The 53,596-nt window shown below is 53.3% G+C and carries 63 protein-coding genes, 4 tRNA genes and 3 rRNA genes (1 of these 70 cut by a window edge); 25 read left to right on the forward strand and 45 right to left on the reverse strand.

Features of this window, described 5'->3' with window-relative positions:
* Positions 1-102: 102 nt before the first annotated feature.
* From cpeB to SynA1560_RS02535, 5 genes are all read left to right on the forward strand, one after another.
* Positions 103-657: a class 1 C-phycoerythrin subunit beta gene (gene cpeB, locus SynA1560_RS02515; protein WP_186470127.1), complete on the forward strand. Its 555-nt coding sequence runs from the start codon at positions 103-105 to the stop codon at positions 655-657.
* A gap of 57 nt (positions 658-714) precedes the next feature.
* Entirely contained in the window at positions 715-1,209 is a 495-nt protein-coding gene (cpeA, locus tag SynA1560_RS02520) for a class 1 C-phycoerythrin subunit alpha (RefSeq protein WP_186470128.1), read from the forward strand.
* 85 nt (positions 1,210-1,294) lie between these two features.
* Positions 1,295-1,768, forward strand: coding sequence for a DUF2656 family protein (locus tag SynA1560_RS02525; RefSeq protein WP_255477030.1), 474 nt, complete (start codon positions 1,295-1,297; stop codon positions 1,766-1,768).
* 461 nt (positions 1,769-2,229) lie between these two features.
* On the forward strand, positions 2,230-3,555 hold the full coding sequence (locus tag SynA1560_RS02530; RefSeq protein WP_186501088.1) for a HEAT repeat domain-containing protein: 1,326 nt from the start codon (positions 2,230-2,232) through the stop codon (positions 3,553-3,555).
* Positions 3,556-3,630: 75 nt separating this feature from the next.
* Positions 3,631-4,275, forward strand: coding sequence for a HEAT repeat domain-containing protein (locus tag SynA1560_RS02535; protein ID WP_186470130.1), 645 nt, complete (start codon positions 3,631-3,633; stop codon positions 4,273-4,275).
* Between the two features lie 4 nt (positions 4,276-4,279).
* On the opposite strand, the gene SynA1560_RS02540 is transcribed toward SynA1560_RS02535, so the two are convergent.
* From SynA1560_RS02540 to SynA1560_RS02565, 6 genes are all read right to left on the reverse strand, one after another.
* The gene (locus tag SynA1560_RS02540; RefSeq protein WP_186470131.1) at positions 4,280-4,621 is read right to left on the reverse strand and encodes a Nif11-like leader peptide family natural product precursor; all 342 of its coding nucleotides are present in this window, start codon (positions 4,619-4,621) and stop codon (positions 4,280-4,282) included.
* A 169-nt stretch (positions 4,622-4,790) separates the two neighbouring features.
* Entirely contained in the window at positions 4,791-5,717 is a 927-nt protein-coding gene (locus tag SynA1560_RS02545; protein WP_255477031.1) for a HEAT repeat domain-containing protein, read from the reverse strand.
* 146 nt (positions 5,718-5,863) lie between these two features.
* Positions 5,864-6,745 (reverse strand): phycobilisome rod-core linker polypeptide, encoded by an 882-nt coding sequence (locus tag SynA1560_RS02550; RefSeq protein WP_186470132.1) that lies wholly within the window; start codon positions 6,743-6,745, stop codon positions 5,864-5,866.
* A gap of 316 nt (positions 6,746-7,061) precedes the next feature.
* A complete protein-coding gene (mpeA, locus tag SynA1560_RS02555; protein ID WP_186470133.1) occupies positions 7,062-7,559 on the reverse strand; it encodes a class 2 C-phycoerythrin subunit alpha in 498 nt (165 codons plus the stop codon).
* A gap of 47 nt (positions 7,560-7,606) precedes the next feature.
* A complete protein-coding gene (locus SynA1560_RS02560) occupies positions 7,607-8,143 on the reverse strand; it encodes a bleomycin hydrolase (RefSeq protein WP_186470134.1) in 537 nt (178 codons plus the stop codon).
* Positions 8,144-8,318: 175 nt separating this feature from the next.
* Positions 8,319-9,515 (reverse strand): HEAT repeat domain-containing protein, encoded by a 1,197-nt coding sequence (locus tag SynA1560_RS02565; RefSeq protein WP_186501089.1) that lies wholly within the window; start codon positions 9,513-9,515, stop codon positions 8,319-8,321.
* Positions 9,516-9,737: 222 nt separating this feature from the next.
* On the opposite strand from SynA1560_RS02565, the gene SynA1560_RS02570 reads away from it, so the two are divergent.
* From SynA1560_RS02570 to SynA1560_RS02580, 3 genes are read left to right on the forward strand one after another with little or no spacing between them, the layout of a single operon-like run.
* The gene (locus SynA1560_RS02570; RefSeq protein ID WP_186470967.1) at positions 9,738-10,058 is read left to right on the forward strand and encodes a hypothetical protein; all 321 of its coding nucleotides are present in this window, start codon (positions 9,738-9,740) and stop codon (positions 10,056-10,058) included.
* Positions 10,045-10,341 carry a Nif11-like leader peptide family natural product precursor gene (locus SynA1560_RS02575; protein ID WP_255477032.1) on the forward strand — a complete coding sequence of 99 codons (297 nt, stop codon included), beginning with the start codon at positions 10,045-10,047 and terminating at the stop codon, positions 10,339-10,341. The genes SynA1560_RS02570 and SynA1560_RS02575 overlap by 14 nt, the downstream gene beginning before the upstream one ends.
* Before the next feature lie 56 nt (positions 10,342-10,397).
* Positions 10,398-10,631 (forward strand): Nif11-like leader peptide family natural product precursor, encoded by a 234-nt coding sequence (locus SynA1560_RS02580; protein WP_186470137.1) that lies wholly within the window; start codon positions 10,398-10,400, stop codon positions 10,629-10,631.
* Between the two features lie 8 nt (positions 10,632-10,639).
* Here the strand turns inward: SynA1560_RS02580 and SynA1560_RS13655 are convergent, their stop codons facing one another.
* From SynA1560_RS13655 to SynA1560_RS02635, 12 genes are all read right to left on the reverse strand, one after another.
* Entirely contained in the window at positions 10,640-10,945 is a 306-nt protein-coding gene (locus SynA1560_RS13655) for a CpeR family transcriptional regulator (protein WP_222930222.1), read from the reverse strand.
* On the reverse strand, positions 10,938-11,558 hold the full coding sequence (locus SynA1560_RS02585) for a chromophore lyase CpcT/CpeT (RefSeq protein WP_186470138.1): 621 nt from the start codon (positions 11,556-11,558) through the stop codon (positions 10,938-10,940). Before SynA1560_RS02585 ends, SynA1560_RS13655 begins: the two co-directional genes overlap by 8 nt.
* Positions 11,559-11,567: 9 nt before the next feature.
* Positions 11,568-12,110: a phycobiliprotein lyase gene (locus SynA1560_RS02590; RefSeq protein WP_186470968.1), complete on the reverse strand. Its 543-nt coding sequence runs from the start codon at positions 12,108-12,110 to the stop codon at positions 11,568-11,570.
* Entirely contained in the window at positions 12,100-12,351 is a 252-nt protein-coding gene (locus tag SynA1560_RS02595) for a hypothetical protein (RefSeq protein ID WP_255477033.1), read from the reverse strand. The genes SynA1560_RS02590 and SynA1560_RS02595 overlap by 11 nt, the downstream gene beginning before the upstream one ends.
* Positions 12,352-12,395: 44 nt before the next feature.
* On the reverse strand, positions 12,396-13,130 hold the full coding sequence (locus SynA1560_RS02600) for a phycobilisome rod-core linker polypeptide (RefSeq protein WP_186501090.1): 735 nt from the start codon (positions 13,128-13,130) through the stop codon (positions 12,396-12,398).
* Between the two features lie 67 nt (positions 13,131-13,197).
* Positions 13,198-14,844 carry a phycobilisome rod-core linker polypeptide gene (locus tag SynA1560_RS02605; protein ID WP_186501091.1) on the reverse strand — a complete coding sequence of 549 codons (1,647 nt, stop codon included), beginning with the start codon at positions 14,842-14,844 and terminating at the stop codon, positions 13,198-13,200.
* Positions 14,845-14,901: 57 nt separating this feature from the next.
* Positions 14,902-15,786 carry a phycobilisome linker polypeptide gene (locus tag SynA1560_RS02610; RefSeq protein WP_186470141.1) on the reverse strand — a complete coding sequence of 295 codons (885 nt, stop codon included), beginning with the start codon at positions 15,784-15,786 and terminating at the stop codon, positions 14,902-14,904.
* A 149-nt stretch (positions 15,787-15,935) separates the two neighbouring features.
* Positions 15,936-16,631, reverse strand: a complete 696-nt coding sequence (locus tag SynA1560_RS02615; RefSeq protein ID WP_186501557.1) for a pentapeptide repeat-containing protein — start codon at positions 16,629-16,631, stop codon at positions 15,936-15,938.
* Positions 16,632-16,900: 269 nt separating this feature from the next.
* Entirely contained in the window at positions 16,901-17,800 is a 900-nt protein-coding gene (locus SynA1560_RS02620) for a phycobilisome rod-core linker polypeptide (RefSeq protein ID WP_186470142.1), read from the reverse strand.
* A gap of 356 nt (positions 17,801-18,156) precedes the next feature.
* Positions 18,157-18,873, reverse strand: coding sequence for a phycobilisome rod-core linker polypeptide (locus SynA1560_RS02625; protein ID WP_186501092.1), 717 nt, complete (start codon positions 18,871-18,873; stop codon positions 18,157-18,159).
* A gap of 48 nt (positions 18,874-18,921) precedes the next feature.
* Positions 18,922-19,524 carry a phycobilisome polypeptide gene (locus SynA1560_RS02630; protein WP_186501093.1) on the reverse strand — a complete coding sequence of 201 codons (603 nt, stop codon included), beginning with the start codon at positions 19,522-19,524 and terminating at the stop codon, positions 18,922-18,924.
* A complete protein-coding gene (locus SynA1560_RS02635) occupies positions 19,521-19,964 on the reverse strand; it encodes a hypothetical protein (RefSeq protein WP_186501094.1) in 444 nt (147 codons plus the stop codon). Before SynA1560_RS02635 ends, SynA1560_RS02630 begins: the two co-directional genes overlap by 4 nt.
* A 145-nt stretch (positions 19,965-20,109) precedes the next feature.
* Here SynA1560_RS02635 and SynA1560_RS02640 point away from each other — a divergent pair, with 145 nt between their 5' ends.
* Positions 20,110-20,580, forward strand: coding sequence for a hypothetical protein (locus SynA1560_RS02640; protein ID WP_186501095.1), 471 nt, complete (start codon positions 20,110-20,112; stop codon positions 20,578-20,580).
* Positions 20,581-20,604: 24 nt separating this feature from the next.
* Here SynA1560_RS02640 and SynA1560_RS02645 read toward each other — a convergent pair whose 3' ends face one another.
* The 12 genes from SynA1560_RS02645 to psbB all read right to left on the reverse strand — a co-directional run bounded on the left by SynA1560_RS02645 (position 20,605) and on the right by psbB (position 28,935).
* Positions 20,605-20,844, reverse strand: a complete 240-nt coding sequence (locus SynA1560_RS02645) for a hypothetical protein (protein WP_186501096.1) — start codon at positions 20,842-20,844, stop codon at positions 20,605-20,607.
* A gap of 17 nt (positions 20,845-20,861) precedes the next feature.
* Positions 20,862-20,934 (reverse strand) — tRNA-Phe (locus SynA1560_RS02650).
* A 30-nt stretch (positions 20,935-20,964) separates the two neighbouring features.
* The gene (locus SynA1560_RS02655; RefSeq protein ID WP_255477034.1) at positions 20,965-21,411 is read right to left on the reverse strand and encodes a ComF family protein; all 447 of its coding nucleotides are present in this window, start codon (positions 21,409-21,411) and stop codon (positions 20,965-20,967) included.
* A gap of 241 nt (positions 21,412-21,652) precedes the next feature.
* Positions 21,653-21,940 carry a DUF2470 domain-containing protein gene (locus tag SynA1560_RS02660; RefSeq protein WP_186470148.1) on the reverse strand — a complete coding sequence of 96 codons (288 nt, stop codon included), beginning with the start codon at positions 21,938-21,940 and terminating at the stop codon, positions 21,653-21,655.
* A gap of 29 nt (positions 21,941-21,969) precedes the next feature.
* The gene (locus SynA1560_RS13730; protein ID WP_255477157.1) at positions 21,970-22,101 is read right to left on the reverse strand and encodes a hypothetical protein; all 132 of its coding nucleotides are present in this window, start codon (positions 22,099-22,101) and stop codon (positions 21,970-21,972) included.
* Entirely contained in the window at positions 22,088-23,374 is a 1,287-nt protein-coding gene (locus SynA1560_RS02665; protein WP_186501097.1) for an FGGY-family carbohydrate kinase, read from the reverse strand. Before SynA1560_RS02665 ends, SynA1560_RS13730 begins: the two co-directional genes overlap by 14 nt.
* Positions 23,375-23,381: 7 nt before the next feature.
* Complete coding sequence (gene metK, locus SynA1560_RS02670) at positions 23,382-24,608, reverse strand: methionine adenosyltransferase (protein ID WP_186501098.1); 1,227 nt, start codon at positions 24,606-24,608, stop codon at positions 23,382-23,384.
* Positions 24,609-24,648: 40 nt separating this feature from the next.
* Entirely contained in the window at positions 24,649-25,443 is a 795-nt protein-coding gene (locus SynA1560_RS02675) for an HAD family hydrolase (RefSeq protein ID WP_186501099.1), read from the reverse strand.
* Between the two features lie 13 nt (positions 25,444-25,456).
* Positions 25,457-26,560, reverse strand: coding sequence for a 30S ribosomal protein S1 (locus SynA1560_RS02680; RefSeq protein WP_186470151.1), 1,104 nt, complete (start codon positions 26,558-26,560; stop codon positions 25,457-25,459).
* A gap of 101 nt (positions 26,561-26,661) precedes the next feature.
* Positions 26,662-27,138, reverse strand: a complete 477-nt coding sequence (gene nrdR, locus SynA1560_RS02685; RefSeq protein WP_186470152.1) for a transcriptional regulator NrdR — start codon at positions 27,136-27,138, stop codon at positions 26,662-26,664.
* A 120-nt stretch (positions 27,139-27,258) separates the two neighbouring features.
* The gene (locus tag SynA1560_RS02690; protein ID WP_006042122.1) at positions 27,259-27,354 is read right to left on the reverse strand and encodes a photosystem II reaction center protein T; all 96 of its coding nucleotides are present in this window, start codon (positions 27,352-27,354) and stop codon (positions 27,259-27,261) included.
* A 21-nt stretch (positions 27,355-27,375) separates the two neighbouring features.
* Positions 27,376-28,935, reverse strand: coding sequence for a photosystem II chlorophyll-binding protein CP47 (gene psbB / locus SynA1560_RS02695; RefSeq protein ID WP_186470153.1), 1,560 nt, complete (start codon positions 28,933-28,935; stop codon positions 27,376-27,378).
* Positions 28,936-29,197: 262 nt separating this feature from the next.
* On the opposite strand from psbB, the gene SynA1560_RS02700 reads away from it, so the two are divergent.
* Both SynA1560_RS02700 and psbM read left to right on the forward strand, forming a co-directional pair.
* Complete coding sequence (locus tag SynA1560_RS02700; RefSeq protein ID WP_186470154.1) at positions 29,198-29,689, forward strand: 2Fe-2S iron-sulfur cluster-binding protein; 492 nt, start codon at positions 29,198-29,200, stop codon at positions 29,687-29,689.
* A 58-nt stretch (positions 29,690-29,747) separates the two neighbouring features.
* A complete protein-coding gene (psbM, locus tag SynA1560_RS02705; RefSeq protein ID WP_006042119.1) occupies positions 29,748-29,852 on the forward strand; it encodes a photosystem II reaction center protein PsbM in 105 nt (34 codons plus the stop codon).
* A 63-nt stretch (positions 29,853-29,915) separates the two neighbouring features.
* Here the strand turns inward: psbM and SynA1560_RS02710 are convergent, their stop codons facing one another.
* Positions 29,916-30,764, reverse strand: coding sequence for a universal stress protein (locus tag SynA1560_RS02710; protein ID WP_186501100.1), 849 nt, complete (start codon positions 30,762-30,764; stop codon positions 29,916-29,918).
* Positions 30,765-30,818: 54 nt separating this feature from the next.
* On the opposite strand from SynA1560_RS02710, the gene SynA1560_RS02715 reads away from it, so the two are divergent.
* From SynA1560_RS02715 to SynA1560_RS02735, 5 genes are all read left to right on the forward strand, one after another.
* Complete coding sequence (locus tag SynA1560_RS02715) at positions 30,819-31,265, forward strand: thioesterase family protein (protein ID WP_186501101.1); 447 nt, start codon at positions 30,819-30,821, stop codon at positions 31,263-31,265.
* 81 nt (positions 31,266-31,346) lie between these two features.
* Positions 31,347-32,402, forward strand: coding sequence for a DNA-processing protein DprA (locus SynA1560_RS02720; protein ID WP_186501102.1), 1,056 nt, complete (start codon positions 31,347-31,349; stop codon positions 32,400-32,402).
* A gap of 9 nt (positions 32,403-32,411) precedes the next feature.
* Entirely contained in the window at positions 32,412-33,341 is a 930-nt protein-coding gene (gene prmC, locus SynA1560_RS02725) for a peptide chain release factor N(5)-glutamine methyltransferase (RefSeq protein WP_186501103.1), read from the forward strand.
* Entirely contained in the window at positions 33,331-33,948 is a 618-nt protein-coding gene (locus SynA1560_RS02730) for an L-threonylcarbamoyladenylate synthase (RefSeq protein ID WP_186501104.1), read from the forward strand. The genes prmC and SynA1560_RS02730 overlap by 11 nt, the downstream gene beginning before the upstream one ends.
* Positions 33,936-34,109, forward strand: a complete 174-nt coding sequence (locus SynA1560_RS02735; protein ID WP_186470160.1) for a hypothetical protein — start codon at positions 33,936-33,938, stop codon at positions 34,107-34,109. Before SynA1560_RS02730 ends, SynA1560_RS02735 begins: the two co-directional genes overlap by 13 nt.
* A gap of 24 nt (positions 34,110-34,133) precedes the next feature.
* Here SynA1560_RS02735 and SynA1560_RS02740 read toward each other — a convergent pair.
* From SynA1560_RS02740 to ctpZ, 7 genes are all read right to left on the reverse strand, one after another.
* Positions 34,134-34,205, reverse strand: a tRNA-Thr gene (locus SynA1560_RS02740).
* On the reverse strand, positions 34,196-34,438 hold the full coding sequence (locus tag SynA1560_RS02745) for a response regulator transcription factor (RefSeq protein WP_186501105.1): 243 nt from the start codon (positions 34,436-34,438) through the stop codon (positions 34,196-34,198). The genes SynA1560_RS02740 and SynA1560_RS02745 overlap by 10 nt, the downstream gene beginning before the upstream one ends.
* Before the next feature lie 78 nt (positions 34,439-34,516).
* Positions 34,517-34,795: a cell division topological specificity factor MinE gene (gene minE, locus SynA1560_RS02750; protein ID WP_186470162.1), complete on the reverse strand. Its 279-nt coding sequence runs from the start codon at positions 34,793-34,795 to the stop codon at positions 34,517-34,519.
* Between the two features lie 5 nt (positions 34,796-34,800).
* Positions 34,801-35,616 (reverse strand): septum site-determining protein MinD, encoded by an 816-nt coding sequence (minD, locus tag SynA1560_RS02755; RefSeq protein WP_186470163.1) that lies wholly within the window; start codon positions 35,614-35,616, stop codon positions 34,801-34,803.
* Positions 35,617-35,649: 33 nt separating this feature from the next.
* A complete protein-coding gene (gene minC / locus SynA1560_RS02760) occupies positions 35,650-36,351 on the reverse strand; it encodes a septum site-determining protein MinC (RefSeq protein ID WP_186501106.1) in 702 nt (233 codons plus the stop codon).
* Positions 36,352-36,379: 28 nt separating this feature from the next.
* Positions 36,380-37,627 carry an HD domain-containing protein gene (locus SynA1560_RS02765; RefSeq protein WP_186501107.1) on the reverse strand — a complete coding sequence of 416 codons (1,248 nt, stop codon included), beginning with the start codon at positions 37,625-37,627 and terminating at the stop codon, positions 36,380-36,382.
* Entirely contained in the window at positions 37,628-38,929 is a 1,302-nt protein-coding gene (gene ctpZ, locus SynA1560_RS02770; protein ID WP_186501559.1) for a carboxyl-terminal processing protease CtpZ, read from the reverse strand.
* Between the two features lie 66 nt (positions 38,930-38,995).
* Between ctpZ and petB the strand changes: the two genes are divergently transcribed.
* Together petB and petD are read left to right on the forward strand one after the other, a co-directional pair.
* Positions 38,996-39,652, forward strand: a complete 657-nt coding sequence (gene petB, locus SynA1560_RS02775) for a cytochrome b6 (RefSeq protein ID WP_186470166.1) — start codon at positions 38,996-38,998, stop codon at positions 39,650-39,652.
* 75 nt (positions 39,653-39,727) lie between these two features.
* On the forward strand, positions 39,728-40,210 hold the full coding sequence (gene petD / locus SynA1560_RS02780) for a cytochrome b6-f complex subunit IV (protein WP_186470167.1): 483 nt from the start codon (positions 39,728-39,730) through the stop codon (positions 40,208-40,210).
* 131 nt (positions 40,211-40,341) lie between these two features.
* Here the strand turns inward: petD and SynA1560_RS02785 are convergent, their stop codons facing one another.
* Positions 40,342-41,814 carry a glycoside hydrolase 100 family protein gene (locus SynA1560_RS02785; protein ID WP_186501108.1) on the reverse strand — a complete coding sequence of 491 codons (1,473 nt, stop codon included), beginning with the start codon at positions 41,812-41,814 and terminating at the stop codon, positions 40,342-40,344.
* A 668-nt stretch (positions 41,815-42,482) separates the two neighbouring features.
* On the opposite strand from SynA1560_RS02785, the gene SynA1560_RS02790 reads away from it, so the two are divergent.
* The 7 genes from SynA1560_RS02790 (at position 42,483) to SynA1560_RS02820 (ending at position 49,246) form a co-directional block, all read left to right on the forward strand.
* Positions 42,483-43,967: ribosomal RNA gene (locus SynA1560_RS02790) — 16S ribosomal RNA — on the forward strand.
* Between the two features lie 187 nt (positions 43,968-44,154).
* A tRNA-Ile gene (locus SynA1560_RS02795) sits at positions 44,155-44,228 on the forward strand.
* 9 nt (positions 44,229-44,237) lie between these two features.
* Positions 44,238-44,310 (forward strand) — tRNA-Ala (locus SynA1560_RS02800).
* A 389-nt stretch (positions 44,311-44,699) separates the two neighbouring features.
* Positions 44,700-47,565: ribosomal RNA gene (locus SynA1560_RS02805) — 23S ribosomal RNA — on the forward strand.
* 115 nt (positions 47,566-47,680) lie between these two features.
* A 5S ribosomal RNA gene (gene rrf / locus SynA1560_RS02810) occupies positions 47,681-47,797 on the forward strand.
* Together the 16S, 23S and 5S rRNA genes with 2 tRNA genes alongside form the textbook arrangement of a ribosomal RNA operon.
* Before the next feature lie 112 nt (positions 47,798-47,909).
* On the forward strand, positions 47,910-48,848 hold the full coding sequence (locus SynA1560_RS02815; protein ID WP_186501109.1) for a YihY/virulence factor BrkB family protein: 939 nt from the start codon (positions 47,910-47,912) through the stop codon (positions 48,846-48,848).
* A gap of 47 nt (positions 48,849-48,895) precedes the next feature.
* Positions 48,896-49,246: a hypothetical protein gene (locus SynA1560_RS02820; RefSeq protein WP_186501110.1), complete on the forward strand. Its 351-nt coding sequence runs from the start codon at positions 48,896-48,898 to the stop codon at positions 49,244-49,246.
* A gap of 11 nt (positions 49,247-49,257) precedes the next feature.
* On the opposite strand, the gene SynA1560_RS02825 is transcribed toward SynA1560_RS02820, so the two are convergent.
* From SynA1560_RS02825 to hrpB, 6 genes are all read right to left on the reverse strand, one after another.
* Entirely contained in the window at positions 49,258-49,614 is a 357-nt protein-coding gene (locus SynA1560_RS02825) for a DUF2834 domain-containing protein (RefSeq protein WP_186470170.1), read from the reverse strand.
* Entirely contained in the window at positions 49,607-49,888 is a 282-nt protein-coding gene (gene xseB / locus SynA1560_RS02830) for an exodeoxyribonuclease VII small subunit (RefSeq protein ID WP_186470171.1), read from the reverse strand. Before xseB ends, SynA1560_RS02825 begins: the two co-directional genes overlap by 8 nt.
* Before the next feature lie 43 nt (positions 49,889-49,931).
* Positions 49,932-51,104 (reverse strand): exodeoxyribonuclease VII large subunit, encoded by a 1,173-nt coding sequence (gene xseA / locus SynA1560_RS02835; RefSeq protein ID WP_186501560.1) that lies wholly within the window; start codon positions 51,102-51,104, stop codon positions 49,932-49,934.
* The gene (locus SynA1560_RS02840; protein ID WP_255477035.1) at positions 51,094-51,270 is read right to left on the reverse strand and encodes a hypothetical protein; all 177 of its coding nucleotides are present in this window, start codon (positions 51,268-51,270) and stop codon (positions 51,094-51,096) included. The genes xseA and SynA1560_RS02840 overlap by 11 nt, the downstream gene beginning before the upstream one ends.
* Positions 51,271-51,387: 117 nt before the next feature.
* Positions 51,388-51,531, reverse strand: a complete 144-nt coding sequence (locus SynA1560_RS02845) for a chlorophyll a/b-binding protein (protein WP_186470173.1) — start codon at positions 51,529-51,531, stop codon at positions 51,388-51,390.
* A gap of 69 nt (positions 51,532-51,600) precedes the next feature.
* Positions 51,601-53,596: the 3' portion of an ATP-dependent helicase HrpB gene (hrpB, locus tag SynA1560_RS02850; protein ID WP_186501111.1), read on the reverse strand. Its footprint extends 533 nt past the window's final position; only the last 1,996 of its 2,529 coding nucleotides appear in the window; the start codon falls outside the window, past its right edge — the gene reads right to left on this strand; its stop codon occupies positions 51,601-51,603.

Consider the following 53,596-nt stretch of genomic DNA (forward strand, 5'->3'; position numbering starts at 1 on the left):
TGACATAGCGCTTCCACCCCTACCTGGTGGTGTCAGGCCTAAGCGGCTTGTTCCCCGGGCGGTTTCAGAAGCACTGCATCTCCAAAACTGTCTGGCCCCCCAATGCTCGACGCATTTTCTCGCACAGTCGTCAGCGCTGACGCCAAAACTGCACCTGTTGGTGGTAGCGAGCTCGCTGACCTCCGTTCCTATGTGCGTGACGGCAACAAGCGTCTTGACGCTGTTAACGCCATCACCTCCAATGCCTACTGCATCGTTTCCGATGCAGTTACCGGCATGATTTGTGAGAACACCGGTCTGATCCAAGCCGGTGGCAACTGCTATCCCACCCGTCGCATGGCTGCATGCCTTCGTGATGGTGAGATCGTTCTCCGTTACATCAGCTACGCCCTTCTGGCTGGCGATGCTTCGGTTCTCGACGATCGTTGCCTGAATGGTCTGAAGGAGACCTACATCGCTCTGGGTGTTCCCACTCAGTCAGCAGCTCGCGCTGTGGCCATCATGAAGTCCGCAGCTACAGCACTGATTGATCAGACCAACACCCCTGCAAGTGGTGGTTCTAAGTACCGCAAGATGGAAACCACCCAGGGTGATTGCTCCGCGTTGGTGTCTGAAGCTGGTTCTTACTTCGATCGCGTGATCGGCGCCATCAGCTGATTGGCATCTGATTCCGACTCTTTTTTCCTTTTCAGCATCACTAATTAGGGATCACAAATGAAATCCGTTGTCACCACTGTTGTGACTGCAGCCGATGCTGCAGGTCGCTTCCCTTCACAAAACGATCTCGAAGCCGTCCAAGGCAACATTCAGCGAGCTGCTGCTCGTCTTGAGGCTGCTGAAAAGCTGGCTTCTGGTTTGGACAACGTCACCCGTGAAGCGGGCGACGCATGCTTCAACAAGTACGCTTATTTGAAGCAGCCTGGTGAAGCTGGCGATAGCCAAGTCAAAATTGACAAGTGCTACCGCGATCTTGGTCACTACCTCCGTCTGATCAACTACTGCCTGATTGTTGGCGGTACTGGTCCTCTGGATGAGTGGGGCATTGCAGGTGCTCGTGAGGTGTATCGCACCTTGGGTCTTCCTACAAATGCTTATATCGAAGCACTCACCTACACGCGTGACCGTGCATGTGCTCCTCGCGACATGAGCGCACAGGCTCTGAACGAGTTCAAGAGCTATCTTGACTATGCAATCAATGCTCTCTCCTGATCTCTTGGATCATTAGAGAATTCTGAGGGGCGTAAGCCCCTCTTTTTTATTGGTCGTGATAACCGTATCAAAGAATCATCACGCAATGCGGATGTTTCGTTTATGGTTTGATTTTAAAAAGAAGATGACAACCTTTTTGATTTCTCATAATCTTCAAGTTGACTCTGAGAATGTTCCTTCTTTTGATTTGACACAGTTATCAGAAGGATTGCAGCGCAAGGCTAATTCGGTTCAAAACATCGAATTGCTTGGCCATCCGCATTGGTTGATGTCAATAACCTCTTCTCGTTCTCCCCAAGAGCTTGCAGAGGAACTCGTTGAGGCTTGGATCCAACTCAGAGTTGAATTGGGTCATCAAGCCAATCATGTTGTTTTGGCTCTTGGAGGCAGGAAAGACTCAGACGCGGCTCCTGGATCACCTTTGCAAAGGGGTTTTTGGGGAGTTGATGTTGTTGAGACTATTGACCAGGCGGCTTTTTTAAATGCCATCAACTGGGAGAGTCTCAAAGGGAATCGCCCAGTTGAAAGTGTGTTTGAAGTGTCTACTTCAAAGAGTTAGACGAACGCGTTCATGAGGCTTTTCGCCGATTGCGACGTCGACCGCTTCGTTTGTTGTCTTTGCGCTCCTCGACCTTTTCTGTTGTCAAGGCTTTTTTGGGCGCAGAAGAGGTTTCTTTTTTTAATGGAATCAAAGGCTTGATATTACTATCTGTCGAAACTGTCAATTTTGAGACATGGAGGATTGACACACCACAACGATGTGTTGCTTGCATCCATTGATTCATGAATCTGGTGTCGATGCATATTGTTCGACTTGTTGAAGGCCTTGACCCATCCATCACGCCGGTCGAGATACGTAGGCGCTGTCCTGAAAAGGGTCCCATCCTTAAGAGTTCATCTATTAGACATCTTGCAGGTTTACTCCTGCATTGGAAAGACCGTTAAAACGTTTCTTATCCTCTGGACGAGTCGAGCTTACGTGTGGTTGTGTAGAATTTTTGCTGAAGAGAGGGGTCAGTCATGGCAGGGCTTTTTGACAATATTCATTTGGGGCTTAAGCGCGATGACGCAATCGCAATCCTTACCAAACAAGTTGTTGATTTAGAAAGTGCAAGTGATTTTTATATGGCATGTTCTCATCTGATTAATTTTCCTTGTGATGAAACAGAAGAGGCTCTTATCCTATTCCTGAGTCGATCTTCAGCAGATAATGCTGTGCGCTTGGCGCAACGCAAAGCGATAGAAGTTCTCGCACGATTAAAGTCTAATCGTGCACAATTGATCATTGCAGGTTTTCTTGAAAGTTCTGATTCTTATACAGTTGAGAATGCTGCTTGGGCGTTGGGTGAGTTGAATTGTTCAGATCGCTTAATTCATGAATCCATGATTTCTTTGCTAAGTGACTCTTCACAAAATCAGAGGGTGTTAATTCAATCGTTGGCAAAGCTTTCAGTTTCTTCTGCTATTCCATCCATCGAGTGTTTGTTGGCAAGTGAAAAAACACCGATTCGAGGTGCTGCATTGGCGGCGCTCTCCCGCTTATCAGGGGAGCAACCAAACCTTGACGATTTATCTGATTACCTTTATGAAGCCAATCAGATGGATCGACAATCGGCTGTTCAGGACATTATTGACGCTGATGCATTTCAGATACTGCCAGATCTACTGACAGCCCCAATCTCCCCTGCATTTCGCATGAGAGCGCTCCGCTCTTTAGTCAAACAATCCGATAATCTTGAACGAAAGCAGTTTGGCCTTGAAGCCATTCAAAAGGTTCTTCTAGACGATCCAAGGGATATTGTTGTTGTCCATCGTTATGACATGTCTCCTTCAACCTCATTGCTAGTTGAGAGCTTGTTCCATCCCGATTTCAGTCGTTGTTATCTTGCAATGCAATCTCTATTGTCTAGAGATGTAGAAGAGCTCTATCCTTTAATTGAAGATTGCTGGAATTCTCGAGCATATAATGATTACGGTGCTCATTACTTCTTAATGCGTTTGTTTGGGTTGATGGAGGGTTGGAGTGTGGAAGCGTTAAATCTGATCAAGCCAATTCTCCGCCAAGCGATTGCAGACAAGCGTCCACAATTTAAGAAGTCTGCTCCTGCTGCTTTCCTTTCATATGCAAGGTTGTTCCCTAATGATTGTCATGATCTCATAGAGCAATGGCTTGGTGTAGAGGGTGAACAGTCTTGGGATTACCGTTATGTGGCTCTGATGGTTATTCAATCTGATCCTAAACGGTTCGAGATCCAACAGTTTTATGAGCCAATCAAGCAACTTTCGTGCACAGATCCTGATTGGGCTGTGCGATATAAAACTGAATCAATTCTGGGTACTGTGTGAATCTATATACAGGCCTTGGAGCAACTGAAGTCACTCCGAATGCTAAGATATTCCCTGATCTGTATGTACGGGTAAATGGAAAGCAATTCTTCTTTCCCTTCGATTGATGAATTGTTTTCTGATTTTCAACATCCTAATCCGAGGATTCAGGAAGATGCCTGTGCATTGATGGTTGAACATTACCCTCAAGAAGCACTTCCCAAATTAATTGATCTACTTACCGATAAAGATCCTAAGGTTTACCGTGCAGCGGTAAAAGGTATTGGTTTGTTTGGTAGCTCTGCATTCCTTCCTTTGTTAGATGTTTATTCATCAACTGATAACCAAACTGCAAGACGTTGTGTTCCAAAGGCTTTCGTCCAGTTGTTTAAGAATTTTCCAGATCAAGCTTTCCCTGAAGAAGTGATGACCCTTCTGGAAAAAGGAGTTGATGATGATGATATGGTCGTTGTTCAAGGTGTATTGATGTGTCTTGGGCAAATCGGAAAGCAAGAAATAAGATCTAAGGAAGCAATTAAAATCCTTTCAAACTCACTCAATAGTGAAAATATTGCTTTGGTTTTTAGTGCTTCTCAAGCACTTGCCGATATTCCTGACCCTGACTCTGAAGTTGCATTGAAGGCTCTTCTTAGCGGTGCCAGTGATCCGATGATTCGCGGAGCTGCTGAATCTTCACTGGCAAGACTTGAGAATCTTATGTCGAGGCAACAGGATCAGTAGTTGCTCATGAAACAGTTTCTATTCCTGAATAATATCCTCCAGCTCTGAAGTCGAAGCGTTCAACTTTGTCATCTTTGCTGCATGTTGTTTGAGAGTAATGCAAGAGCGTCTCATACCCCTCTGGTATCATTTTGGGGCATAGTCTTCCAACATCATTGGCAAAAGGACAGAAATAAACACCTGCCCAGCGATTTAAGAAACGTCCTTTAATTTCGTCAGAAAAATCAAAACCATTTTGATCGGCCAACCTAAGAATCTCTTCAGGCTCGGCTTCTGCAAAGAGCTGTCTGAATGAGGCGTTTTCCTCTAAGACTCCAAGGAAACGGATAAATTCTGCGCGTGACATGAGACATCTGCTTAGAAACACACTTTATCATTCAATGATCAAATCTGTGCGCAAGTTGCATTGTTTATTGACTCTTTATTTGGCTGGTAAATTTATTCTGATGTTTTAAAAGCACTCTCCCCTTTTGCTGACATCTATTTGGTTCGAGGACTTTTACGAGCGTAGCTTTCTATTCGCTTTCTTCTTGTGCATCTCTGCTCAAGATGTTGATGGCTACACTAAAGACTGCGGCAACTGATTCGTTGCTTTCGATTGATTTCGCCTCTCTTATCGCTTCAATTTTATTGATGGCTCCAAGTTTCATTAATGCCATGGCAGTGTTCTTTCTGACTTGAAGGTCTTCGTCAATCAACATTTTGGTTAATAGCTCTTCGACATCCTCGGCGTCACACGATTTTCCTATTAGTGTTACAGCTTCTGCTCTTACATCCGGAGAAACATCTTCTAAGGCTTCAAATACTTTTCTCTGGGCTTTTGTGTCACCCAGCGATTGTATTTGGTCTCCTAATGCTGAAATTGCTGCGACTCTTACTTCCGCTGAGTCAGAATCAGCGGCACTTAACAAGGTTTCCGGTGCCTTCGCACCAATGAAGCTCAGTGCGAGGTTAATCAGTCCTACCTGGAAAGGAGTGCAGTCTGGATTTTTGAGGATTCCCAGTAATGTTTCCATCGCATCTGGTCCAATTGTTGCCATGGCACCTGCTGAGGATCCAAGCACAACTGGGTCGTCATCTTCTAAAAATGCCTCTAATAAAAATGGCAAAGCCGCTTTATCACCAATTAAATTAATTGTTTTTGCTGATGCTCTTCTTACTACAACATTCTTGTGATGACGTAGGGCATCGCATAAAACTGGTAATGCTGTATCTCCCACGGCACCAAGGCTTTTTGCAAATGTAAGTCGTAGTGCACCTCTTTTATCTCCCAAGCCTGCAACCATCTTTTGAATTGATTCAGCGTCCGAATTTGGTATTTTGCCGTCACTTAATAGACTTCCAAGCTCTTCTGCTAAATGTAGAGCCTCTTCTTCGGTGAGCTGACTATCGCTGGTTGGCGACTCTGCATTTGAATGTTCAGACACCGAACGCTTTTTCAATCTTTTTCTAATCTACATGACGATCTTCTCGGTTGTGTCATTTGACTTCTGGACTGACCTTGCTATTAAAAAAAGCACCCTGTAGAGATAGGGTGCTTGCCGGTCAACTTTTAATGAGCCAGCTGCTTTCCGTCTTTGAATTCACTTTAAAAGTGAACTCCAAAAGGCCGGAACGGAACATTACCAGTCTGCTTGGGAGGTTGGTGTCCCGAGTATTGCTGTTGGGGCAAACGTGGTGCAGGTTTGGCCACTGCCTTATAAGTGAAGCGCACTGGCTGCACTGCATTTGCTGCAGCAGTTGCAAGGGGGTTAACAGTTCTGCTTCTGCTGCCTTGAGCATTGTCGCTCACGGCTACTTTTGTGCTAGCAAGCTCTCTCATCATATTGAATGATGATGTCATCATGCCTGCATAAGAGTCGCCTGTACGCCAATAAGGAACGATATCGGAACCGAAAACTTCAGCGTATTCTGCACTGTCAGTAAGGCTGTCAATTAAAGCATCAAAGCCTGATTCGGCCTGGAGTTTGATACTTTTTTGAATTTCTCCTTGATTCAGTGGAGGACGGCCAAGCAGGTGCTTGTAGTTCAGCTCAATTCCGCGCTGTGGAGCAACAGAGTGAAAATAGTTCTTCTTGTAAAAGGGTGATTTCGCAAGACCATTGACGAAATCACGAACTGTGATTTCACCATTCATCAAACGGGCTTCTAAGGAGCTGAGACGCTCATTTTCTGTCGGCGGTAAATTCCCCAAGACTTGTCGGTAGGCTGCAATGATTGTTCTTTCGAGAGCTGCCGAGTCCCCAGGGTGGTACTGGTCGAATACAGACCCAAAGGGACATTCGCTATGAAGTCTCGGCCCTATGCCCAAGCTCATTGTTGAGCAGGTGTTGCGTTTGAATTCTGCAATCGAACCAGCGACAGTGCGATGCGTCGTGTTCTTTCCAGCTTTACTGGTTGTGGAATAGGATGCAGGTTGTGTACGGCTTGCTGCAGCCATACCATCACGACTTGTCTGGGTACTCAGCATGATGCTAAAGGAGGGATGATTTGGGGTGAGTTTTCTCTTGAGTCGGCTTTTTTCTGAGCGAAAAATCGCTTGATCAGATGTGCTTTGCAGGAGAAAATTTGATGGCTATACGTAATTAAATGTGTTGATGATTGAATTTTGTTCTTTCTTCCCTTGTCGGGTGGGGTGTGGGGGATTTGATGTCTGCCGATTCCAATCCCTGAAAATTGGAGATATTATCTAAAAATTGGAATTGAAATCGACAAGGTAAAAAAAAGGTGGGCTTTCGCCCACCCCCTCCATCAAATCGAGAACATCAATCAGCTAAAGCTGAATATCAGCCCAGGGAGTTGATGACGTAGTCGAGAAGCTGGTTGTAAGCGGTCAGAGCCTGAGCGCTCATGTCGCGAGGTGCACAACCGCGGGAGCGGATGTGAGCGAAACCGGCAACATAGGTACCAGCATCGATGCTGAGTGCCTTGTACACTTCCTTCTGTCCGTTGATTGCCAGCTCATCCAGGGGGCCAGTGCCGCCGGTGACCAGGCAGTAGTTGATCAGACGCAGGTAGTGAACGAAGTCACGCTTGCACTTCTCTTTGCCTTCGGTGGCGCACTTACGGGGCTGACGGCCGGTGGCACCGTTGGGGTACTGGGCGTACACGGCGTCGACAGCTTCTTGAGCCACGGCGTCATAGTTGCCGGCCAGCTTTTCAGCAGCCTCAAGACGTGCGGCAGCACGTTGGATGGAACCCTGAACCGACTCCATATCGGAGGAGGAAGGGAAGCGGGATGCGCTATCGGCTGCGCCGACGACGGTGGTGATGACGGACTTCATGATTGAAAATGGTTTTTTGAAGATTTATCGAAAAATCAACCTGTTGTTCAGCTGATTGCGCTGATCACCATGTCGAAGTAGCTAGCGGACTCAGCAGACAGGCTGGAGCAATCGCCAGAGGTCAGAGCCATTTTCTTGGAACCGCTGTTGGTGTTAGTGATCAGAGCACTAGCAGCAGCTTTCATGATGGCGACGGCACGTGAAGCAGAACCGGTAGGAACGCCCAGTGCGGCATAGGTCTCGCGTAGGCCGTTGAGGCAACGGTCTTGCAGCACAGATGCGTCACCGGCGAGCAGTGCGTAGCTCACGTAGCGGAGAACGATCTCACCATCGCGCAGGCAAGCAGCCATTTTGCGGTTGGTGTACACACCACCGTTAGGAGCGGTCAGTCCGGTGTTCTCGCAGCAGATGCCAGCGACAGCGTCAGAAACGATGCAAGCAGCGTTGGAGGTGATGGCGTTCACTGCGTCGAGACGCTTGTTGCCATCAGCAATGAAGCTTTTCAGAGAAGCGAGCTCGCCACCGCCAATAAAAGCGCCGCTGGAATCGGCGGATACGGCAGCCCGGGAAAATGCGTCGAGCATGGGGGTTGAGGAATACGTTGTTGAGGGAGATGCATTCCGCATCACGTGTGACTTTAATCATGCTTTTTTCCTCTTCTCTTCCGGCAAGCCTGTCAGGAAACACAAGTTGACAAAAACTGCTTGAGTGTTGATTCAATACGCTTCAGCTCATGCCGCCCTGATCTTGCTAGCAGTTTTATGACATCTTTTTAAGCACTTGTAGGCAGGTCCATCTGAGAGGTATCCAGACTGCTGTGTTAGCAAGGTCTTTAAGAAGATGCTTTTGGTCATCGAGGCCCATGGCCAGGCACCCCCAGGCTGCAGCAATCCTGGACTTGGTGTACTGAGGGATGGTTTCTGCCAGTGCTAATCGGACGAGATGGCTACGTTCGTTGATTGCTTGTAAGCTCACGACGGCTGTTAAGTAATAATGAGTTACGTAGTCACTCCATAGTTTGTCCTTGATAGCATCTATTATTAATAACTTCTCTGTTGTAGGCAAAGCCATAAGGCTCGCTGCTCCACCGTATTGGCGGGCTTCATCGCGATGCTGCAAATTGTTTTCGATTTCGATCGGTGCGGCTGGGCAGATCCATTCGGTTCTTAATCTTAATGTCTGCGGATTGTCTTGAAGTAAGCGTGTTAATGGATCAATGAATTGATCTGGAACGATGCATTTTTTCTCCGGATCAACGAGTTGAAATGCACTTTTCGCACGAAGCGACATCGAAACTGGAGCATTTACAAGGGATTCCAAGCGATTGATATCTCCAGCATCACCCAGATCAATTACGGCCGACCGTCGTCTTCCCGCAATCGGATCAGTCAGTTGCGGAATTAGATCATCTAACCCTTTTGTTTCCCCATGAACTCTTGCTAGGTATGCTTTGGCAGCGCCGGCTACTAATGGGTTGCCGTCTTTTGCTTTTGTCCTGATGGTTTGCTCACCCTTGGTGACGCCCATTCTGCAAAGGGCTTGAATGACAGCTCTTTGCTGGATGGCTTCACCGGTCAGAGTCGCCAATAATTTGTCATGATCTTCTTCTGAAAGTGGTGCATCAATTTTTGTGATGGAATCGATTGCATTGATGATCGCTGCTTCGTCATCGCCTTTGAGCGCTTTGAATAAGTATGGCAATGCTTTGGCATTTTTTCTTCTTCCCAAGGCATCAATTGCCTTTCTCCGAGTAATTCGGTCGTATAGATTTTCAGGATCTAATTCTGATGCTTTGAGTAGGTATTCAAGTGAAATATCTGTATCACTCGCTCCTAGCCTTGTTGCAGCCATGTATTTATCGACCGGTCTTTCCAGTGTTTCTGGCTTGGCAAGGATGACCGATAGGGCGCGTTCCTCAGATAGACCCTCTACTAAGTTGTCAAACCTTTCAGGCATGTCATTGGATGATTGTTAACGGCAATCTTTTCGCAGAATGGGACTCCTGCTCCAAGATTGCTGTTTCTATTCAGTGACTCTACCATCGAGTTGGTTTTAGAGCCTTCTTTAAGGCTTTTGATGGTTGGAGCATTAATTGATAGTAGGGTTTTTCCCTGCTCTCTTGTTGCAAATATTCAATGGTCTGGTCTGTTAGCATTTAATCGTCTTTGTCTTTCTGTGATGCCAGTCTCTCCAGAAATTGAGCAATCTCTTCATCGCTTTGTGGATGCTGTCAAAGAAACAGTTACCGTTCAATCACAGCTGAACGAGATCACAGATCTTGAGCAGCTTAAAACTGTTGTTCGATCTATTGATCCGATCATTACTGGTTCTGCACTGATCCCGTATGAGCAAGCTACAAGTCCTCCGAAGATCACCATAGATTCGGGTATTCTTCAAGAACAAATTCCCTGGAGACTTTTGCGTTGCCCAGGGGGACCATTGGTTTTGCAGATGATCTGTAAAAATGTGAACTTTGCATTGTGGATTGAAAGCTGTTGATATGTCCTCTTCTCAAATTCAGGAATTTGTCGCCAAGGTTGTTTACGACCATTCAGTTGCTACGGGATTGAAAGCCTGTCAATCTGATCAGCAAATTGTTGATTATGCTTCGCAAGTTGGTTTTAATATTTCAATTCAGGAGTGGTTAGTTTTCGTTGAGTCTGATTTCTCCAGTTTGTCTTCAACAGAAAAAGAACGTATCGCAATCGTTGAGCCTCAGCATTGGTCTTGGGCATTCCGTCGGGTTCAGCCCTGGAGATCAATGCTTATGGATGGCACATGAGCTTGCCATTGACGCAAGCCTAGAATAGAATAATTGAAATGATTCTTAGTGCAGTCATGGATGCTTCTGTCACCAACGACCAAAAAGATGCAGTTTTAGAGTCGTTTATAACTCTTGTGCGCAATGACTCTGATCTCCAAGCGCAGGTAAAATCTGCCTTGAATCAAGATCAAGTCATTGATATTGCAGCTTCACTTGGATATTCTTTTGATTCGACTACAATTTTAAGAAAATGGAGTAAGCATACTGATTTTTCTCAAGACACATGGATGGGCTGGTTTGGAGATTAACTCAGTATTTAACTATTTATATCTGAATACCTTGTTTGCTTGCTTCCTTTTTTAGCCCAATACGTTACTAGTTTCTCTCCCCCCGGCCTTGGTACTGATGCTATCGCGCGTAATATTTTGAAGGTTCTGTTAGGTCCCATTGGCCAATTTCCCACTGCTTTAACTGTTCTTATTTTGCCACCCATTCTCTTGAGACATTCTTCGAACTTATCCAGCTGAGTTTGATCAACTGTTTCAAACATGAAATCACTACCCTCGCATATTAAATGATGAGAGCGAATCCATGCTTTCATTTGTTTATCTACATCAAACATTACTGCTTATGTGTTTTCTCCAATCATCGTTAATTATATCGTCAAGGTATTTGATTCGCTTGAACTTAAGTAGACCATGCTCTGACCCCCACAGTTGTTCATCCGTTTTTGGATCATATCCTCTATCTCTGCTGATCCATTTTTCTTGATTGACTTCTACTTCACTCACTAAATAGGTTAGTTTGCCGTCACGGGGAACTAGGCATTTCTTGCCAGGTTCAACTCTCCCTATATACTCACCTTTTTTAATGAGTTCGAAGTGCATTGCGCATCCGCATCTTTCATTCATTGACAACTCTTTTAATCCTTTAAGTATTTCTGGGTTTTTCCCCCCACCTGCTAGTCTCTTTGGCTTCTCAAAACCATAATTATGCATTATAAATAAATTATCTTGATGGGTTAATTTGTGAATGCCTTGTCGATATGGGTCCCAAGGAGCGTAGTCATAACATTGTTCTGAGTAAAAACCTGGCCCGTCAAATATCTCCCATGGTAATGGGCGAAAGTAGATGTTAATTCTCGCAAAATCTTGGGGATTGTTTTGAGATTGCTCTAAATTGTCGTAGACACCGGAGAGAGTTTTTGCAAACTCTAATAGCTTAATGTCTTGCATTACAATTAATTAGGGTTGAATCCGACGAACTTCTGAGGCAAATGATGTTTGTAAAATTCCAGATCCGGCTGATGTTTTGAGTATTGATGATCTGCACCTTACATTTTCAGTTGCGAACCAAATCCGTTCTTCAGCAATTGATTGCTCGTATTGAGTGGTTAAAATAAATGTACCGTCTTCCAAAAAGTGATAGTCTGACTTCGCTGTTTCAGACTCTGCATATCCAACACTCCTTAGCAATTCACCTGATGAATGGCCTTTTGGAATGGGCAAGATGATGCAACTTCCTTTTGCGACTTCAGTCGGATCATCAGGCTCCCAATCACTTTCAGCAGACCACTCCATTTTGAATGGCGATATTATTGATGATATAAGTGCTTCAGAATGATTGTAAGACTCAAGCAGACTCTTAACTCTAGGGTCGTTTTTGCTTATCTTCTCTATCTTAATTTCACTTAGAACATCTTCGAAGTATTGAAAAGCAAGTGAATGACCGGACCGCATCGATCGCCATTCGCCCTCACTTTGAGCAACGAATTGCTCAATATTCATTTGAGTTGTTAATTCCGCTGATGATACGGTCATCCAAGGCAGGACGGTTATTCTGCATCATGTTAACCATAGAATCGATCATCATGGACATCGCCATCGGTTGGGACGATACAGATTGATGAAATGCTTTGTCTTGATTAGGTTGTTCGCTTGAAGTAGGGCGAAGAATTGGCATTTGTAAACCCCCTTCAGGGTTGATTCGTTTTGAAATGGCTTGGGATTTGGTGATTCCCAAAACCAATTATCGCCGATGGCAGTCATTGGTTTTGGGTTTACGTCTTAGCTTTAAGCCTTCGTAATGGAAATGATTTTGCCACCCTGTGCAAGGATACTTCGGATGGTCCCTGACATGGAACTTTGCATCACCACAGATTTTTGTACTGCCCTTCGGTTACCCCCAACTTGGCGTCGCGAGGTCCAATTAATTGTGAGAGCCGCAGCATTTCCCACACTCTTTCTTTCAAGTATTGTCGGGGATTGATTCGTGCAAATGCTGGTCAGAAGTGTTGACTCTTTTTTTGCTCCATCAAAGCCAGCATACCCAGCATCACTAACGGCTGCACGTGTGTAGAAATTGGTTTGACCACCTACGATAGAATTTCTCGCTCTATTGTATGGAACAGTATCAATTCCAAATGCAGCTAGATACTCTTCGTTGTACGTGTAACTTGCTATTTCGGCTTCATACCCTTCGGTTTGGAGAAGTTTTACGTGCTCCATCACTTCTGTTTGATCTTTGGGTGGGCGTCCTAATAAATGCTTGAAATTCAGTTCTACAAATTTATACGGATTGTTTGGGGTTAGGAATAATTGCTTATATGTCTCTGATTGAGCCATTGCGGTCACCATTGCCTGTACGGTCAAGTCACCGTTCATAAACAAGGCCTCGATTGACTCATTTTTATCTAGCTCCATCATGTGCCTGTTACCGAAAACTTGGCGATAGGCTTGCTGAATTACTTCAGCGGCGTGGCTGGTATCAATGTTTGCTTTTGAAGCAAGAGTTGTTGTGGTTGTCATGTTTCAGAGAAGTAAAAAAATAGAGGGTCTCTTTCGCTGAAACCCTCTAATAAATTGTCGATTTGGTTTACATCACTTCTGTGATGGATACAATTTTCCCGCCTCTTGCATGGATGTATTTCATTTGGCTAGACATGTCTTTGCCGGAAACGAGATAGGTGCTTCCAGATGTTCTTTGTCTAGACATCCGCGTCTGATTGGCAACAACAATTCTGAAGCGTTTTTTGGTCGGATCTGGTGCACCAGACTGTGTGCCAGTGCGATTAATCCGTGTTGTTGTACTGCTCCAACCTTTGGGAACAGTTCCTGTTGCGACGGATCGTACAAGTGATGAACTGCTCAAGACAGTGTCACTCGCTGCAAATCCTTCGGCAAGGCTCAAGTGCCTGTTAAAGGCAACCTGTGAACGTCCGCTTTCGCTGAGAATCCTTGCATAGGGAACAGTGTCTTCGCCAAACACACTTTGGTATTCTTCCGAATCCACATAACTTGCGATTTCTGCTTCATACCCCCCTTCAGCGAGAATTTGGGTGTGTGCGCTGATTTCTGCCTGAGACTGTGGTGCCCTTCCCAGGAAGTGCTTGAAGTTCAGTTCAATGAAACGATAAGGTGCATTGGTTTCAAAGAAGCGTTTCTTGTACTCTGCGGAAAGACCAATCGCACGAACCAATTCGCGAGTACTCAAATAACCGTCGATGAACTTACTTTCGGCGGAAAGAGCTCTTTCAAACTCCATGAGATGAGGATTCCCCATCACCTGTTTGTAAGTTGCCCGAATCAGTGTGTTGAGTTGATCACTGCTGTCTCCAGGGCAACGTTGGAATGTTTCCTGCTCGCGCTGTCCAAGACCAAAGGTCACATATGAATCACCGCGCATCGGTGCACTATCTTTCCCTGAGGTGATACCGGGCTGTTTGCTATCAAATCTTCCTTTCGCGAAGGTTTTGCTTGGAATAACTCCAACAGCTTGGCTTGGAACACTGATTCTTGGAGCTAACCCACTTGCCAGACTACGAGTAAGTGCTGGGCTTCCTCCTCTTGCACTGTCGCTACCAGCAAAACTCTTTTGCAACGCTGCGAGCATTGGGAATGCTGCGGTTGAAAGATCTGCAGGTGAGCTCCAGGAACGTGCGTAAGGAACGATATCGCTGCCAAATACTTCAAGATATTCAGCAGAATCAACAATGCTATCGATCACTGCATCGTGCCCATGTTCGGACAAGAGTGCAATTTTTGCTGAAATTTCTGCTTGAGTCTCTGGGGCTCTTCCTAAGAGATGTTTGTAATTCAGTTCAATGCCACGTTGTGGTGCGACCGAACTAAAAAATCGAGATTTGTAGAAACTTGATTTTGCGAGCCCTTTAATGAATTCTCTTACAGTCAGTCTTCCATCTCTAAGTTCAGCTTCAAGCTCAACGGAACGCTCAAAGTCCATGACGTGAGCGTTGCCAAACACCTGACGATAAGCCGCCGCGATGACTTCGTTAAGTGAGGCAGAGTCATCGGGGCTGTAGCACTCTGTTGTCACCCTGTGTGGGCAATCTTCGTGGCTCCTTGGACCCACTCCAATTGCCATGTTGTCGCATGATTGCTTCAGAAACTCTCCAATTGTGAGAGCAGCTTTCGGTGCACCCTGGTTTTTCCTTTGGAAACCCACAGGGTTGTTCCATTTTGATGTTGCACCGAAGCCGAGGGAAGAAGCGTTGCTTGCCATGATTTGCGTCGAGTGGAGGGATTGAAGGGGTGGAGAGGGAAGTGTGCGAACTGATTCTTATGTCACTGGTGTAATGCTTGAAATTTTTCCGCCTTCCTTATGAATACGTTTGAATTGCTCCGATAGTTTATCGAACGGAACATAGTAAATTCGATTGCTTCTTGTGTATCTTGATATTCTCTTGAGGTTGGTCGTGCTGTAGCCGGTGACTTCGATCTTGTAGGTTTGCCCTTGATCGCTTGCCCCGGCTCCCAATCGAGTTGCTGCATCCTCGAGATTTTTCGATGGACGGAAACTCCAGCCAGTTGCTTCTGTTGAGGATGGTGGGACCACCGCAATGGGCCTGTTCTGATAAGCAGAGCCTCCAAGCTTGCTCCTAATGCCTGCCAAGTCACCCTTCAAGCTGCTGCTGCTATTTCCTCGAAGGAGTTGGAAGCTCCAAGTAAACTCCTGCATTGTTCCACAGCTTTCAGTTTTCCAACCTCGCTGATAAGGGACAATCCATTCACCAAATGTATTTTGATAATCTGCTGAATCTAAAAAACTATCGATGTCGGCTTCATAACCTTTGCTATCTAACCGATCTGCGTGGCTCCGCATCTCTTCATAGCTTTCTGGTGCGCGACCTAGGAGGTGTCTGAAGGCTAATTCGATGTACCTGTATCTTGCGCATGTGTCGAAGAACCGACTGGTGTAGAGAGAACTCTTCGCAATTCTGCGAACCATTTCACGAACACTGATCTCTCCCAACTTGAATTGGGATTCAGTGATGACTTGTCGTTCGCTGTCCATGACATAGGCATTCCCAAGCACTTGCTTGTAGACAGCCCTGATGATTTGCTCCTTCTTGGCGTCATCGTCGCCAGAGATCAGTTCTAGAGGTGCTTCACTCTCTTCCGAGAAGCGTTCGACCCCGAGGAGCGAAGCAGGACCGAAGGGCATGAAGGTTCTCACATGTCGCCTAGCAATACTCGTTCACCTCCCCTCCCTGGGGGCAGGTTCTTTATAAACCTCAATCAATCTTGTCCGAATATTGCTAATTGTTGAGAATCTGGTTTTTTCTCCTTTTTAGCGTTCTTTCGTGGTAAGGATCACCTGCCAATTAAGCTCTCTAAACTGCTTCTAGTTGTTGAGCGAGTGTACGGGTTCCAGCAATCAAGCTCCATAGCAGATCTCGCAAGCAGTGCATCTACTTTGTCTTCTAAACCCCTGCAGAATGAAAAATCTGCTCCTTTGATTGATTGAACGGTATCGAGTGCTGCGCCCTCAAGGTCTGCTCCTCTGAGGTCAACTAGATCCATTTCGCAGGTCCCAAAGCGAGTGTTTCGGCACATGGTTCCGCGCATGGTGGCTGATCTCAAGTCTGAGCCAGCTAAAGACACATTATCTAGTATCGCTCCACTTAAGTCAGTGCCGCTGAGGTAAGCGCCAAGAAGTGCTGCTCCTCTTAGATCGATCCCTCTTAAATCAGTGTTATTCAGATAAACTCCATTCAGTTTTGCTCCTGGTCCTACGGCTCCTGAAGTTCTGATGTCAAAGCCATCTGGAGTCTTTGTTGTGTTGTCGTAAATAGCCAGTCGTAAATCAGCGTCCTTGAGGTTACATTGACTCAGATCAGTCCCCCTCAAATCACATCGACACAGTTTTGAGCCGGATAAATCAAGCGAACCCAGATTCTTGTTACGCCAGTCTGAGCCGCGCGCGTCGTTGACCTTCTCGTCTGAGTCTGGTGAACAAAGCTCCGGTTCTGACCATGTCTTGAGGTTTAGAAAACCTTGGTTTGTCATTGAATTGACTCTTTCTTGTTTGCCGCCAATTCTAGAATAATGACCATAGCACCAACGCCTATATATTTTAAATTCTCTGCCAACGCTCACTCTTTGTATATTGATTCTTTAATGCTCCTTTTTTAGGTTTATGGAATACTCTCCCTATATTTGTTCTGTCAATTTATGCATGTAAAAAACCTGTTGACTTCGGAGAAGGAGTCAACAGGTTTGTGCTATTTAAATGGCGAATAATCGTTATAAGTTCACCCGAGTTGCGTATTGATGTTTCAGCGCCATGTTTTTGTTGTTTTGGGTTGATACATCGATTGAAATGCTCTGGATTTCGGGTCTGTTACTGCTGAAGAATACTTGAATCCGCTGACGTCTCCTCCTTTCGCTGAACTGAGATTCCGTGCAGCAGCAAATTCCATGACGAGTTGGCTACGGCCTTCGATGATCGTGTCCGATGCAGCATTTCCTGTGGTGACTTTGCCAAGGTTGACAAATGTCGAGCAATAAGAACCAGCTTCTGAATTCCATGCTCTGAGGTAGGGAACAGTGTCTGTTCCAAAAACTTCAAGGTATTCCCCAGAATGTGTGACGCTGTCAACCAAGGCATCAAATCCTTGTTCAGCGATTAGTGCAATGTATTTGCTGACTTCTGCTTGGTTGCGAGGTGGTCTTCCGAGAAGATGCTTGAGATTTAGTTCTATGCCGCGAATGGGAGACACTTTTGAATAATATTTTTCTTTGTATAGGTCTGATTTTGCCAAGCCATTCACAAAATCTCTTACCGTGATTTCTCCGCTGCTTAACTTTGATTCAAGTTCAATGCATCGTTGCGAATTACTGGGTCGCAGATTTCCGAAAACTTGCCTGTAAGCACCTTCAACTGCAACCTGGAGAGCTGCTTGACCTGTGCTTGCGTATTCATCTGCAATGCTGCTATATGGGCATTCTGAATGCAATCGTGGGCCAATGCCAAGTCCCATTGCATTGCAATGATTCTCTTTGAATTGCTGATTTGTTTTCGCGGCTTTTCCGTTCCGTGGAATTAAAGAACCGCTAGAAATCTCTTGTCGATAACGATTGATTGCTGTGTTTTGGCGGGGCTTCGCAGCGTTGCTGGCCGTATAGGACACTCGGTCTTCACTGGTGAAATCCCGTGTCGGCTTGATTACGACCATGGCGTAGTGCTTTCAATATCGCTGCATAATTTTAAGTGCCTTGCTCGGTATAAGTTCCCCCTTGTTCGTCGCTCGCAACAAAATGTTTCGTGCGTTTTGCCTCTCTCTGATTGTTTTTAGTTAGGTCTTGCCGATTGGGGCAGTCTTGGTTGGATGTGCTGTTTGTTAAGTTTGGTGACCGTGCCCGCGTTCTGATTTTTAAGGGGTTTCGTCCTTCCGAAGAGCTTTGCTATTGCTCGTGCTCTGCGTTAATGGTTTTTTATCGTTTTGATTTTTTTGTGCGGCTTTGTTTTTATTCCGTGTTCTTTGGTTGGTTTGACATGTTTCTTTTTTCTCCTTGTCTGTTGAGGTTTTGGTTACCGGGTGGTGTGTATCTCTGCAATAAGAGTTAATGTAATTCTCGTTACCTCTATGCCTCCGACTGTTATGAAGGCTAGCCAGGCTCTTAGAGCCCATTCTGGCGTTTTTTGCAATTTGGGTGTATCGAGTGTGTTGTTCAACTGGATTTTCGTTTCCCATTGCATGTCTCGCCAATCAGCGTCGTATCGCGGTAATTGTTGGTATATCGGTTGTTCTCCAGTTGGTTTGCCTGCGATAACTCTTGTTCTTTGAGATGGTATTTCGTCGTACCCAAACGATTGCATGTACTCATCGCTGTTTAAGATCTCGTCAACAAAAGTGTTAAAGCCTTTTTCCGCGATGCGAATTGACCAGCTGATTCTTTCACTTTGGCCATGTGTTTGTCGTCCAAGCACTCTTCCAATCACTTGGTCAACGAGTCGATAGTTTGTATTACAGTTTACATACCCTTCTTGAAACCGCCGAGACAGTAGTAATCCTCGAATGAAATCCCGCGCCGTAATGCTGCCGTTGCGAAATTGCGATTCTAGGTTGATATCCTTGTCGTATTTCATGGCATGGAAAAACACTTGCCTGTAAGCATCTTCAATTTGGATGTTTCGGTCTTCTTGACTTGGGAATGCCGCCTTCTTCGGCTGTGAGCTCAGGCCTCCTAGGTCACCGACGCGTTGGTTCTGGCTTGTCAACGGGTACTCCAGCAGCTGAAGTGCCATCAGTAGAAATGCTTAGTGGATGCCTCAAATTCTCGGTCTTTTCGAGGGCTAGGGAGTTTTGTCTTCGTTTCTCTTCATCACGTGTCGAATCGTGTTGCTGATGTGGTTAACGGTTTCCCCTAGCGCCTTCGCTTGGCCTGCTGAGCAGAGATCTGCGTAGGCTTGCATGGAGTGTTGACGGAGGTGGGCGAGGGCTCGCAGGAGTGCCGGTACCGGCACATCAAGCAGGCTGTAGAGCTCTGCTAGAGCAACCATGCCTTCCCGATCGGTGATTTCCGTGCGCTTTAGCGCGATGCCATACAAGCTCACGCGTAGGAAGTGAAAGCAATCTCGCCAGCAGGCATCTGCTCGCTCTTGGGGGTGGAGCTTGCCGCCAGGTTTCACCAGGTCGGGCTCGTCGCTGAGCAGTTCCCATCGTGACTGGTTCACGAGTTCAGGGACGAGGTCTTGAAGGCTGACCAACGGAGCGCAGTCCACCCCTGACCACTGACAGCAGTGCTGCAGTTCCTCAGCGGTGAGCAGGCGTTGATCGCGGTTCGCTGTGGCAATCACCTGGCGCAGATTGATAGGGATGGTGGGGTCCTCGTCGAGGCCGCAGACCTTGGCCCGTTGTGCCAAAGCTCTGATCTGATCTGCACTTGCCGCGTTCATGGCTGCGCGGATCCCAAGGAAATGGTGGGCAACACCGGGCAAGCGGTCAGCCAGCCGTGGCGTTCGAGGTAGAACGCCCAGACGATGTCTCCACCCACGCCTGGGCAGTGCTTTGGCATGGCCTCCGCAAGGGTGGAGCTGATGCCCAGGTGCTGCAACAGCGCTCCTGCATCCAGTGCCGATTCGACGTCGGCGGATCGAATGGCAGCTCCCACCACCCAGGTCAGTCGCGTCGACTCAAGGGCGCAGCTGTCGCTTTCGCAGGCCAAGAGGATGTTTCCTGGCTGCGGCATGGCGGCGTAGGTGTCCTGCCAGAGCTTCAGATCATCGGGTTTCAGGTTCAGCCGGAGAACGTGCTGATCGATGGTGTGCAGCTGCTCGTTCTCTTCCCCGGGATTCTCCATCAAGGACCTGAGGCTCGCCTGTGGTGATTCGTTCATCGCTCGACTCAGGCCAAACCAACTGTATCGGTGTTGTTTGGAGACATCTCACGCCTCTAAAGGTGTTGCCACAAATGGGTGAAAACGACGTCGCTGGACAAGTTCTGGACGATCGATACCATCAGGCCGACACGGCGCTTTCCCCATGGCCGCAGCTGACTCCAGTTCCGCGATGGTTCAGCAGCTCAGTCGTCAGCTGCATGCGGTCAGTGGCATTGCTGAATCGCTGACGCTGCGCTTGCTGGCATTGGAAGAGCGCTTTGCGCAGATCGAGACTTCTCTTGATGCTGCGCCTGAGCACGCCGAACACGATGCTGACTCCCAGCAATTGTTGGTCGAAAGTAGTGATCGCCTGAAGCATCTCCAGGGCCTGCTGGATGACATGCCGGCTGAAGTTGCCACCGCACACCAGGCCGTTGATGAGACCGCGGTGCTAGCGGTCGTTCAAAACAACGACTCGGTTGAGGACGACCTGATGGAGTCGGAGGACGAGCTCGACGCTGATCCCACTGAGACGGTGTACGTGGATGATCCGCAAATCGAGCATCTCGAGGAGCACCAGGAGCCTGTGAGCCAAGAGAGTGATGAGGATCAGATTGATTTGCTGAGCGCCTGACGATTCCTCTCAGCCCACCCTGATTTAGCTGTCCAGATCTAGTAGACGCACACGGAAACGGGCCACTTGTCGAGCCTGTGTGGGCTCGGATTGCACAAAGGGGTGCTCACTGAGGTGTTTCAGCACGGTTTCGATCCGCTCTTCTAGTGATTGGTCGTCAAGTTCACCTGCCTTGAGGCAGCGTTGCCAGGCTGGATCAAACACCATGGCAAAACCATCGGCGTTGTTGAACTGGCGATCGTCGTTGATCGGGACGGGGATCAAGGAGCGATTCAGCGAAATGCCAGGACCCAGATTTGAACTGGGGACACGGCGATTTTCAGTCGCCTGCTCTACCAACTGAGCTATCCCGGCTCGTGGTCTGAACCACCCTCAAATCTTAAATCACGGCGTGACGGCGAGGCGTGTTCGCGCCAGACAGATCACTCCATGGATGACGATCCCTGATGTTTGCAGGGCATCACGGGCGGCCATCACAGTCGCCCCGCTCGTGACGATGTCATCCACGAGCCACACCTGCGCAGCGTTCGAGATGAGAGTTTCCCCCTGCCCTATCGCTGGGAGGCGGTCCTCCAGCACTCGAAAGCTGCCCTGTTGATTCAGCAATCGCTGCCTGCGGTTGAGGTGGTGTTGGCCCACGGTGGGGCGACATCGTTTGAGCACGGGGATGCTCGGTCTCTGGAGGCTGCGGCACAGCAACCGTGGAAGAGGATTGGCACGGGCTTCCGCTTTCCACCCAGGGATGGGAATCAAGAGCGCGCGTGTGCACAGCGCATGACGCAGCCCCTTGCATAAACCGTGCAAAACAGCAGGATCTGGTGTGATGCGCAAGCGCAGAATTATCTGTCTGAGCTCAGCCTCATACCAGCCGGCAGCATGCCAGGACAGTGGCTCTGACCCCCGCAGCCCAGATTCTTTCAGTCTGAGCCTGTGCCGGCATGTCTGGCAGAGGCCTTCCCGATCAGGGGCGGACAGCTCGGGCGTCTGGCAATGCCAGCAAACGGGCTGAATGAGCAAGTCGCTCAAGCAGCGTTGAAGGGAGATCAGCACGTCATGGCAACAGGGGTTGCCGTCAGGATTCCCCGCTTTCCGTCGCGGCAGGCATGGCACGAAGCATGGCGACCATTGTGCGATGGGCGTCTTCGCTGTCAGTGAGAGTGTGATCGAAGCGGATGCTGACCGGCTGATCATTCACGTTCAAGATCATGGCCTCAGCAGTCACTTCCGTCATTTTGGCGGCTGTGGCATCCGTGAAACCGCCGTAGTGACGGGCATAACGCAGCACGGCATCACTGTGGTCGTCGTTCATGTGACGGCAGATGCGTTCGCTAACTGCGGGAGTGAGGGGATCGGCGGCCATGGGAAAAAATTGGGGTGGAGAGGAACAGGTCAGCTGAAACGCTGCCAGAGCAGAAGGGCCAGGCGGAAACCGCTGAATCCCACGTATCCAGCCAGCACGATGAACAGCCCGATGGAGAGTGCGTCGCGAAGTCGGTTCGGCAAGGGCTCATGAAGGCGCATGCGATTCTCCCTCGGAAACCATGGATTCTTCACTCCTCTGTTGCAGAGCATGCAACGCCAGCCGTGCAACGCCAGCGGCTGGGGGAGACGTACAACTGCGGATCGGCATCTGCAGAAAGCGCTCCCTGATCCGTCGCCATTGCGGATTGCGGGCTCCGCCGCCGAGGGTGACCAGGCGTTTCGGTGCTGGGGCCCCCAATTGGGTCAGTTTGGCCCACCCCTGGCATTCAATCCGGCTCAGTCCTTCGAGCAGGGCGTGAAGGTAGAGGGAATCACTGACCGGACGAGGCGTCAGCACCGCTTCCATTTCGGGCGCGTCTACAGGAAAGCGCTCCCCTCGACCGATCAGGGGACGCAAGTCCCATCCACTGTCTTGATCAGGATCAATCTGACGGCTGAGCTCTGCCAGATCGATGCCTGGAAAGCACTGACGCAAGACAGCACCGCCGCTGTTCGATGCACCTCCCGCCAGCCAACGGCCACCGACACGATGGGTGGAGGTGCCAGCTCCACTGTCGAGGGGGCAATCCGTGAAGCGTTTGAGAACCAGCGTGCTCCCTAAAACGGTGATGCCTTCGTCGTCAGCGGCATCTGCCGTCAACACCGCTGCATTGGCATCAGTGGTCCCCGCGATCACCTGAAGCTGCTCAGGCAAGCCCAGCTGTCTGGCCAGCTCAGGCGCGATGGTGCCCAGCATTGTTCCGCTGGGACGGATGTCCGGCAGGGCCCCCTTCCAGGACTGATGTTGGAAGGCTTCTGGCCACTGGTTCTCGCTCAAGCACCAGCCGAGGCGAAGGTTGTTGCCTTCTTCTCCGTAGCGCCAGTTCTGCATGAACCAGCCGCTGATCCAGTCGGCCTGGTGGCGTAGCAGCAGCGGTTGCGAATACTGCTGAATCAAGCGCAACGCACGCGCCAAGCTGCCGCTCGCGCTGGCCGCAGGCCCTCCTGTTGGAACCAATGCGGTAAGCGTGGAGAGGTGTTCAGGGCACGCCAAGTGGTAGGGCAAGGCGTTGCCGAGGGGTTGGCCGTCATGGCTACAGGCCACAAGCGTGCCCGATGTGCCATCGACGGCCATCGCCTCCAACCGCATTCGGTCAGCGTTGGGAATGGCTTGGATCAGTTGGCTGCATCCGGCAACCCAGTCTTCGGGATATTCCAGGCCTCTGCGGTAACCGACCGCTTTGCTGAACAGCAGTTCCCGTTGTGCATTCAAAACGGCGACACGCACGCCACTGGTGCCCAGATCAATGCCGAGCACCAGAGGGCCGCCCATGCTGATGTCAGGCGTTGCGCAGTTCCACTGCTTTGGCATCCACGTCTTCCCAGGGTGCCTTCAAATCGTTGCGGCCAAAGTGCCCGTAGGCCGCGGTGTTTTGGTAAAAACGCCCACCACGTTTCTGGGGCAGGTGCCGGAGATCGAAGGATTCGATGATGGCTCCAGGGCGCAGATCAAAGTGTTGCTGCACCAATTCAGTCAGTGCATCGTTGGCCAGCGCACTGGTCCCGAAGGATTCCACCAGAATCGACACGGGCTTTGCCACACCAATGGCGTAGCTGAGCTGCACTTCCGCGCGTTCAGCCAGTCCCGCCGCCACCAGGCACTTGGCGACATAACGCGCTGCATAAGCTGCAGAGCGGTCTACTTTGGTGGGATCCTTTCCGGAGAAAGCACCACCACCGTGGCGGGCATAACCGCCATAGGTGTCGACAATGATCTTGCGGCCGGTGAGTCCGGCGTCTCCTTGCGGTCCGCCCACCACGAATTTGCCGGTGGGATTCACCAGATATTTGGTCGCTTCCCGGTTTGGTTTTAGGGCGAGATCCGCTGTGGCCGGTTCCACGACATGGGTCCAGAGGTCTTCGGTGATGCGCTCGCGGATCCCTTGCTCGTCGCTGATGCCTGCGACTTCTTCAGTGTGTTGCGTTGAGATCAGGATGGTGTCGATCGCCACGGGCTTGTTGTTTTCATAAACAACGCTCACCTGGGTTTTGCCATCAGGCAGCAGGTAGTCGAGGGTGCCGTTGTGGCGCACTTCCGCGAGGCGCCGCGACAAGCGGTGGGCCAGGCTGATGGGCAGGGGCATCAGCTCAGGTGTTTCATTGCACGCATAGCCGAACATGATTCCCTGATCACCAGCACCAACGAGATCAAGAGGATCACCGGCATGGTCATCGGCCTCGTTCACCCCCTGCGCGATGTCTGGGGACTGCTGATCGAGAGCAACCAAAACAGCACAGCTGTTGGCATCAAATCCACCCGCCCGGGCTCCGCTGTAGCCGATGTCTTGGATCACGTTGCGGACCAGGTGGATGAAGTCGACCTGGGCTTTGGAGGTCACCTCACCGGTGATCATGCACAAGCCGGTATTCACCACCGTTTCGCAGGCAACGCGGCTGGAGGGATCCTGGGCCAGAAGGGCATCGAGCACGGCATCACTGACTTGATCGCAGATCTTGTCGGGATGCCCCTCCGTCACAGACTCGGAGGTGAAGACGTATCGACTCATGACCTTCGGTAATCGCCCGGGACTGTAAGGCGTCGGTGTCTCAGGACTTGTTGGACCGCCCCTTGATGGTGAGTTCACTCCAGTGGTGAATCAGCTGCTCATGTGCCGTGAGCTCAGGAGACTGGTGCCAGCCAGCCACGTAACCCAGGGTGATGCCGATTCCGGCTTGTCTTGCCATGAGCAGATCCGTATCGGCATCGCCAATCAGGGCGCAATCCGATGCCCTCAGATTCAGCTTGGCGCACAGTCCGTGCACGGCTCCAACGTGAGGTTTGGTGGGGAGGTGGTCGGCACTCCACACATCGGCAATGCAGTCATCGAGTTGATGCGCATCGATGAAGCCTTGAATCCCGGCTTTGGTGTCATTGCTGATTAAGGCGCACACCACGCCTGCTGCGTGGAGTTCTCTCAGGACCTCTGCAGCACCTGGGAGGAGCGCAGGGGAGTCCACTGCGGAGCTCGTGGTTTGGTGGCGGTGGTCCACCGCATCGAAAATCTCATCGGCCAACACAAGGGCGCGTGGCCAGCCCAGCTGCATCTGACAGAAAACGGTCGCGGTGCTGAGCAGGTTGTGCTGCCGAGAGGCCACAGCCAGAGTTCCTTCGGGGGTGACTCCGGACTGACAGCGGCCATAGGTTCTGGCCAGCAGGTCGTGCAGTTCGCTGCGCTCGCTCTGGGACGCACCCATCGCCTGGAAGCGTTCCAGGGCTTCAGTGATCCGAGCGTCTGCAAGAGCAATCAGGCGAGGCTCGCTATGGGAAAGGGTGCCGTCCTTATCGAACAGCACCCCTTGCACTGGGCCGAGTGAACGGCCTCTGAGTTGGAGATGAGCCACAGGCTCAGACACCTCAGATCATCATGGAGCCAAGGGGCTCTTCGCCCTCTTCAGCCTGCTCAAGCAGCATCTGCTTGTAGCGGGCGGCCATCTCCTCGGCTTTGTCGAACACCTTCTGGGGATCAGTGAGCATGTCACCGGGCTCCGGTTCCAGTGCTTTGGTGGAGAGGGAGATCCGACCACGCTCAGCATCGAGGTCAATGATCATCACCTTCATCTGATCATTCACATTGAGCACCGAGTGGGGTGTCTCAATGTGCTCGTGACTGATCTCAGAGATGTGCAGCAGACCGCTGACTCCGCCGATGTCGATGAAGGCGCCGTAAGGCTTGATGCCGCGGACGGTACCAACAACAACCTCACCCACTTCCAGGCGATTCATCTTCCGCTCGACAAGCGCACGGCGGTGACTGAGCACAAGGCGGTTGCGCTCCTCATCCACCTCTAGGAACTTCAGTGGGAGGAAGTCAGCAACGAGTTCTTCCTTGGGTTTGCGGGTGCTGATGTGTGATCCGGGGATGAATCCACGCAGACCCTCTACCCGAACCAGAGCACCACCTCGGTTGGTGGCAAACACTTCGGAGTAGATCGTGGCGTCTTCTTTTTGAAGCTGACGCACGCGTTCCCAGGCGCGTTGATATTCGATCCGACGAATGGAGAGCGAGAGTTGACCGTCTTCGTTCTCTTCACTCATGATGAAGAACTCCCGGATTTCTCCGGGCTGGAGCACATCGCTCAGGCCTTCAACACGATTGATCGAGACCTCTTGAAGAGGCATGAAGGCTGCTGTTTTGGCCCCGATATCGATCATTGCGCCTTTCGACTCGAGCGCGAAGACTGTGCCGTTGACGATGTCGCCAGGCTTGAAGTTGTAGTCGTACTTACTGAGCAGTGCTGCGAACTCGTCGAGCGTGAAACCAGCGCTATCCATGTCCCGGCTGGCAGCTCTGCTGCTGGGGTCGTCAGCAGTCGGGATGTCATCAGGAATACTGAGGTCTTCATCCGTGCCGAAGTCAGCCTGAGCTGCGCCTTCAACCACTGCGTCAGACGCGGATGCGACGGCTTCAGCGGAGTCCACGGCAGAGTCCTTAGAGGGATCTGTGGGCGTGACAGTCATGGAACGATGGCGGTCTGTCCGAGAGACAGAGCGAAAGAAACCAATCCAGGCCCGCCGACCTGAATCGAGCAATCTCGCATTTTACAGGGTGGTGGCCAAACTCAGATTGCGGCTGTCAGCTCCGTCTTCGATGCACTGATTCCCTCCAGAGTCGCCACGAAATCACTGACTCCGCTGAACTGGCGATAAACCGATGCGAAGCGGATGTAGGCGACCTCGCTGATCATTTTGAGTTGATCCAGCACCAGTTCGCCGATATCGCTGCTGGACACTTCACGACCACTGCGCTGTTGGAGGCTGAGTTCAAGCTCTTCAACGATGGTTTCTAAGCGTTCAGGTGCAATCCCGGTTTTTTCGCAGGCCCGACTCAGGCCGTGCAGAAGTTTGCTGCGACTGAATGTTTCGCGGTGGCCGTTGCGTTTGATCACCGTGATGGGCACTGTTTCAACCCGTTCGTAGGTGGTGAAGCGAAATTCGCAATTGAGACATTCCCTCCTGCGTCGCACACTTCGTCCACCATCGGCGGCTCTTGATTCGAGCACCCGGCTATCGGTGTTTTGGCAGGAAGGGCACTGCATGCCCGCAAATTCGCGTTACTGAATGAATTGTACGTGTTGCGTCCACCCATGACCGCTTGCGTTTGAAATCATGCCTTTTGACATAAAAAAAAGCCCCGCCGGAAGGCGGGGCCAGAAGGATTACTTGCCGATCTTCGGGGGATCGCGGAAGGCGATCGCGAAAAACAGAGTGGCAATCGCAAGGGTGAGGATGAGGATGTAAGCGAAGCTTTCCATCGATTATCTCCTGTAGGGCGATTAGCTGAGAGGGGAACCTGCCGGGGGCACGAAGCCTTCGGGCAGACGACGCGTCGAGCGGTCTCCCAGTTTCTGGAAGAGACCAAATTCGACTTGTTCGCCGAGATCGGGATCGATACCTGCGAACACGTCGCGGTAGAGGGTGCGAGCACCGTGCCAGATGTGACCGAAGAAGAAGAGCAGTGCGAAAGTGGCGTGACCGAAGGTGAACCAGCCGCGGGGTGAACTGCGGAAAGTACCGTCCGAGTTGTAAGTCTCGCGGTCAAACTCGAAGGCTTCGCCAAGCTGGGCTTTGCGAGCCAGGCGCTTCACCTCGGCTGGATCTGTGAAGGTTTGGCCATCCAGGGCACCGCCGTAAACAGTGGCAGTAATGCCTTGCTGTTCGAAGGAGTACTTCGCTTCAGCACGACGGAAAGGGATGTCACCACGAACCACACCATCGCTGTCTTCGAGAATCACAGGGAAGTTCTCGAAGAAGTTGGGCAGACGGCGTACTTGAAGATCGCGACCTTCTTTATCAGTGAAGGAGATGTGACCCAGCCATCCGGTGGGAAGGCCATCCCCGTTCACCATGGGACCAACACGGAAGAGACCGCCTTTGGCAGGACTGTTGCCGACGTAGTCATAGAAAGCCAGCTTTTCGGGAATCGATGCATAGGCCTCGGAGGCCGTTGCACCTTGATCCATCGCAGTTTGAACGCGACGATTGATTTCAGTCTTGAAATAGCTCTGGTCCCACTGATAGCGAGTCGGGCCGAAGAGTTCGATTGGGGTTGCAGCCGCGCCGTACCACATCGTGCCGGCAACGATGAAGGCCGCGAAAAACACGGCAGCAATTGCGCTCGCTAGCACAGTTTCGATGTTGCCCATGCGGAGAGCCTTGTAGAGACGCTCCGGTGGTCGCGTGGTGATGTGGAAAATGCCGGCAATAATGCCAACAATTCCAGCGGCGATGTGGTGAGCCACGATCCCGCCCGGATTGAAGGGGTTAAAGCCTTCAGGTCCCCAGGAAGGTTGAACGGGTTCGAGATGACCTGTGATCCCGTAAGGATCCGAGATCCACATACCCGGGCCAAACACACCAGTGAGGTGGAAGGCACCAAAGCCGAAGCAACCGAGGCCTGCAAGCAGAAGGTGGATGCCGAAGATTTTGGGGAGATCCAGGGCAGGCTCTCCGGTGCGCGGATCCTGCCAGATCTCGAGATCCCAGTAGGTCCAGTGCCAGATGGCCGCAAGCATCAGCAAACCACTGAAAACGATGTGCGCAGCAGCAACACCTTCGAAGCTCCAGAAGCCTGGATCAACACCGGTGGCCCCGGTGATGCTCCAGCCACCCCAGCTGTCCGTCACGCCCAGGCGGGCCATGAAGGGCATCACGAACATGCCCTGACGCCACATGGGGTTCAGGACTGGATCGGAAGGGTCGAAGATGGCGAGTTCATAAAGAGCCATCGAGCCGGCCCAGCCGGCAACGAGGGCTGTGTGCATGAGGTGCACGGCCAACAATCGGCCGGGGTCGTTGATAACGACCGTGTGCACCCGATACCAGGGCAATCCCATGGGTCAGGTTCGGGGGAACGGAGCTGCCAATGCAGCCAGACCCGGGGATCGTAGGCCGTTCGCTCCGGCACACGCGTCCTGCTGTCGCGAGCCGCAATGTCTGGGTCTCCGTTTTTCGGGGATCGAAGTTCTGGGCCCCGCGCGTGTCCTGGCATCGGAGCTGACGTTCCACGCCGAGTCCAGGGGGGTTACAAAACGCAACCTCTCGGGACAAAGTGGTTGCGTTTCGGCGTGTCACAGCGCCTGTTGTTTCGGAGGTCTCGTGCCCGTTATCCGTTTCGTTCGCGAAGGTCGAGATGTGGAGTGCTATCCCGGTGAAAACTTGCGTGAGGTTGCGCTTCGCGAGGGAATTCAGCTCTATGGGCTGAAAGGTCAGCTTGGTAACTGTGGTGGCTGCGGTCAGTGCATCACCTGCTTCGTGAAGGTTGAAGGTGAGTCCTCCGAACAAGCACTGAGTCGGAGAACAGCCGTTGAGGGCGTCAAACTCAAGCGACGGCCGGAAGGCTGGCGTCTGGCTTGTCAAGCCTTGGTCGAGCAATCGGTGGTTGTGGTGACCAAACCTCAAACCTCGATGGCAGATCAGCAGAGGCGTGTCGCGGCTGCTTTGCAGGCGCCACTGCCCACTGGGCCTGTTGAGTGGCCGCGTCCTGTCGGGGCTGATGAGGACGATGAAACTGACGTGGAGGGCTCTGCCGAAGCCGAGATGGATTCAGAGGAGACAGCTCCGCCTGCTACGCCCGGTGACGAGCGCTGATCGGTTCACGTCAAAGCTTTCCGGACGGTGATACGTTCCAGCAGGTTCTTTCACGTTCATGGAAACCAACGATCTCGGCTTCGTAGCCAGCCTGCTGTTTGTTCTGGTGCCGACCGTCTTCCTGATCATTCTTTTTATTCAGACCAACAGCCGAGAAGGTTGAGCCCTTGCGGCTGTTGAACGATCGGGAGTTCAACTCTCGGCAGGTTGGAGGGCAGGATGTCAGTCAGCCCTGCTCCGGTTCCCTCACCAGGAGAACAGGGGCGGGAGCGTGAACTCTGATGTAATCGCTCACAGAGCCACCCAGCAGTTTGTCGAGGTCTACTAGGCCTCTGGCGACGAGCGGGCGTCGGTCTTGGGATGCCAAAACCACGAGATCGGCATTGATCTCTTCCGCGGCACGGCAAACTCCTCTGCCGATGTCTGGGTCGGTGACGTGGAGAGGTTTCAGTTCCACCCCGAATGTCCGCGCCCGTTGAATGGCTTTGTCGAGATAGCTGTCACTGCCTGTGGAAGCTCCGCGTGAAGGCGTTGGTTCCTGCCTTGCCACATGCACTCCGGTGAGTTGGCCGCCGGGAATGTCCCGCACCATTTCGCAAGCCAGCTTCAAGGCGTCGTCACCAACCCCTGTTCCATCAATCGTGACCATGAGGCGATTGATGTGCCTCACGTACAAGTCGTCACGCACCAAAAGCATCGGTCGTGTCGAGAGTTGAAAGACGTACTGGCTTGCGCTGTTCGACAGGATCGATTGCAGGCGCCCGAGGCCCCTTGAGCCCATCACGATCAGATCGACGTTGAGTTCGTCGGCAACCTTCAGAACAGTCTGCTTGGCGTCGCCGTGTCGGATGATTGAGTTGACCTCCTCCGGATTGAGACCAAGCTTTTGAACAGATGAGGACAACAGGTTCCCGGCTTCCGACCAATGCTCCTCGGACTCGTTCTTGCTTTGTTCGGTCACCACGTGAAGGAGGTTCATGCGAGCGGCCTTGAAGGCCGGTAGGTCGCGCAGCATGTTGATCATTTCTCCGACCTGGCCTTTGCCGGAATCGGCGATCAGAAGGTTCTTGAACACGGCGAAATCTCAGCCCGTGCAGCAGCCTATGGCCGATTACAACGTCTCGCAGACATGGTGAATGAGAGCGTTACGGCCGCCTGGTGTTTGACCAAGCAGGTGCTTCCTCAGCACACCGACCACGGTGGCGTGATGTGGCATGGCGCCTACGTGGGATGGCTTGAGGAGGCGAGAGTTGAGGCCCTGGCTTCGGCAGGGCTCCCCTACGCGCAGATGACGGCAGCGGGATTGGAGATGCCGGTGGTCAATCTGCAAATTCGTTACCGAGACGCGTTAAGGCTCGGTGACCGTGTTGTTCTGGCGAGTCAATCCGAGCCGCAGCAAGGGGTCCGCTGGCCGTGGAGAACGCATTTTTTGCGCCATGGGGTTTGTATCGCAGAGGCTCAGGTGGATCTTGTGTTGCTGCGGGTGGATTCCCGGCAGGTGTTGCGGCGTCCCCCTGAGTCCGTGGCTCAGGCCTTTGCAGCTTTACGGCTGGGCCCTCAGACCTATGAGGAGTAGTTTATTTGTACTGCTTTGGTCTTGCTCTTGCGTTCTTGGTGGTGGTTGTGGTCGGCATGTCCCCAGATCGGTTCAGTGCGGATGCGCCAGCTCGCTGCGGTTGCGGCGGTGCTCCCCGGGGGGTGGCAAGAGCTTTGGCGTTGGCCGTTGGAGCGCTTCCGACAGGAATTTGCTTGGTCTGAATCGGTGCTGGCCAGCGTTGATACCTACCGGTCGTCGTGTGGTGACACCCAGCCATCTGAGGTGCCGGCTCAGGTGTTGTTGCCCTGTGATTCCCTATGGCCACCGTTGTTGAATGATTTAGAGCGGCCGCCGCTGACTCTTCAATGGGAAGGCGATGCGTGTTTGCTGCCCTGGCTCGCCTCCCAGCAGTCTGTCGCTGTGGTTGGCACCCGACGTCCCTCGGCCCATGGCCTACGAATGGCTGAACGCATTGGTGGATCCTTGGCTAGTGCCGGTTGGCCGGTGGTCAGTGGTCTGGCAGAGGGGATTGATGCCGCTGCCCATCGGGGTTGCTTGCGTAATGGTGGTCGTCCTGTCGCGGTTCTCGGGACGCCTTTGCATCGTGTGTATCCGCCCGAGCATCGTGCTCTTCAACAGGCCGTGAGTCAGTCGGGAATGCTGGTCACCGAGCTCCGCCGCGAAACCAGGGTTCAGCGGTCCAGTTTTGCGTTGCGCAACCGTTTGCTCGTTGCGTTGACACGCGCTGTTGTCGTTGTGGAGTGCCCCAAAAGCAGCGGTGCGCTTCTGTCCGCGGCCATGGCTCAACGTTTGGGCGTGCCTGTTTGGGTGGTGCCTGGAGATGCGCTGCGCGATTCAGCGTGCGGCAGCAATGCACTGCTTCGTTCCGGAGCGCATGCGCTGTTGGATCCAAACGATTTGCTTGATGCATTGGGTCCTGGTCCAGCGGACGCGTTGTGCTCTCCGCGGGTCGCACAGGGAACGACATCTGAAAGATCTCCGTCGATTGGCGGTCTTCAAAAGCAACTGCTCCAACTTGTCGATGCCGGCTCAACCCTGGAGCAGATGGTCCAGGCGTTGAAGCTGGATTCACAGGCTGTGGCCGCGGAGTTGCTCAGACTGGAGCTGGATGGTTTGGTCTTGGCTCAGCCAGGACTGTGCTGGAGACGGCTCTAGGTTGATGCAATGGTCTCCCACGCCTGTTCCGGTGATGAGCTGCTGGCTTGGCGTCGAGGCCAGCTTGCCCTTGGAGGCCGTGCTGTTGATCTCGACTGGCTCCTGGATCTGCGGGGCGAGCTGAGTTGGGCCGAGCTTCAAAAATTGCGACTGCGACCGGAGTTAACGGTGTCGTTGGCTTGTTCTATGGAAGCTCTTGAACACCTCTGGAGGCAACATCTGGATGACCATGTTCCTCTGCAGCACCTCGTCGGCCGTTGCCCCTGGCGTGATCTGGATCTTGTGATCAGTTCCGCTGCCTTGATTCCACGACAGGAGACGGAGCTCCTCATCGACTTGGCACTGGAACGCCTCCAAGACCCTGCCTTCGCACCTCATCGTCGGGATGCACGCTGGGCTGATCTGGGAACAGGAAGCGGTGCGATGGCTATCGCTCTAGCCCGTGCGCTGACGGGATGGCACGGACATGCTGTTGATCTCAGCCCGGCGGCCCTGGAGCTGGCCCAGATCAATCTCCGGCGATTGGCACCAGAAGGTGGATGCCAGTTGCATCTGGGCCATTGGTGGACTCCGCTTCGGCCTTGGTGGGGGCATTTCGACCTTGTGGTTTCTAACCCTCCTTACATTCCCACCAGCGTGGTTGATGCGCTTGAGCCTGTGGTTCGAGACCATGAGCCTCAACTGGCGCTCTGCGGCGGCGCAGATGGTCTTGATGCCTGTCGGGAGATCGTGGAGCTTGCTCCCCAAGTGCTTGCTCCAGGAGGGTGGCTGCTCCTCGAGCATCACCATGATCAAAGTGAACAGGTGCTTCAGTTGATGGAGTGTTCTGGACTGGTTGCTGCGGAGGCCCGCTGTGATCTTGGCGGAGTGAAGCGCTTCGCCATGGCCTGTCGAGCGCCCGGATCTTCCTCTTCGTTGCCCCCCCTGCATGACCACTGACGCATTGCCATGGATGCAGGTTCAAGAGATGGCGCTCCATCTGCGCCAAGGTGGAGCTGCTTTGGTGCCCACCGACACGCTGCCGGCTCTCGCTGCCGCACCTGACCATGCGGCTCAGGTTTGGACCCTCAAACAACGTCCGCAGGACAAACCGTTGATCTTGATGGCGGCTGATGCCGACGCGCTTCTCAGCCTCACCACCGATGAGGTGCGTTTGGACGCAGAACCATTGGCGCAGCGCTACTGGCCCGGCGCGCTCACCCTGGTTCTGCCGGTTGAGGGTGGGCGTTACGCCCGGCTCAATCCAGGGATGAACTCGCTGGGCTTGCGAATTCCTGACTGCCCAACGACCCGCGAACTGTTGCGAGCCTCGGGTCCCCTTGCCACGACGAGCGCCAATCGATCAGGGGTGCCAGCTAGTCAGAACGAACTGGAAGCCTCCGTCGCTTTCCCGTCATTACCTCTTCTAGGGCCTCTCCCCTGGCCAACGCCTTCTGGTCTCGCCAGCACTGTGATCGCTTGGATGTCCCCTGGGAGGTGGCATTTGCTGCGTCAAGGCGCTGTGATGGCCAATGAGATCAACGGATCCCATTCATGCTCTGGCTGATCGGCCTTGTGCTTGTGCTTCAAGCCGCCTTCCATTGGATGCTGGAGCCTGTGATCCAAGCGGTGACGCCGTGGTTTGAGCTCAAGTTCATGCCCTGGGTTTTGGCTGGCATTGGGCTGTGGCTGCTGTCCGGCGGCAAAGACGCGGATCATCCCTCCTGAAGACAGGGGTGGATGGGATCAAAAAGCCGGCTGACGGATTTGAACCGACGGCCTTCGCTTTACAAAAGCGCTGCTCTACCACTGAGCTAAGCCGGCAATGGGGGAACTTTACCGGTGCACATCTCCTCCAAGGACTGTCTCTGTTGCATCCACCAGAGCGTGAGTTGCAACCGGGATTGGCAGCCGGATTTGTCAAGCGCGTGGCTGATGTGACTCTCTACCGTCCGAATGCTGACCAGGCGAGCTGCAGCGATAGAACGGTTGCTCATGCCCTGGAGCAACAAGTTGAGAACCGCGACTTCTGCTGGCGTGAGATTGAAACTGGCCATGCTCTGGGAGTGACTGTTGCAAGCATTCCCCCGGAGAGACTTGATCGAGACGTGACCTTGATGAAGAGGGGACCACGATTACTCAGGTGTGCTTGTCGCCAGTGTTCGCCGGATTGGCAGGTTTGCCACCAGGGCCGTGACGCGATCTTCGGTTTCAAGACTCACATCGCCCTCCTCCAGGTCGATGTCGACATACTTCGCCACCACTTCGAAGATCTCCCGTCGCATCTGATCCAATTGTTCCGGGCTCAGGTCACTGCGGTCATGAGCCAGGACCAACTGGAGACGCTCTCGCGCCGTTGTGGCACTGGCTGGCTGACGACGCAGAATTTTGTCGATGAGGTCGCGCAAGTTCATAACGGTCAGAAAATCTTGGTTTGGATCAAACGGCGCACCTTGGCGCGGAATCCACGACGCCCGTCTCGGGCTGGATCCATGAGTGGGATGTCTTCACCTTGAAGACGTTGGGCGATGTTTCCGTACGCTTTGGCGGCTGGTGAACCGCTTCCATTCAGAGTCAATGGTTCACCGCGGTTGGTGCTGACAATCACCTGTTCGTCTTCCAGGACTAGGCCCAGCAAAGGCAAAGCCAGGATGTCGGTGACGTCGTCTACCGCCAGCATCTCCTGACTGGCCATCATCTTGGGCCTCACGCGATTGAGCACGAGCTGCACTGGAGAAACGCCATGGGTATTGAGCAAGCCAATCACTCGATCGGCGTCTCGCACGGCTGACACTTCGGGAGTTGTGATCACGATGGCTTCCTTAGCCGCGGCGACAGCGTTTTTGAACCCGTCCTCGATTCCTGCTGGGCAATCGATCAGAACGTAGTCGAAGCGTTCAGAGAGCAGGCCCGCAATGGTTTGCATGTCTTCGGGCTTCAACCACTCGAGCATGCGTGGGTTACCTGCTGGCAGCAAGGCAAGGTTCGGCTCCTGCTTGTGCTTCACCAGCGCTTGATCGAGGCGGCAGGTCTCAGCCAGCACCTCCTGAGCGGTGAAGACGATCCGATTTTCCAGGCCGAGAAGGAGATCAAGGTTTCTCAGGCCGAAGTCGGCGTCCAGAACAACAGTGCTGGCTCCTTGTCTGGCCAGGGCAATGCCCAGATTGGCGGTGAGGGTGGTCTTGCCGACACCCCCTTTTCCCGAGCAGATCAGGATCGTTCGCGAATTGGTCACGGGGTCCCGGTTGGTCGAGTCACATTAGTGGCATTAACCCTTCTCGTCTTTCTGCATTCGTGATCGCTGCAACGCTGTAAACGGAGCTTTGGCTGCTTCGATCATGATGGCCCCATCACTGACGCAGGCTTGTTCGGCCAATCCTTCTTGGGGTGTGTCCTCCGGCCCCCTGGCGACGAAATCGGCAATTCGCAGCTGCAGGGGCCTGAGCTGAAGCGCCACGATCCGTGCGGATTGATCGCCGCTCCGACCGGCATGAGCACGTCCGCGCAGTCGTCCCCAGATGTACACATCACCGTCCGCTGAAACGGATCCGCCGGGATTCACATCACCCACAATCAGCAGATGTCCACGGGCTTCCAGGTGATCCCCTGATCGGAGCGTCCCCTGATGAATGCTCAAATTTTGATTCGGTGCATCGTCTTGATTCACCGGTGCGTCGCACTGATCGGCGCTCTCAAGAGATTGTCTTGATTTCAATCCCAGTGCTGCTGCACTGATCAGGGTCTGCTGGCAATGACTCGTGACTTGCTGCAGTACGTGGCCGCTGGATTCGAAAACCTCAAGGATCGATGCAAAGTCCCTGCAGGTCAGCGTCCAATCGCAGGTATCGAGGTCGATGGGGCCAGCTGGCAATGATGCGAGCTGGGCAGGGAGCCACTGTCGCCAGGGATTGGTCTGGAACGGTGGAAGCTGCAAACGCAAACTCGGCTGTGGAATGGAATCGACGTTCATGGGCGAACGCTAGATCGATCCGCTGTGCCTAGTGCGTCTGGGTAAGGGCTTCTCGCAGTTCTTCAGTAATTTCGCTGGGGTGAATCAACCAGGCTGTGGCCGCCGGTGTCGCCAGGCTGTTCACGAGTGGTGAGCACTGTTCGAGGGCTTGCAGATTGAACCCATCCCAGAGCCGCAGACCGCCGCGATAAGGGTGGTAGCCATGAATCTGATGGTGACGGAGCCCGCAGCAGAGTTCCGGGTCCAATCCTGCGCGGTCAGCACTGGTTTGCGCCATGGCTAAGAGTTCCAATTGGGAGGATGAAGACAACTGACTCACGTCAAGGGCCTTAAACAGACGGCGATTGAGAAAACGGTCGCAGAGCTCTGCGAGCGGCTCGGGTGCCTCGTCTCTCCAGCGCTGCAAGTGATAGCCAGTGCGGATGTCGTCATTGGCGAGGTAGTAATCAAGATCCAGTTCTGAGGCATCCCATAACCAATGCCGCATCGTGTTGTCGGCCCAGACGCGATCAGGCCCCAGACGTCGGGCCTGACAGATCAGCTGCTCCAGTAACCAGTTGCAGACCACGTTCAGGCGGTGGTTGTAGACACTCCTGTACATCAGGTTGCGCACCACGAGGTAGTGCTCAACGGCCATGAGGCCTTTGGGATGAATCGCCATTTCCCCGTCGGGGGCCAGGGTGATGGCAGCGAGAATCCGTTCAAGATCGAGTTGGCCATAGCGGGCACCGGTGCTGTAGCTGTCGCGCAGCAAATAGTCGAGTCGGTCGCAATCCAACTGGCTGCTCACAAGCGCCTTGATCACACCGCGGCTAGAGCGACCATGCTCCAGCAGGTCTCCCACGGCTTCTGCTGTTCCTGTTGCGAAACACTCCAGCGGCGTTCTGATCTGAGGATGGTCGCGGATGATCCGGGCGGACCATTGCTCGTGGTGCGTGCCGAACATCTCCTCGCCTGTGTGGCTGAGGGGGGCATGGCCGACATCGTGTAGTAATGCGGCTGCGTAAAGCACGCCCTTTTCGGATTCGAGCGAGGGGTCGAGTTCGCTCAGCCGGCTCATGGCGCGGCGTGCAATGGCGAATACCCCGATTGAGTGTGTGAACCGGCTGGATTCTGCGCCGTGGAATGTGAGGAAAGCTGGTCCGAGCTGACGGATGCGGCGAAGCCTCTGAAACGGGGCTGAATCAACCAGGGCAAGCACCATGGCCTCCGCTGGCTCATCACTGTCCAGGCTGATCCCATGGTGCAGAGGATCGTGATAAGTCCTCGAGGGCATTCAGCTCTGTTCCTCGTCCATGTGATCGAGCGTGGGGGCAGGTGATTCCTCTGCTACCTGACTGGCCTCCTGGTCGATCAGCAACTGCAGCGTGCGCTCTGCATCGCGTAGCCAGCGATCGCCTTCCCCTCCTGGGTTGAGTGGCTCAGGCCCATCGAGAATTTTGTCCGGTGTGATGCCTTGCCCCTGGATGTCGCGACCGCTTGGAGTTACGTAGCCGGCCACAGTCACCGCCAGGCCACTCCCATCACTGAGATTGGTGAGTGTCTGGATCAGTCCTTTCCCAAAGGTGTTGCTGCCAAGAAGAAGAGAACGCTCATCGTCCTGGAGTGCACCGGCAAGGATTTCACTGGCGCTTGCCGTCCCGCCATTCACAAGGGTCACCATTGGTCCTGAATAGAGAACCTCGGGCCCTGCCTGAATCGGATCGGCAATCCCGTCTCGGTTGCGGGTCTCCACGATCGGTTGCTGATCCAGGAAGGCATTGGCAACTGCCAGACCAGCACTCACCAATCCGCCTGAGTTATTGCGCAAATCAAGGACCAGGCCTTCGACGTCTTTATCAGTAAGATCCTCAATCGCTTCACGCACCTGATCGGGCACGCTGTCACTGAATTGCGTGATGCGGATGTATCCGAGTGTGTGTGCATCACTGCGAAGGCGCCGGGTTCGCACAGGACGCAAATCAATGTTGCGGCGCTCCAGGGTCAGTTCCTCTGGGTCTCCCTGCGGTGGAAGAAGTGTGAGTACCACCTGAGTTCCGACCGATCCCCGTAGACGGGCAGCCGTTGTCTCCAGGCCAAGCGTCTCGACTGATTCACCGTTAACCGCCAGCACTTCTGTGCCACTGATCACGTCAGCCTCAGCAGCAGGAGAACCCTCCAACGGAGCAATGACCACAATGGCGTTGCTGTCTTGCCGATGTCCTAGTTGAAGGCCGACGCCACTGAGACTCCCTTCATTGCTGGCTTTCATCACGGCGTAGTCGTCAGGCCGAAGGAGCCGCGTATACGGATCGTCGAGCGGCGACAGCATCGTTTCGATGGCGCTGTAAGCCTGCTCACTTGTTTCAATCGTGTTCTCAAGAGCCTTTTGGCGGAGGCGTTTCCAGCGGATCCGATCGAACTGGCCAGGGTCTAGGTATCCCTGGTTCACCAGACGCCAGCTTTCCACCACCAATTGCTGTGCATCGTTCAGCGCTAACGCGGGAGTGCCAGCCAACAGCAGGATCAGTGTGATCACCATTGCTCCAGAGGCCAGACGCCGCAGGCGATCTGACCACCCGTTAACAGTCGGCAACATTGGCTTCATCCCGGTGCGTAACAGGAACGTCATCGGTAGACTCTCGCAATCCAAGCCCCCCTCTGCATGGCGAACTCCTCACCTGTCTACGACTGGTTCCAGGAACGTCTTGAAATTCAGGACATTGCTGACGACATCAGCAGCAAGTACGTGCCCCCGCACGTCAACATCTTTTATTGCCTGGGCGGGATCACGCTTGTGTGCTTCCTGATCCAGTTCGCGACAGGGTTCGCGATGACCTTCTATTACAAGCCCACTGTTGCGGAGGCCTACAGCTCCGTTCAGTACCTGATGACAGATGTGAGCTTTGGCTGGTTGATCCGTTCGGTACACCGCTGGAGCGCCTCCATGATGGTGCTCATGCTGATCCTCCACGTGTTCCGCGTCTACCTCACGGGCGGTTTCAAGCGTCCCCGTGAGCTCACCTGGGTCACCGGGGTGACCATGGCTGTGATCACGGTGTCCTTCGGAGTGACGGGCTATTCACTCCCCTGGGATCAAGTCGGTTACTGGGCTGTGAAAATCGTGTCTGGAGTTCCCGCGGCAATCCCTGTGATCGGCGACTTCATGGTTGAGCTGCTTCGCGGCGGCGAAAGCGTTGGTCAGTCAACTTTGACTCGCTTCTACAGCCTGCACACCTTCGTGATGCCTTGGTTGCTGGCCGTCTTCATGCTCATGCACTTCCTGATGATTCGGAAGCAGGGCATTTCCGGTCCCTTGTGATCCGTTTCAGTCTTTAAGTCACAAGTGCTCAGCTTGATTGATCTGTTTTAGGTTTCAACAACACCCACCTGATCCATGCACATTCTCAAGAAGCCGGATCTTTCTGATCCCAAGATGCGCGCCAAGCTCGCCAAGGGCATGGGGCACAACTATTACGGCGAGCCAGCCTGGCCGAACGACCTGCTTTATATCTTTCCGGTCGTGATTTTGGGAACCATTGCCTGCATCGTGGGCTTGGCTGTGCTCGATCCGGCCATGCTTGGCGACAAGGCCGATCCCTTCGCAACCCCCCTGGAAATTCTTCCCGAGTGGTATCTCTATCCGGTGTTCCAGATTCTGCGTGTCGTGCCCAACAAGCTTCTGGGTATTGCTCTGCAAACGCTGATTCCTCTGGGTCTGATGCTGGTCCCCTTCATTGAGAGCTTCAACAAGTTTCAAAACCCTTTCCGCCGCCCCGTGGCCATGGCTGTGTTCCTCTTTGGCACGGCCACCACGATTTACCTCGGCATCGGCGCAGCTCTCCCTATCGACAAGTCCTTGACACTTGGCTTGTTCTGATCAGGTTCAGTGCTGACCTAATCCCTTTTTCAACAAAAAGCCTGGCCATTGCCGGGCTTTTTTTATGTCGATTGCCCTGACTTCACCGCATCGGCTCCCCCGTTGGATGCCATGGCCGATCGCTCTGATCTTCAGGTCTCCCCTGGTTCTGGCACGGCACCATCGTCCAGATCGAGCAACAGAACATCGTCGGGTTTCACGCGCAGAAAGTGATGGAGAAGCAGAAATCCCACAATGGTCCAGGTTTGGTAAGTCCTGGACTGTTGTCCGACCCATGTTCCGGTTGGTCCATCGAAGTATTCCGCCCATTGTTGCCTGGGCAGCTGATTGAGATGACTCCAGTACGACTCCTCCAGCAGAGCCTTCATCTGCCCCATCAGCAGCACATCAGCGTGGGGGTGACGACGTTCATGGAGAAGGATTGAACTGCCGAAGAACCACAGCAGACTGGGCCAGTGACCTCCGTTGTGATAGCTCCATGGCCAGTTCTTGGGGTCAGAGCCTGTCTTGTTCTGCCATTCGAGACTGTCCATCGGGGGATGACAGATCCGCATGGGCATCTCAGCCATGAGATGGTCCCGGTTGTGCAAGGTGAGCCTGAACAGAGCCCGTTGCTGAGGCGCTGTTAACAAGCCGAAGAGGCAGCCGAGTGAATTGCCAAGGCTGTAAAACCTGAAATCGGGTCTGCCGGTTCGCATGTTGCCGATCAGATAGCCACCACGGTTTTCCAGCCAGTCCTGCAGCCAATCAGGAATCACCTGGGGTTGAACATTGAATTCATTCTGGTGCTGGTTTTCTCCGTACTGTTCCGTCGGACGGCGACGCAGCACCTGCATGGTCTTGCTGGTGACCCAGTAGTGCTTGAGCAGAAACTGGCGCAGGTCGTGCACCCACTGACGCGTGAGCACGAGCCGTTGATCCAGCAGTCGGCTGCCCTGATGCTTTCTCCCCAGTTCCATCAGCTGAGTGCAGCAGCGCAGCGATCCATACAGCAGCACTTCCACTTCCAATGGAGCTCCCCAGACATCCATGGGTCGATCAATCATGAAGGCACAGTCCGGAACAAAAAGAACGGGTGTGCCTTCAAAGGTGGGGTGAAGCACCAGATCCAGAAGCAGTTGCACGCCGCGTTGCACTCCCTGACTTGAGGCGAAGTCTTCGTCTCCGCTTGATTTCACATACATCCAGCACAGCACGGGCCACCAGAGGCTGGCGTCCACCGATGTGATGCGACCGATTGATCGTTGTCCGTAGTCAGCGATCAGCTGTCCCTTTTCTTCGACAAAGGAGGTCGGGAAGACACCTCGCGTCTGATAGGTGGTGCTTTGCAGATCCAGACAGATGCTCAGGAACTGGCGAACGATGTCAAACCGCTTCTGGGTCAGCAGATACAGCATGACGGGAACGTTGTCCCGCAGGAAGATTTCGCCGTAGTTGGCTGCTTCGTCGTGGCGAGGGTGTTCCAGTGCGGCAACACTTCCGGCCAGCTGACCTTTCACTGGGACCAGCGTCCGCTCGAAGTGCTCGCGCGCCTTCTGCACCACTTGATCTTCTTTGGAGCTGGGACGAACACGCTGGTTTTGCTGGCTGAACCGTCCTGCCATGACTGCACTTCATACATCTGAAACGTAGTGATGGCGACAGATGTCGGCAGTGGAAGCAACCCTTGAGAAAGGGGAGGGGGTTGCGAGTGGGGGAGCAGTTGGGTTATGGTTTTGGACTGCGCGGGAGGCCAAAGCCTGAAGCGCAGCTTCTGAACGTGAAGAGCGCGAGCTTGTAGTGTTTAGAAGTGCTTACGAGGCCAAGAGGGAGCGATCCCACGGTGTTGTAAGTTCTACAAGCGGCCGGGAGGCCGCACCGCCAACCGCTCCTGAGAGGGGGCGCGAAGGCAGAACCTGGACAATCGAAAAGTTTAGGAACTGACGCTTTCATCGCGTCAAAGTTTGCGAGATGCATCGCGAGATGTGTGTTGCAGTTTTGATGAATGAGCGATGAAGGTGTGAGGTCCCGTCAACAATTATTCGTTGCAGAGAAGCATCGTGCTTGCAGCTTGAAAGTTTTCACGAGCTTTGAAGTTGTCGGTGTGCGCGATGTGGAGCAACAACCGGATCTGAGATCCTGGAAAGTCATTGAAAGAGAAATCTAGAGATGCACTCTTAAGAACCCTTTCTGTGTCAGCGGGAAGGAGGCCTCAACTGTTGCCAGTGAAAACTGAGCAATGGGTGACGCAAATCATTTTGAGGAAGTGAAAGCTTCTAAGAGGAAATGATCTACAACGGAGAGTTTGATCCTGGCTCAGGATGAACGCTGGCGGCGTGCTTAACACATGCAAGTCGAACGAACCTTCGGGTTAGTGGCGGACGGGTGAGTAACGCGTGGGAATCTGCCCTCAGGAGGGGGATAACGGCTGGAAACGGCCGCTAATACCCCATATGCCGAGAGGTGAAATGAATTTCGCCTGAGGATGAGCCCGCGTCTGATTAGCTAGTTGGTGAGGTAAGAGCTCACCAAGGCATCGATCAGTAGCTGGTCTGAGAGGATGATCAGCCACACTGGGACTGAGACACGGCCCAGACTCCTACGGGAGGCAGCAGTGGGGAATTTTCCGCAATGGGCGAAAGCCTGACGGAGCAACGCCGCGTGAGGGATGAAGGCCTCTGGGCTGTAAACCTCTTTTCTCAAGGAAGAAGATCTGACGGTACTTGAGGAATAAGCCACGGCTAATTCCGTGCCAGCAGCCGCGGTAATACGGGAGTGGCAAGCGTTATCCGGAATTATTGGGCGTAAAGCGTCCGCAGGCGGCCCTTCAAGTCTGCTGTTAAAACGTGGAGCTTAACTCCATCATGGCAGTGGAAACTGTTGGGCTTGAGTGTGGTAGGGGCAGAGGGAATTCCCGGTGTAGCGGTGAAATGCGTAGATATCGGGAAGAACACCAGTGGCGAAGGCGCTCTGCTGGGCCATAACTGACGCTCATGGACGAAAGCCAGGGGAGCGAAAGGGATTAGATACCCCTGTAGTCCTGGCCGTAAACGATGAACACTAGGTGTCGGGGGAATCGACCCCCTCGGTGTCGTAGCCAACGCGTTAAGTGTTCCGCCTGGGGAGTACGCACGCAAGTGTGAAACTCAAAGGAATTGACGGGGGCCCGCACAAGCGGTGGAGTATGTGGTTTAATTCGATGCAACGCGAAGAACCTTACCAGGGTTTGACATCCTGCGAATCTTTTGGAAACGAGAGAGTGCCTTCGGGAACGCAGTGACAGGTGGTGCATGGCTGTCGTCAGCTCGTGTCGTGAGATGTTGGGTTAAGTCCCGCAACGAGCGCAACCCACGTCTTTAGTTGCCAGCATTTAGTTGGGCACTCTAGAGAGACCGCCGGTGATAAACCGGAGGAAGGTGTGGATGACGTCAAGTCATCATGCCCCTTACATCCTGGGCTACACACGTACTACAATGCTACGGACAAAGAGCAGCAAGTTCGCGAGGACAAGCAAATCTCATAAACCGTGGCTCAGTTCAGATCGTAGGCTGCAACTCGCCTACGTGAAGGAGGAATCGCTAGTAATCGCAGGTCAGCATACTGCGGTGAATACGTTCCCGGGCCTTGTACACACCGCCCGTCACACCATGGAAGTTGGCCACGCCCGAAGCCGTTACTCCAACCCTTGTGGAGGAGGACGTCGAAGGTGGGGCTGATGACTGGGGTGAAGTCGTAACAAGGTAGCCGTACCGGAAGGTGCGGCTGGATCACCTCCTAACAGGGAGACAACACAATGATTTTGATGCCTGAGTATTTTTATTCTTAGGCCGAAATCCTGTCACCTTAGGTCGATCGGTACCTCAGCATTAAGAGCAGTAATTGATGAGCAATCATCAAGAGACTGAAGGAAATGTTCAGTTCCTAAACTTTGTCTAGGTCACACCCCACAAGGGTTGAGTCTTCCTGGGCCATTAGCTCAGGTGGTTAGAGCGCACCCCTGATAAGGGTGAGGTCCCTGGTTCAAGTCCAGGATGGCCCATTCGGTGTTGGGGGTTTAGCTCAGTTGGTAGAGCGCCTGCTTTGCAAGCAGGATGTCAGGAGTTCGAGTCTCCTAACCTCCACTGACCGAACTTAATCTCCATCTTCTGAACAGTGGAAGGTGAACTCGTAGGTGTGTGATTTAGATGTGTCCGCTGGCATGAACTCAGCTTCCTGTCATTCCAAATGATGAGTGTTTGCTCTGAATTTGGTTGATAAGATGCTGGGCTCGAACTGAGCGATCAGTTTGATGTCTAGCAGAACCTTGACAACTGCATAGGTGAGTCTGGAAAGAATAAAGCATCTCTCATGGATGCATCATTCTTTGATGAATGATGTCAATTCTTGAGCAAGAGCCGAGACTCCATCACGTTCTTCTGATTGTGTCGAGCAATCAGGAGTTTGATTATTGATTTAGTAATAAATCAGTGAGAATCCGTTTCAACGACGGCAAGCGTGTTGGAGATTATATGGTCAAGCTACAAAGGGCTCACGGTGGATACCTTGGCACACAGAGGCGATGAAGGACGTGGTTACCTGCGATAAGTCTCGGGGAGCTGGAAACACGCTTTGATCCGGGAATTTCCGAATGGGGCAACCCTTAATACGGCCAGCTGAATCCATAGGCTGGTGCGAGCCAACCCAGCGAACTGAAACATCTTAGTAGCTGGAGGAAAGGAAAGTAAAAACGACTCCCTAAGTAGCGGCGAGCGAACGGGGAAGAGCCTAAACCGATAGTTTCGACTATCGGGGTTGTGGGACAGCAATGTGGAAAAGGAATGTTAGTGGAAGTGTTTGAAAGACACGCCACAGAGGGTGAAAGCCCCGTACACGAAAACTGAACTGACCTAGCTGTATCCCGAGTAGCACGGAGCACGTGAAATTCCGTGTGAATCTGCGAGGACCACCTCGTAAGGCTAAGTACTCCTGTGTGACCGATAGCGAAACAGTACCGCGAGGGAAAGGTGAAAAGAACCCCGGGAGGGGAGTGAAATAGAACATGAAACCGTGAGCTTACAAGCAATGGGAGCCCTACTCATAGGGTGACCGTGTGCCTGTTGAAGAATGAGCCGGCGACTTATAGGCACTGGCGGGTTAAACCGGAAATGGTGGAGCCATAGCGAAAGCGAGTCTGAATAGGGCGTTTGTCAGTGTTTATAGACCCGAACCCGGGTGATCTAACCATGGCCAGGATGAAGCTTGGGTGATACCAAGTGGAGGTCCGAACCGACTGATGTTGAAAAATCAGCGGATGAGCTGTGGTTAGGGGTGAAATGCCAATCGAACCCGGAGCTAGCTGGTTCTCCCCGAAATACGTTGAGGCGTAGCGTCTCGTGCTCCAGCAGGGGGGTAAAGCCACCATTTCGGTGCGGGCTGCGAGAGCGGTACCAAATCGAGATGAACTCTGAATACCCTGTGTGTAGCGAGGCAGTCAGACTGTGGGGGATAAGCTCCATGGTCGAGAGGGAAACAGCCCAGACCGCCAGCTAAGGTCCCCAAATCAACACTAAGTGATAAAGGAGGTGGGATTGCCCAGACAACCAGGAGGTTTGCCTAGAAGCAGCCATCCTCAAAGGAGTGCGTAATAGCTCACTGGTCGAGCGATCCTGCGCCGAAAATGAACGGGGCTAAGTGTTGTACCGAAGCTGCGGATTTATGGTAGGGGAGCGTTCTATGTGGGGCGAAGCGTTAGCGTGAGCGGGCGTGGACTGCATAGAAGTGAGAATGTCGGCTTGAGTAGCGAAAACATGGGTGAGAATCCCATGCACCGAAACCCTAAGGGTTCCTCCGGCAGGCTCGTCCGCGGAGGGTTAGTCTGGACCTAAGGCGAGGCCGAAAGGCGTAGTCGATGGATAACAGGTCAACATTCCTGTACCGGTTATGTTTTGGGAAGAGGGACGGAGAAGGCTAGCCAAGCCAGATGTTGGTTACTGGTTCAAGCGTTCAAGGCGTTGAGGAGCGGCGAAAACGTTCCGAGCTGAGGCGTGAGTACGAGCTGCTACGGCAGCGAAGTTGGTGATGTCAAGCTTCCAAGAAAAGCTCTATACCCGTTAAGGCATAACTGCCAGTACCCGAAACCGACACAGGTGGGGTGGTAGAGAATACCGAGGTGCGCGAGGTAACTCTCTCTAAGGAACTCGGCAAAATGGCCCCGTAACTTCGGGAGAAGGGGTGCCACCGCAAGGTGGTCGCAGTGAAGAGGCCCTGGCGACTGTTTACCAAAAACACAGGTCTCCGCTAAGTCGCAAGACGATGTATGGGGGCTGACGCCTGCCCAGTGCCGGAAGGTTAAGGAAGCCGGTCAGCGTAAGCGAAGCTGGCGACTGAAGCCCCGGTGAACGGCGGCCGTAACTATAACGGTCCTAAGGTAGCGAAATTCCTTGTCGGGTAAGTTCCGACCCGCACGAAAGGCGTAACGATCAGGGCGCTGTCTCGGAGAGAGGCTCGGCGAAATAGAATTGTCTGTGAAGATGCGGACTACATACACCCGGACAGAAAGACCCTATGAAGCTTTACTGTAGCTTGGTATTGTGCCCGGGCTCTGAATGCGCAGGATAGGTGGGAGACGTTGATCTCGTGCTTGTGGGTACGAGGGAGTCAATGGTGAGATACCACTCTTTCAGAGCTAGGGTTCTAACGTTCACCCGTTATCCGGGGAGCGGACAGTATCAGGTGGGCAGTTTGACTGGGGCGGTCGCCTCCTAAAAGGTAACGGAGGCGCGCAAAGGTTTCCTCAGGCTGGTTGGAAATCAGCCGACGAGTGCAAAAGCAGAAGGAAGCTTGACTGTGAGACCTACAAGTCGAACAGGGACGAAAGTCGGCTTTAGTGATCCGACGGTTCTGAGTGGAAGGGCCGTCGCTCAACGGATAAAAGTTACTCTAGGGATAACAGGCTGATCTCCCCCAAGAGTTCACATCGACGGGGAGGTTTGGCACCTCGATGTCGGCTCATCGCAACCTGGGGCTGAAGTCGGTCCCAAGGGTTGGGCTGTTCGCCCATTAAAGCGGTACGCGAGCTGGGTTCAGAACGTCGTGAGACAGTTCGGTCCATATCCGGTGTATGCGTAGGAATATTGAGAGGATTTCTCCCTAGTACGAGAGGACCGGGAGGAACGCACCTCTGGTGTACCAGTTATCGTGCCAACGGTAAACGCTGGGTAGCCATGTGCGGAGTGGATAACCGCTGAAAGCATCTAAGTGGGAAGCCCACCTCAAGATGAGTATTCCCATGGGGTAACCCAGTAAGGTCACGGGAAGAACACCCGTTGATAGGCTCTACGTGGAAGTCCAGCAATGGATGCAGCGGAGGAGTACTAATAGACCGAGGGCTTGACCATTCATTTGGCTCTTGTCTGAGGCAAGTTTTATTCAATCGAGACCATCATCTGAAGCGAAAGTGGAGGGTGATGACCTATGCAGTTCTCAGGGTTCAACCTTGGGAATGTTTTCTATCCTGGTGTCCATGGCGCTGTGGTCCCACTCCGATCCATCTCGAACTCGGTTGTGAAACGCAGCAGCGGCGACGATATTTGGGGGGTAGCCCCCTGAGAAAATAGCTCGATGCCAGGTAAAACATTCTGATCACGGACGTGATCCAAAGAAAGCCATCCCGCTGTGGGGTGGCTTTTTTTGTGCCTCAACGCGCTAGTTTGAGTTGAGGTTTCTAGGTTTGAGCGAATTCATGCCTAAAAAAAGGCTACTGATTCGTCGATTCGTTCGATCTCTTTGGAAGGCTTATCTCCGGTGGGCTGATGCTGACTGTGTGGATCTCAGTGCGGCGTTTGCGTATTACACCTTGCAGTCGATTTTTCCGATCCTTCTGATTACGTTATCTGTGGCATCTTGGCTGCTTGGTCGCCAGCAGAATTTGGATGATCAAATTATTAGTTATGCCAGTGGTTTGTTGCCTCCTACGGCTGTCTCTATCGTGAAACAAACTACCGAGAAGTTGGTGCAGCAAGGCTTCGGAGCTGGATTGCTTGGCGCCGGTGTGCTGCTTGTGACAGCTGGTAATGCTTATCTCACGTTGCAACGCGGGGCTGATCGTTTGTGGAGTGATGTGCTGCAACCTCTTCCCAATGCGTTGCCACTCGGTGCACAGGCTTATCAATTCGTACGCGTCAGAATCGAAGCTTTTTTTGTCGTCATCCTGGTTGGAGTGCTTGTTGTTATTGATCAGATCAGCGCCAATCTGCGGATGTTGCCTGCAGCACTGATGACTGAGCTTGGGCAATCTTTGCCTTGGCTCGGAGAGCTGCTTTCGGACATTCCTGTGCTCCAGTTTGGTCGCCTATTGATTCCTTTTGTGGGTTTTTCGGCGATGGCATTGCTTTTGCAATTTCTTTTGCCAAGTCGACGTGTGCCCTTCTCTCCACTAATTCCTGGTTCGTTGTTGATTGGCTTTCTTTTGACAATGTTGAATCTGGCTGTCAGCCGAAGCATTTTGTCGCTGGGTGCTCGATTTCAAGCGTATGGCGTGATTGGAGGTGTACTGGTTTTGACCTTGTGGGTCTGGATGGTTGGCGTTGTGATTTATTTCGGACAGTGTTGGAGTGTTGAGTTGGCCAACATGCGAAAGAATAAGGACGGTGATCCGCTCCTCAAGCTCAGCCAAAACTGACGTCAATCGATGATCATGTCACCAAGCCTTTGAAGGAGTGAATGGGCATGGGTCGCGTGTCTCCGCTGATTTGGCTGCTGGCTTTGCTGTTGTTGTTGCCCACAGCCGCTGGTCGCGCGGTGATCGATGTGTTGGGCGGGCTCGCGCTGGTTGTGCTGGCTCTTCCTCTCCTTCTCGGAGGCTTGGGATGGATTGGCTGGAAGTTGATCCAAAGCAGGATGCAGGTTTGCCCTGCCTGCGGCGCGGCAACCTTGCAGCGTTCACCAACTTGTCCCGTCTGTGGCAGCGCCATGCCGATTCCCAACGGATCAAGTGCCGGTGCTGCCAGCGTTGATGCTGTCTCAACACCCGCCAGCTCCGCCACGATCGACATCACAGCTGAAGACGTGGAGTCTTGATGTCGCTCTGTTCAGTTCGCTGTTTCGGCTGCGTCGAGTTCTTGCAGCCGACGTTCACGCAGGTGCAAGAACAAGGGTCCGCCGCAAGCAAATGACACCGTCACACACAAGATCAATGTCATCCACCATCCACGCACTTGAAGACGTCGCCCTTCGACGCCGATCCAAATCGTGAACGCTGATGCTGCAATCAGGAGATCGCGACTCAGGGATCGTGAAGCGGCCGTCAGATTGGCGTCATGGATGAAGCTTGGTAAGTCAAATCCTGGGCTTGCGGCCGCTTGCATGAACTCCAGATTCGCTTGCCAAGGCAAGATCGCTCCCAGCAAAGCAAGAGCGAGATAGCTCCAGGTCAAAGCGCTACGCATCCTGTTGTTGCTCAAGAGGTTGGGTTTCCAACGTATCCGGATTGAGTTCCAAAACGCTTTGCTCCACATCGCTCAACAGGGCTTGGCAGCGTTGCAGATAGATCTCTGCACGCTGATGGCTGCTCTGAAGATCCGACAAGGGTAAGGAGTCGTCTTGAAGTTTCACCAGCAGGAGGTCGAGAGCCTGAAAGGCTTCCTCATAGGTCAGCGCTTGAGCTTCCTTGGTCCATGTGGCGGCCAAGTCGTTGTTGGTGGATTTGGATTTCTTGGGCATCAAACACAACCGTCAGGATGTGGGTAGTTAGAGGTTGCCTCGGTCATAAACGGTGAAGCATTCGCCTTGAGCTTGAAGTCTTGACCGTCGTGACATTGACCTCGAGGAGGCCATCGTGCACCTGAACAACGAGATCGTCCCCTGGGCGCGCATGGCTTGTGGATTGGAGCAACGATCCGTCAGCACGCATTACCTTGGCAAACCCACGGCTCAACCAGCGATCCGGATTTAAGGCGTTTAGCAGTTGCTCTCGCTGTGTCAGCTGTGCGCGCCGCTGGCTCAACAGCGCTTTTGCCTGAAGACTGCTGAGGGTCTGGCTGCGTTGATGGAGTCGCTCCTGTTCGCGTAGTAGACGCCAGCTCTGCTGCTGTCGCAGCCGTAGACGCTGCTGTTGCAAGGTCTGCAGCACCGTGGTTCGGCTGGGGAGAAGACTCACCATCGCGGCGGTTGGCGTGGCCGCACGGTGATCAGCGACGAGGTCGGCCACCGTCAGGTCATTTTCGTGTCCAAGACCGGTCACAACAGGGCATGGACAGTGAGCCAAAGCCCGACACACCTGCTCATCGTCAAACACCATCAGATCCTCTCTGCTGCCTCCACCCCGTGCCAGCACAAGAGCATCCAGCTTCAGCGCTTTGTGGGCCGCTGTGAGTTGATCGATGGCATGGCAGATCGTGTCGGCCACGGCGCCTTGCACTGGAATGGGCACCACCAACAGCTCCGTGAGCGGCCAACGGTCTCTGGCCGTGCGCAACATGTCGGCAAGGGCTGAGCTCGGAACGCTTGTGAGCACGGCGATCCGTTTCGGCTGAGCTGGTAAAAGACGGCTTCGGCTTGGGTCGATCAAGCCTTCCTGCGTCAGCAGTGCTTTGACAGTTTCAAATCGACGTTCAACGGTGCTCAGGCTTGGCCGAATGTCGACGGCTTGGACGGCAAGAGAGGCTCGGGCTGCCCAGAAATTGATTTTGCCGACCACCGTGATTCCCTCACCGTCTGTCGGAACAAAGTCGAGCTGTTTTAGTCGTGAAGACCAGCAAACGACGGTGATCGTGGCGTCTCCATCTGTGAGATTCAGCCAGAGATGCCCTTTTTTGACCTGTGGGCGGGAGGCAGTGCCTTGAACCAGGAACCGTGGTGCGAATCCACGCTCCAGCAAGGCTCCAATGGCTTGATTTAGCTCCTGAACGGAGTAACTAGGAATGGTGTCAGCGATCAAGGCGGCGATACGCGACACCCCAGTAAAGGCAGACCATGCTTGCGATCAGGGATAGAACTTGGCCCCAGCGCTGGTCAAGCTGGGTCATCCCGATGGTCAGGAAGACCAGTGCACTGCTCAGCAGCCTGGCACCATCGCGGCGATTGCCGGCGAAGAAGGGGAGCAAGGACAAAGATCGGCTAGGCATACTCTCTCGCAACGACAGGCCACGAAAAAAGCCCCGATGGAATACCACGGGGCTAATTCGATGAGGCATGAGCCCCTTGGGCTTGATGCAAATGAATCAGCCGAGGCCGATCTGAGACAGGATGCCTTGGCCGGTCAGCAGCTCGGTTCCGAGGCCGATGACGAAGCCCAGCATGGCCATGCGGCCGTTCCAGGTTTCAGCGAAGTTGACGAAGCCAAAGCGGGAGGCGTTTTCAGACATGGGTGAAGATCCGTGACTGGTACCAATGTAACAAAGAATGGAGTTTTGTTGCCTGTCGTAATGGCGACATCAGAGAGCTTTTTTAGTCTTAGCGGTCGGGACAGAAGTCATGGGTGATTCTGGCCATGGGTGTTTCGGGTAGCGGCCACGCATTTCCCGGCGAACATCGTTGTAGCTGCCATCCCAGAAACCTCTGAGATCGCGGGTTCGTTGCAGTGGGCGACCAGCCGGTGAGAGCAGCTCCAGGGTGACGGGCAAGTCGCCGTCCAGCAGGACAGGTCCTTCGGCGCAGCCAAACATTTCCTGCAGCTTTACCGCGAGGATCACCTCCTCCTCGCTGTAGTGGAGGGGTGCGTTGCGGCCGCTCGGAATCGTGAGTCGCTCAGGGAGGAGACGATCCAATTCGCGCCGCTCCGGCCAGCTGAGACTTCCCCACAGTGCTTCCTGCAAGGTCGGGCTCTCCAGCTCTGTCCAGCTGGAACAGCTCAGGCTCGCCTCGAGGATCCAGTCCTCAGGAACTTCCTGCAGCCTCTGACGGCTGCGGTTCGGCCACGGCGGTCCAAGACGGCGATGGGCCAACTGCAAGCGACGACGCAGCTGCTCGCAACGGTCATCCCAAGGCAGCAGGTCGAGCCCGCTCTCGCGCAGTCGTGTCAAGAGCACCTCACTCACCAAGTCAGAGGATGGACGTGGAAGTTGTTGTCGCTGCAGCTCAAGCGCCCCCAGGTTCAGCACCCGTTCAGCGCGGATTTTCTGCTGCTTCTCATCCCAGATCACCTGGTCCTTCCACTCGCCAGCTTCCTCGGCCATGGCCTGCAGCGTGGAGCGGCCAAGGGGAACAGCGATCCGAATGCGCGCATCACGGTCCTTGAGGTCGAGTTGGGCGACGGCCAGTGCTGCACAGGTGCTGAGCGGATCGCTCTCCGGCAGCATGGCCCCACGCCCCTGCTGGAGCACAAAGGCACCGACGCGTCCGGGTCGTGCCATGGCCAGCCACTCGGGGAACGCGGTTGCAATCAGCCAGGCCATGGCGAGATCGGTCGGTTCGTCGAGGAGGGTTCCCTCGGTCTCCAAATCCACCTGTTTCAGCTGTCGCTGCCATTGGCGGCTCTGCTGGCGGATGGTGCTGAGTCCATCGGCCCGATGGGGCGTTCGGAGCGACCGGAGGCGCTGGCTGAGGTCGGCGCCAATATTGCGGAACTCTGATGCGTCCCGTTCGCTTAGCAGTGCGGCTAAGTCGCAAGCCAGAGGCTCGACCCCCCAGCGTTTGGCCTGCAGCAGCATCCGTCCGAGGCGTGGGTGCATGCCGAACCCCGCGACGCGCCGACCGTCAGTTGTGATCTGTCCTGCGCTGTTGAGCAGTCCAAGCTGTTTCAGCTGCTGCTGTCCTTCCTCCAACAACGCGCGAGGCGGTGCTTCCAGCCATGGCAGGTCTTCGCCGAGTCCTGCGCCCCACTGAGCGAGGTCGAGAACAGTGGGTTGCGGATCAGCACGCTGCAATTCAGGCCGATCCTGCAACGGACGGCGTTGATGTTCCGCTGCTGACCAGAGCCTCACGCAACGTCCAGGGGCCTGGCGACCTGCACGCCCGCAACGTTGCTCGGCGCTGGCCAAGCTTGCAGGAACCGTGACGAGCCCTTCCATGCCGGTGCCCGGGTCAAAGCGCGTGTGGCGACTCAGGCCTGTGTCAATGACCAGCCGGATGCCATCCAGGGTGAGTGAACTTTCTGCAATCGAGGTCGCCAGCACGATGCGGCCGCTCCAGCATCCATCGCAGGGGCTTAAGACCTCGTTCTGTTGCTTTAGCGGCATCTGGCCATGCAGTGGCCGTATGTCCCAGTTCTTCAGGCTTGGGGCAATCAGCAACCGCTGCCTGCAACGTTCAATTTCGCGGATCCCTGGGAGGAATACCAGGACGCCAGGGGGCGAACGGTTGGCACTCCTCTGCTTCTCTAGACCCTGGAGCTCTTCTTCGACTGCACGAAGAACATGCTGTTCCTGGGTCTCCCGCTCTCGTTTCGGACAGTGACGAAGCTCGACGGGGTAGGCGCGGCCTTCGCTGGTC

It is taken from the genome of Synechococcus sp. A15-60 (assembly GCF_014280095.1).
Lineage (GTDB): Bacteria > Cyanobacteriota > Cyanobacteriia > PCC-6307 > Cyanobiaceae > Synechococcus_C.

Excerpts from the sequence above, each read along its gene's own strand:
- cpeB (WP_186470127.1), top strand. The coding sequence starts at position 103 with ATGCTCGACGCATTTTCTCGCACAGTCGTCAGCGCTGACGCCAAAACT.
- cpeA (WP_186470128.1), top strand. The coding sequence starts at position 715 with ATGAAATCCGTTGTCACCACTGTTGTGACTGCAGCCGATGCTGCAGGT.
- SynA1560_RS02525 (WP_255477030.1), top strand. The coding sequence starts at position 1,295 with ATGCGGATGTTTCGTTTATGGTTTGATTTTAAAAAGAAGATGACAACC.
- SynA1560_RS02530 (WP_186501088.1), top strand. The coding sequence starts at position 2,230 with ATGGCAGGGCTTTTTGACAATATTCATTTGGGGCTTAAGCGCGATGAC.
- SynA1560_RS02535 (WP_186470130.1), top strand. The coding sequence starts at position 3,631 with ATGGAAAGCAATTCTTCTTTCCCTTCGATTGATGAATTGTTTTCTGAT.
- SynA1560_RS02540 (WP_186470131.1), bottom strand. The coding sequence starts at position 4,621 with ATGTCACGCGCAGAATTTATCCGTTTCCTTGGAGTCTTAGAGGAAAAC.
- SynA1560_RS02550 (WP_186470132.1), bottom strand. The coding sequence starts at position 6,745 with ATGCTGAGTACCCAGACAAGTCGTGATGGTATGGCTGCAGCAAGCCGT.
- mpeA (WP_186470133.1), bottom strand. The coding sequence starts at position 7,559 with ATGAAGTCCGTCATCACCACCGTCGTCGGCGCAGCCGATAGCGCATCC.
- SynA1560_RS02560 (WP_186470134.1), bottom strand. The coding sequence starts at position 8,143 with ATGCTCGACGCATTTTCCCGGGCTGCCGTATCCGCCGATTCCAGCGGC.
- SynA1560_RS02565 (WP_186501089.1), bottom strand. The coding sequence starts at position 9,515 with ATGCCTGAAAGGTTTGACAACTTAGTAGAGGGTCTATCTGAGGAACGC.
- SynA1560_RS02570 (WP_186470967.1), top strand. The coding sequence starts at position 9,738 with ATGCCAGTCTCTCCAGAAATTGAGCAATCTCTTCATCGCTTTGTGGAT.
- SynA1560_RS02580 (WP_186470137.1), top strand. The coding sequence starts at position 10,398 with ATGGATGCTTCTGTCACCAACGACCAAAAAGATGCAGTTTTAGAGTCG.
- SynA1560_RS13655 (WP_222930222.1), bottom strand. The coding sequence starts at position 10,945 with ATGTTTGATGTAGATAAACAAATGAAAGCATGGATTCGCTCTCATCAT.
- SynA1560_RS02585 (WP_186470138.1), bottom strand. The coding sequence starts at position 11,558 with ATGCAAGACATTAAGCTATTAGAGTTTGCAAAAACTCTCTCCGGTGTC.
- SynA1560_RS02590 (WP_186470968.1), bottom strand. The coding sequence starts at position 12,110 with ATGAATATTGAGCAATTCGTTGCTCAAAGTGAGGGCGAATGGCGATCG.
- SynA1560_RS02600 (WP_186501090.1), bottom strand. The coding sequence starts at position 13,130 with ATGACAACCACAACAACTCTTGCTTCAAAAGCAAACATTGATACCAGC.
- SynA1560_RS02605 (WP_186501091.1), bottom strand. The coding sequence starts at position 14,844 with ATGGCAAGCAACGCTTCTTCCCTCGGCTTCGGTGCAACATCAAAATGG.
- SynA1560_RS02610 (WP_186470141.1), bottom strand. The coding sequence starts at position 15,786 with ATGCCCTTCGGTCCTGCTTCGCTCCTCGGGGTCGAACGCTTCTCGGAA.
- SynA1560_RS02615 (WP_186501557.1), bottom strand. The coding sequence starts at position 16,631 with ATGACAAACCAAGGTTTTCTAAACCTCAAGACATGGTCAGAACCGGAG.
- SynA1560_RS02620 (WP_186470142.1), bottom strand. The coding sequence starts at position 17,800 with ATGGTCGTAATCAAGCCGACACGGGATTTCACCAGTGAAGACCGAGTG.
- SynA1560_RS02625 (WP_186501092.1), bottom strand. The coding sequence starts at position 18,873 with ATGGCACTTCAGCTGCTGGAGTACCCGTTGACAAGCCAGAACCAACGC.
- SynA1560_RS02630 (WP_186501093.1), bottom strand. The coding sequence starts at position 19,524 with ATGAACGCGGCAAGTGCAGATCAGATCAGAGCTTTGGCACAACGGGCC.
- SynA1560_RS02635 (WP_186501094.1), bottom strand. The coding sequence starts at position 19,964 with ATGAACGAATCACCACAGGCGAGCCTCAGGTCCTTGATGGAGAATCCC.
- SynA1560_RS02640 (WP_186501095.1), top strand. The coding sequence starts at position 20,110 with ATGGCCGCAGCTGACTCCAGTTCCGCGATGGTTCAGCAGCTCAGTCGT.
- SynA1560_RS02660 (WP_186470148.1), bottom strand. The coding sequence starts at position 21,940 with ATGGCCGCCGATCCCCTCACTCCCGCAGTTAGCGAACGCATCTGCCGT.
- SynA1560_RS13730 (WP_255477157.1), bottom strand. The coding sequence starts at position 22,101 with ATGCGCCTTCATGAGCCCTTGCCGAACCGACTTCGCGACGCACTCTCC.
- SynA1560_RS02665 (WP_186501097.1), bottom strand. The coding sequence starts at position 23,374 with ATGGGCGGCCCTCTGGTGCTCGGCATTGATCTGGGCACCAGTGGCGTG.
- metK (WP_186501098.1), bottom strand. The coding sequence starts at position 24,608 with ATGAGTCGATACGTCTTCACCTCCGAGTCTGTGACGGAGGGGCATCCC.
- SynA1560_RS02680 (WP_186470151.1), bottom strand. The coding sequence starts at position 26,560 with ATGACTGTCACGCCCACAGATCCCTCTAAGGACTCTGCCGTGGACTCC.
- nrdR (WP_186470152.1), bottom strand. The coding sequence starts at position 27,138 with ATGCAGTGCCCTTCCTGCCAAAACACCGATAGCCGGGTGCTCGAATCA.
- SynA1560_RS02690 (WP_006042122.1), bottom strand. The coding sequence starts at position 27,354 with ATGGAAAGCTTCGCTTACATCCTCATCCTCACCCTTGCGATTGCCACT.
- psbB (WP_186470153.1), bottom strand. The coding sequence starts at position 28,935 with ATGGGATTGCCCTGGTATCGGGTGCACACGGTCGTTATCAACGACCCC.
- psbM (WP_006042119.1), top strand. The coding sequence starts at position 29,748 with ATGGAAACCAACGATCTCGGCTTCGTAGCCAGCCTGCTGTTTGTTCTG.
- SynA1560_RS02715 (WP_186501101.1), top strand. The coding sequence starts at position 30,819 with ATGGTGAATGAGAGCGTTACGGCCGCCTGGTGTTTGACCAAGCAGGTG.
- SynA1560_RS02720 (WP_186501102.1), top strand. The coding sequence starts at position 31,347 with ATGCGCCAGCTCGCTGCGGTTGCGGCGGTGCTCCCCGGGGGGTGGCAA.
- prmC (WP_186501103.1), top strand. The coding sequence starts at position 32,412 with ATGGTCTCCCACGCCTGTTCCGGTGATGAGCTGCTGGCTTGGCGTCGA.
- SynA1560_RS02730 (WP_186501104.1), top strand. The coding sequence starts at position 33,331 with ATGACCACTGACGCATTGCCATGGATGCAGGTTCAAGAGATGGCGCTC.
- SynA1560_RS02735 (WP_186470160.1), top strand. The coding sequence starts at position 33,936 with ATGCTCTGGCTGATCGGCCTTGTGCTTGTGCTTCAAGCCGCCTTCCAT.
- SynA1560_RS02745 (WP_186501105.1), bottom strand. The coding sequence starts at position 34,438 with ATGGCCAGTTTCAATCTCACGCCAGCAGAAGTCGCGGTTCTCAACTTG.
- minE (WP_186470162.1), bottom strand. The coding sequence starts at position 34,795 with ATGAACTTGCGCGACCTCATCGACAAAATTCTGCGTCGTCAGCCAGCC.
- minC (WP_186501106.1), bottom strand. The coding sequence starts at position 36,351 with ATGAACGTCGATTCCATTCCACAGCCGAGTTTGCGTTTGCAGCTTCCA.
- SynA1560_RS02765 (WP_186501107.1), bottom strand. The coding sequence starts at position 37,627 with ATGCCCTCGAGGACTTATCACGATCCTCTGCACCATGGGATCAGCCTG.
- ctpZ (WP_186501559.1), bottom strand. The coding sequence starts at position 38,929 with ATGTTGCCGACTGTTAACGGGTGGTCAGATCGCCTGCGGCGTCTGGCC.
- petB (WP_186470166.1), top strand. The coding sequence starts at position 38,996 with ATGGCGAACTCCTCACCTGTCTACGACTGGTTCCAGGAACGTCTTGAA.
- petD (WP_186470167.1), top strand. The coding sequence starts at position 39,728 with ATGCACATTCTCAAGAAGCCGGATCTTTCTGATCCCAAGATGCGCGCC.
- SynA1560_RS02785 (WP_186501108.1), bottom strand. The coding sequence starts at position 41,814 with ATGGCAGGACGGTTCAGCCAGCAAAACCAGCGTGTTCGTCCCAGCTCC.
- SynA1560_RS02815 (WP_186501109.1), top strand. The coding sequence starts at position 47,910 with ATGCCTAAAAAAAGGCTACTGATTCGTCGATTCGTTCGATCTCTTTGG.
- SynA1560_RS02820 (WP_186501110.1), top strand. The coding sequence starts at position 48,896 with ATGGGTCGCGTGTCTCCGCTGATTTGGCTGCTGGCTTTGCTGTTGTTG.
- SynA1560_RS02825 (WP_186470170.1), bottom strand. The coding sequence starts at position 49,614 with ATGCGTAGCGCTTTGACCTGGAGCTATCTCGCTCTTGCTTTGCTGGGA.
- xseB (WP_186470171.1), bottom strand. The coding sequence starts at position 49,888 with ATGCCCAAGAAATCCAAATCCACCAACAACGACTTGGCCGCCACATGG.
- SynA1560_RS02845 (WP_186470173.1), bottom strand. The coding sequence starts at position 51,531 with ATGTCTGAAAACGCCTCCCGCTTTGGCTTCGTCAACTTCGCTGAAACC.